Here is a 57547-nt window from a genome sequence, read left to right as displayed (position 1 = left end):
TGGACCGGCGCACCGCGTGGGAAGAGGCCGTGTTCTTCGCCGGACGTCCCGGTCAGGGTCTCAGCTACCAGGTCGGCAAGACGCAGATCCGTGAGTTGCTGTCCGCGTGTGCCGAGCGGCAGGGGCCGGGTTTCAGCCTGCCGGACTTCCACCGCAGGCTCTGGCACGAGAGCGCCGTGCCCTTCGCGCTCCAGCGCTGGGAACTGCTCGGCCTGCGGGACCAGGTGGACGAGGCGGAGCGGCTCGCCGGGGGCGAGGGGCCGGGAGGCTGAGCCGGAATTCCTCGTGCGTGGAGTGGGGCTCCAGCTCGCGTCCACCGGGCTCTCGCACGCTGAGGGCAGCCGACCGGGATCTCCCCGGCACGTCTCGCACCGGCGGTGAGCGGACATGAGTGTTGACAGGCCAGAGCACGCGGTGACCTTCGCGGCGCAATTCCGCAGGACGGCACCCGGTGACGTACGGACGCCGAGAGCCGACCCGATGACGTTCGACACGAGCGCGGATCTCCTGGGCCGGATTCTGGACCTCGCGCTCATGGGCGCAGAGCCCGACTACCGGTACACCACGTCCACGTAGAACGCGCTGGTCAGAGCCTCTCGCCCTAGCATTCGATGATGTTCACCGCGAGCCCGCCCCGGGCCGTCTCCTTGCTCGCGCGACGCGCTGGTCATTTGGTGGCCAAGCGTGCAGCGAAGGTGCAGATGGATCCCCAGCCCGCCTTGCAGCCGCAGGCCTGCAGCCGGAGGTCTCCGTAAGGGGCTTCACGTCGACTGTGATGTTGGTCTCGCTATCGCGGAGCGTGTGCAAGGGTGCGACTCGGTAAGAGGCCGGCAAGGCCCCTCTCACAAGCTGTACACAAGTTCCACTCTGATTCCCTCGACGATCGGATGGCTACCGACCGTAACTACCGTGGGCATAAAGACGTGTCGTGGGAAGCGCTGGCATGCCTATGGTGGCGTCTGCTCCTGGAGGGACCTGACCAGTCCGCTTGTCCGGGAGTGTCCGGCGTGTCCGCGGGGGGAGCGCCCAATACTGCGTGATGCCCCATGTGCGGGTTTGACGTGTCCCTCCTAGGCGTGCGCCTGCAGCAGTCGCCCCCTAAAAGAGAGGGATACGCGTGTTACGTAGATCTGAACGGAAGCAGGGCAGACGCCCGAGATGGCTGGCCAGTTTGGCGACTCCGGTCGTCCCGCTCGCCTCCCTGGCTCTTCTCGCCACCGTGGCGGTACAGCCGGCTTCGGCCATCGGCCAGGATCCCCGTACCAGTTCGGCCGTCGACTCCTACGACGGGTTCGACGCCAAGGCCGCGGAACAGTTGCGCGGGGATCAGTGTGTGGGCGTCGACGCCCTGCGCAAGGGCGGCCCCAACCTGTTCGCCCTGGCACAGGGCGCCATCGGGCTGCCGCCCGATCAGCTGCATCAGAAGCTCAACCGGGACCTCTACGACACCAAGGATCCCCTGCACACGGCTTTCTCCGCCGACGAGGACAACAGCTCTCAGTGGCAGAACAAGGTCTTGGACCAAGGGCATGCGTTCACCACCGCCGTAACGGGCTTGCGTGACTACCCTGGTGAGCCGCAGGGAGCAACCGAGATCTACGACCGGATCGGGTTGCTCCCGTGGATCTACCAGTCGTGGGGCAAGGCGATCGACCTCTTCTCGCCGTTCTATGAGCCCTCACCCACCGCAGACGACGACACGAAGACTGCCGCGCTGACGATCGGCGACCAGCTGTACACCTCCGGGGGCACTCCGGAGGAACAGCAGGCGTGGGCGCTGTGGAAGAAGAACTCCGGCAAGATCGAACCCAACACACTGTTCGTTCCCCGGGTGTTCGCGGACGACGCCCGCATCTTCCTGTCCTCGGGTGGTTTCCCCAGGACGGCTCCGGCCCCGGACACGCCTGAGTTCCGTATCGCAGTCGAGGATCTGAAATCCCGTTTCGCTGCCTGCGGATGGCACGATCCGATCGACCCGAACCGGGTGCTCGGCAAGGAGGTGGCGCAGGCAACCACCGAATGGCAGCAGGAGATCGTCTCCCAGGCCGCACAGCGCCGGCAGATCCTGGATGCGTCCAGCACCGCCACGAAGGCGCTGCAGGACGGCTCGTTCGCACTGGGCAAGATGCTGGGGCAGTCGTGGATCGCGGACTACTCCACCCGCTGGCTGGACTACTACACCGAGGGCGGCTTCAACTGGATCGGCGACGGCCAGTTGGAGATCCAGGTGCCGGGCGCTGCCGGCAAGTGCCTCGATGTCGCGGGCGGCGGCAAGATCAACGGCACCCCGGTGCAGGTCTACACCTGTAACGGCGGGGCCTCCCAGAAGTGGCAGCGGTGGGCCTCCTACGAGGGCGGCTACACCCTGCAGAACCCGAACTCGGGCAAGTGCCTGGAGGTGCTGAACGGCAGCAACGCCGATGGCACGAAGGTCCAGATCCGCGACTGCGGCAGCACCAAGGCTCAGCAGTGGAAGTTCGACGTGCGCAGCGCCGGTCCGCTTCTGAACGCGGCGTCCGGCAAGTGTCTGCACCTGCCGACGTTCGACAACAGCAAGGACGCTGTGTCGTCGACGTGCAACGGCTCCGCGGCGCAGAAGTTCCGGATCGTCGCCAAGACCCACACCGGCACCGCACCGGCGAAGGCCGACGTGGACAAGGCCAAGGCCAACATCACTGCTGCGCAGACAGAGGCGAAGAAGCAGCTCGCCGTAGTCAAGACGCAGCTGACCACCGCACAGAAGGCCGCGACCACGTCGGACACCGCGCTCCAGGCCGCCTACGGCATCGCCGACACCAACGGTGCCCCGCGGGGACGTGGTCTGCTGGTCGGCCTGCAGAAGGCACAGGTCACCAAGGGAGCGGCCGCCGCGCTGCAGGCGTTGGAGAAGGCCGGCGAGACCGCCGAGGCGGCGACCCGTGCCGCGGCCGGGGACAGTGCGACCATCACGCAGCGCGCGTTGGCGCAGGCGGCGCAGTCGAAGGCGGAGTTCCGCAAGGAGGCCGCCGCGGCGGCGGAGTTGCAGGCCAAAGCCGCGGCGGACGCGGCCAGGATGCACCGGGACAACGCCAAGAAGGACAAGGAGACCGCGGAGGCCAAGCTTGCGGTCGCGGTAAAGGCGGAGGGCGACGCGAAGGCGGCCGCCGCCGACGCGCACGCCAAGCGGCTCGCGGCGGAGGCCGAGGAGAAGACGGCCAAGGCGGAGAAGGAGACCGCCGCAGCCAAGCAGGCCGAGGCGGCACAGCACAAGCAGAACGCACAGGCCGAGGCGGCGAAGGCGAAGGACGCCAAGGACCAGGCGGAGACCGCGGAGAATACCGCGGAGAGCAAGCGCGACGACGCGGTAGCGGCCAGGGACCGCGCCAAGGAGATGCGCGACGACGCATGGGACGCCGAAGAGAAGGCGGACGCGGCCCGCGCGAAGGCCGACGCGAAGCAGGCCTACGCGGAGTCCCTCGACTCCGGTGACGCGGCCGACGCCGCTCGCGCCGCGGCGAACGAGGCGGACACGGCAGCCGACAACGCCGAGGCCGCGGCGGGCAGGGCCCGTTCGGAGGCGGATGCCGCCACGCAGGCCGCGGCTGACGCGGACGCCGCGGCGACGCGTGCCGAGGCGGCCGCGAAGCGCGCCCGCTCCGACGCTGATGCCGCCCAGGCGGCAAAGCTGAGGGCGGATGCGGCCGTCAGGACGGCCACGAGCGCCGCTGCGGACGCGATCGCGGCTTCGCAGCATGCCGCGTCCGAAGCGAAGACGGCGGTGGCGCTGGCCGACGAGGCCGAGCAGCACGCCAAGGACGCCAAGTCCCAGGCCGACGGCGCCAAAGCGGAGGCCGGCAAGGCGGTGGCCGCCGCGGCGAAGGCGGCCGGGTTCGCGCATGTCACCGCGCAGGCGGCCGTGGACGCCGGCAAGGCGGCCCAGCAGGTCGCCGTTCCCGCCAACGACGCCGTGGAGCTCGGCTCGCCGTATGTCGACACCGACTCCGCCGCAGGCCTGGTCGTACTGACCGGGCAGGGTGCGAAGTCGATCGCCGAGCAGCAGCAGGCCGTCGCAGACGCGCACGCCAAGAACGCCGCCGCCGAGGCCGACGCTGCGAAGAACCTCGCCGACCAGGCCAAGGGCGACGCCAAGGAGGCGTACACCCACGCGGCGAGCGCCGCCAAGTACGCGGCCGATGCCCGCACCTACTCCAAGGAGGCCCTGGGCTACGCGGCCGACGCCGCGAAGGCCGCTGCGGCGGCGCAGGCCTCGCTGGCCCGCACCATCGAGTACGACCGGCAGGCCGCCGACGACGCGGCAGCCGCCGACAAGGCGGCCGGCAACGCCGAGGGCTACGCCAAGGACGCCCGCGACTCCGCCGACGCAGCGGCACTCGACGCCGAAGCCGCCCGCTCCGCGGCCGCCCAGGCCGAACAGGACGCCAAGGAGGCCAGAGCGGCCGCCGACCGCGCGGACGCGGCGGCGACGGAGGCGGAACAGGCGGCGAAGGACGCCGACAAGTACGCCAAGGAAGCCCAGGACGCCGCTGACCGCACCGAACGGGAGGACGCCAATAAGGAGGTGTCCCAAGGGGTCGCCACGGGCATTCCCGGTGTGTTCGCCGTTCCGGACGAGTCCACCGTCGAGATCGTCAGCTCAAAGCAGATCGGCACCTGCCCGGGAATGCCGGAGGCGGCCTTCCAAGGCTGCAACGCGAAGTACGACCTGGTCGTCACCTACGAGGCGGACTTCTACCTGTGCACTGACGACCAAGCCCAGGCCACGGCCGACGGGTGCCCGAAGCCGGCGTGGCAGTTCCTCCAGCGGGCGACACTGAAGAACATCAAGATTGACGGCTGGACTCACCAGTTCTCTGGCAAGGACATCGTCCGCGCCGGATGGCAGAGCCTCTTCGGCGACGTGGCCGGATCGATCCTGTTCTCCTTCTTCGCCGAAGACCTGATGGACTGCTGGCACGGCGACAAGACCGCCTGTGCCTGGAGCGTCGCCATATACGTTCCATTCGAAGGGCTGCTCGCCCCGATCTCACGCGCTGTCAAGGCACTCGACGCCGCGGCCAGGACAGGCATCGGCTTCGAAGACGCCTTCAAGGCACTACGCAGCCTGGACGGTCTGTCGCCGCTGGCAAAAGAAGGAATCGGCGCAAGGACCCTCCAACAGCTGTACGAGACGTGCACGAAGCGCACCAGGGCGGCATTCTCACTCTCCGCGGGCAGCGCGTGCACGAAGATCATCCCGTACGCCAGCTCCGAACTGGCTGTTGTTGCCTACAAGTTCCGGGTATCCAGCGGACTCAGGTACAAGTTCGGACGGAACGTGGCGGTTGCAAGGGTTCCAGGATGGGCCAAGGCCACTGGCGCGAAGGATGACTTCGTCGTCTTTGCAAATATCCCCCGGGGGCTTCACTCCGAGGAATTGATCATCCAAAAGCTGGAAGAAAAGGGGTTCAACAAGAATCAGATCGAGGAACTCTACAGCGAACGCAGCCCTTGCGAGGCCATATGCTCTCCTCTGATGGAAGGCATCCCGGTAACCTACTCAACTCCGGACGGACCTGGCGCAGGCCAAATGATCAAGTATATGCTCGACAAGTTCGAGCGTGGAAAGTTTGCGAGCTCCAGCCAAACAAGTCCGTCTGAGTAACGCATGAAGGGGGCCGGAAAGCTGAACTCTCTGGCCCCCTTATGTGTACCGGAGGATGAGACTCCCAGTACCCGTATCATCGAAGATGACCTCACCAGGAGATTCCCAGTGACGTATATAGACCCCGAGAGTCGAGCCAAGGCTAAGGCAGACGGTCACCCGTACGCTTCGGAGGAAATCATCGCCGCTGGGTACGATCTGGCAGGCCGGGTCTGCCGAGAACTGCACCGCGCCGGTCTTCCGGCTCATGTCGAGCGTCCGGAAGGGCAGAAACAGCCCGGCGTCTGGGTGGAAGTCGACATCCAGGGTGAGTACGCAGGAGGCCTCTACGTCCGTTGGAGCGCCCCAGAGCTGGCAGAGGCTGGCATGCGGGCAGTGGCAGAACGGCAGGACCCGACGGCGCCGGAGTGGAAGCACTACGCCGAGGTCGTTCTTCTTATGCGGACGGCGTTGATCGGGATTCTGCGGCTGGCCGGCTTCTCCGTCGTGCGCGCCGAGGAGGTCGACGACCTGGCCGAGGGTGATGTGTACGTTCACGCCGATACGCCCTCGTCTTCGTGAGCACTCTGGGTAGGAGGCACTCGGCGTAGTGCTTGAGGTGGGGCCTGACCCGCCGGGACAGCAAGGCCTCCAACATCATCGTCCGCTCCAACGGCAAGGCGACGGTCGTCGACTTCCGCACCACCAAGGGCAGGAATAGATGTGGAGCTCACGCTCAAACCGTCGACGTGCGCCGAACTGGGCCAGCAGCAGGCCGCCCTTGAGGATGAAGTGTTCCCGGCCAAGAGGCGAAACGACCAAGCGGTAAAGGAATCGTTCGAGGACGTACTCGACCATGATTTCGTCTGTGGACCGGCTGTTGCGGCGAGCCAGGTTGGGCAGGTCGTTGTAGACGCGGCCGGCTGTGATGTCACGCGCGCCCGTTGGCTATCAGGCGAGCACCGCCTCTACGGCAGGACGAATGACGGAGAGGGCATCCAACTCGCGCGCGATGTGCTGGAGTTCGCCGACCCCGCTGCGTCCGTCTCGGCGCAGGTAGCGGCCGAGCGCCGACAGGGCGAGGGTCTCGCCGACACGGTTGCGGTGGCGCATCGCGTCGACGACGCTGCGGGCTGCGTTGTATACGGGGATGGTCTCTCCCGGGGCTGCTTCGAACCGCTCGACTCCGAGGGCGAAGGTCTTCGAGGCGTACTGCGCCACCACGGTCGGCGGGTAGGAAATCGTGGGGCGGCGTGTACCGCGCGGCACGGCGATGTGCACTGCTGCGGGGATGTCGTCGATCAGCTCGTGCAGGGCCAGGGCGGACTCACCACACACGGCAGCGTGAGGAGCCCGCGCGCACGCGGCCAGTAGGTCTGAATGTGCGGTCTCCGGGGCGTCTGCCCGCCGGTACACCCCACGGGACAGTTCGTTTATCTCCCCCTCCGCCACCAAGGACGCCAGATCACGAGGGGAGAGCAGGGCCTGACGTGCCTGCGCCGTCGTGAACGTGGGGGGCAGGTCGGCCAGCCGCTGCTCCAGGCGCGAGTTCTCCGCAGCACTCATGTATCGAATGGTACCCCTCTGCCGGTCTCAAGGGATCGATTTGATACATCCTGGCGACAGTCGGCGGTCAGGGCGGATTGGAAGAGAGATCCCGGATGTCACGAAACCCCAGGTCGGACGCCCATCCCGTGGGATTTCCCGGGGACTTTCACGTCTGTCCCAGCGACATTCCGGGGACTTTCCGCCGCGTAAGCGGGGAAGGCCCCGACAGCGCTGAAAGACACGAACGCGCTGGTCAGGGCCCATCCCCTCAACACTCGATGATGTTGACCGCCAGCCCGCCCCGGGCCGTCTCCTTGTACTTGACGCTCATGTCGGCCCCGGTCTCCTTCATCGTCTTGATGACCTTGTCGAGGGACACCTTGTGCGAGCCGTCCCCCCGCAGGGCCATCTTGGCCGCCGTGACCGCCTTGACCGCGGCCATGCCGTTGCGTTCGATGCAGGGGATCTGGACCAGCCCGCCGACCGGGTCGCACGTCAGGCCCAGGTTGTGCTCCATGCCGATCTCGGCGGCGTTCTCGACCTGTTCGGGGGAGCCGCCGAGGACCTCGGCGAGGGCGCCCGCGGCCATTGAGCAGGCCGAGCCGACCTCGCCCTGGCAGCCGACCTCGGCACCGGAGATGGACGCGTTCTCCTTGAAGAGCATGCCGATGGCGCCGGCGGCCAGCATGAACCGGACGACGCCCTCGTCGTCGGCGCCGGGCACGAAGTTCATGTAGTAGTGGAGCACCGCGGGGATGATGCCCGCGGCCCCGTTGGTCGGGGCGGTCACCACCCGTCCGCCCGCCGCGTTCTCCTCGTTCACCGCCATCGCGTACAGCGTGATCCACTCCATCGCGTGCGCCAACGGGTCGCCCTCCGCGCGGAGTTGGCGGGCGGTGACGGAGGCCCTGCGGCGCACCTTGAGCCCGCCCGGCAGGATGCCCTCGCGGGTCATGCCACGCTGCACGCAGGCCCGCATGACCTCCCAGATCTCCAGCAGCCCGGTGCGGATCTCGTCCTCGGTGCGCCAGGCGCGTTCGTTCTCCAGCATCAGGGCGGAGATCGACAGGCCGGTCTCCTTCGCCAGCCGCAGCAGCTCGTCGCCGGTGCGGAAGGGGTACTTCAGCACCGTGTCGTCCAGCTTGATCCGGTCCGCGCCCATGGCGTCCTCGTCGACGACGAACCCGCCGCCCACCGAGTAGTACGTCTTCGACATGAGCTCGGCGCCCGAGGCGTCGTACGCCCACACCGTCATGCCGTTCGCGTGATAGGGGAGTGTCTTGCGGCGGTGCAGGACCAGGTCGTCGTCGAAGGAGAACGGGATCTCACGCTCGCCGAGCAGCCTCAGGACGCCCGCGGCCTTGATCTCCGCCACCCGGTCGTCCGCGTTCTCCACGTCCACCGTGCGCGGGGAGTCCCCCTCCAGGCCGAGCAGCACCGCCTTCGGGGTGCCGTGGCCGTGACCGGTCGCGCCCAGGGAGCCGTAGAGCTCGCAGCGCACCGAGGCGACGGAGGGCAGCAGTTCCTCGTTGCGCAGGCGGCGGGCGAACATGCGGGCCGCGCGCATCGGGCCGACCGTGTGGGAGCTGGACGGGCCGATGCCGATCGAGAACAGGTCGAAGACCGAGATGGCCACGGGCACTCCTTCAAAAGGGGTGGGGGCACACGTCGTCGGGTGCCCCCACCGTGGAACTACTTGTTCAGGCCGGCGTACAGCGGGTGCTTGTCGGCGAGGGCCTTCACCCGGGCCTTGAGCGACTCCACGTCGTACGACGGCTTCAGCGCCGAAGCGATGACGTCCGCGACCTCGGCGAAGTCCTCGGCGGTGAAGCCGCGGGTGGCGAGGGCGGGCGTGCCGATCCGCAGCCCCGACGTCACCATCGGCGGGCGCGGGTCGTTGGGGACGGCGTTGCGGTTGACCGTGATGCCGACCTCGTGGAGACGGTCCTCGGCCTGCCGGCCGTCCAGTTCGGACTCGCGCAGGTCGACGAGGATGAGGTGGACGTCGGTGCCGCCGGAGAGCACGTCGACCCCGGCCTCCCGGGCGTCGTCGGCCGTCAGACGCTCGGCGAGGATGCGCGCACCGTCCACCGTACGCCGCTGGCGCTCCTTGAACTCCTCCGAGGCCGCAACCTTGAAGGACACCGCCTTCGCCGCGATCACATGCTCCAGGGGACCGCCCTGGAAGCCCGGGAAGACGGAGGAGTTCAGCTTCTTCGCGAACTCCTTCTTCGCGAGGATGATCCCGCCGCGCGGTCCGCCGAGCGTCTTGTGGGTGGTGGAGGTGACCACGTCCGCGTACGCGACGGGGTTGGGGTGCAGCCCCGCCGCCACCAGGCCGGCGAAGTGCGCCATGTCGACCCACAGATACGCCTCGACCTCGTCGGCGATCCGGCGGAACTCCGCGAAGTCCAGCTGCCGCGGGTACGCCGACCATCCGGCGATGATCACCTTGGGCCGGTGCTCCTTGGCGAGCTTCTCCAGCTCGGCCATGTCGACGAGACCCGCCTCGTCCACGTGGTAGGCGACGACGTTGAACTGCTTGCCGGAGAAGTTCAGCCGCATCCCGTGGGTCAGGTGACCGCCGTGCGCCAGGTCCAGGCCCAGGATCGTGTCGCCGGGCTGGGCCAGCGCGAACAGGGCGGCCTGGTTCGCGGAGGCACCGGAGTGGGGCTGCACGTTGGCGTACTCGGCGCCGAACAGCTCCTTCACACGGTCGATCGCGATCTGCTCGGCCACGTCGACGTGCTCACAGCCGCCGTAGTAGCGACGGCCGGGATAGCCCTCGGCGTACTTGTTGGTGAGGACCGAGCCCTGCGCCTCCATGACGGCGAGCGGAGCGAAGTTCTCCGACGCGATCATCTCGAGGGTGGACTGCTGACGGTCCAGCTCGGCGTCGACCGCGGCGGCGATCTCCGGGTCGAGCTCGTGCAGGGGCGTGTTCAGTGCGGACATCGGGTGCGGACTCCTCAGCCGGCGGAAAAGGCGGTGTACTCGTCGGCGGAGAGCAGGTCGGCCGGCTCCTCCGCGACGCGCACCTTGAACAGCCAGCCGCCCTCGAAGGGGGCGGAGTTCACCAGCGCCGGGTCGCTCACGACGTCCTCGTTGACCTCGGTGACCTCACCGGAGACCGGCGAGTACAGGTCGCTGACCGACTTGGTCGACTCCAGCTCGCCGCAGGTCTCGCCCGCGGTCACCGTGTCACCGACCTCCGGGAGCTGGACGAAGACGACATCGCCGAGCGCGTTGGCCGCGTGCTCGGTGATGCCGACCGTCGAGACGCCGTCCTCGGCGCCCGACAGCCACTCGTGCTCCTTGCTGTAGCGCAGCTGCTGCGGGTTGCTCATGGTCTGAATTCTCCTGTACGCGGGGGAGTGCTGATGAAGGGGGGACTGCGGAAGACGTGCGTGAGCAGCGACTCTGTGCTCAGCATCACCTACGACGGCTGTTTCCGGCGCTTGCTTCCGGCGCTTGCTTCTGGCGCTTACTTCTGACGCTTGTAGAACGGCAGCGCCACGACCTCGTACGGCTCGTGACTGCCCCGGATGTCCACACCGACACCCTTCGTGCCCGGCGTCGCGTGCGCGGGGTCGACGTACGCCATCGCGATCGGCCTGCCCAGCGTGGGGGAGGGGGCGCCGGAGGTGACCTCGCCGATCACCTCGCCGCCCGCGACGACCGGGTACCCGGCACGCGGGACCCGACGGCCCTCGGCGACGAGTCCGACGAGGACGCGCGGCGGGTTCTCCGCGGCACGGGTGGCCGCCTCGGCCAGCGCCTCCCGCCCGACGAAGTCCCCCTCCTTCTCGAACTTCACGACCCGCCCGAGCCCGGCGTCGAAGGGCGTCAGCTCCCGCGAGAGCTCGTGCCCGTACAGCGGCATGCCCGCCTCCAGGCGCAGCGTGTCCCGGCAGGACAGCCCGCAGGGGACGAGCCCGACGCCCTCGCCCGCCTTGGTCAGCGCCTGCCACAGCTCGACCGCGTGCTCCGGCGCCACGAACAGCTCGAAGCCGTCCTCGCCGGTGTACCCGGTGCGGGCGATCAGCGCGGGCGCCCCGGCGACCGTGCCGGGCAGACCGGCGTAGTACTTCAGGCCGTCGAGGTCGGCGTCGGTCAGGGAGGCGAGGACCCCCTGCGCCTGAGGCCCCTGTACGGCGATCAGCGCGTAGGCGTCCCGGTCGTCGCGCACCTCGGCGTCGAAGCCGGCCGCGCGCTCGGTCAGCGCGTCCAGCACGACCTGGGCGTTGGAGGCGTTGGCGACCACCAGGTACTCGGTCTCCGCGAGCCGGTAGACGATCAGGTCGTCGAGGATGCCGCCGTCGGCCTGGCAGATCATGGTGTAGCGGGCGCGGCCGACACCCACGGAGGCGATGTTGCCGACGAGGGCGAAGTTCAGCAGCTCGGCCGCCTGCGGCCCGGTCACCGTGATCTCGCCCATGTGGGAGAGGTCGAAGAGCCCGGCCCTCGTCCGCACGGCGTTGTGCTCGTCGCGCTCGGAGCCGTAGCGCAGGGGCATGTCCCAGCCGGCGAAGTCGGTCATGGTCGCGCCCAGCGAGCGGTGCAGGGCATCGAGCGCGGTACGACGGGGTTCGGTACTGCTCATCGGACGGTCGTCTCCCAAGGATCCAAGGCATGACGGGCGAGGGCGTTCCTCCCCATCTGTCATCGGAACCTGAGAGGTTCGCCCTGATCACGAAATGATCCGGGCTTGCACCGTGGGTGGAGCCGCCCTCGAGTGGGCGGCCCGCTTTTCAGATGTGCCTCGCCCGCGCGGTAACGGGGCCTGAGAGATTCAAGGGAGGGACTTGCTCCTTCGGCGCCCGGGTACACGTACCCAGGACTCTCCCGCGCGGATTCAAGCGGCCGGTATGCAGTTGGCGCGGCCATCATTGCACGCCGCGCACGCGTCCGGCAGGGCGGCGTCTGTAACCGGCTTGTGGCGGTACGACTACAGAAAAGAGAGAGATCGTCCATTACCTTCTCTTTACGCTCGGTGGGGAGGGAGACCCCGACCCCGGAGGAGGACGATGACGGTGGACAGGACCACGGCGTACGCGACGACCTCGGGCATCGCGCTGCCGGACCAGCCCGCGGCCCCGGCCGTCGAGCTCCGCGGCGCATGCCACGCCGCCCCGGTCGTCCGCGACCTGCGGGACCGCGCGGGCCGCAGCCCGCACGCCCTGCTCTTCGGCCCCAAGGACCTCGTCGTCATCACCGGCCTGCCCGGCAGCGGCAAGTCCACGCTGATGAGGCGTGCGGTGGGCGGGATCCGGATCGACTCCCAGGACACCCGTGACCGCTGGGACGGCCGGCTGTCCCGCTTACTGCCGTACGCCGTCTACCGCCCGCTGGTCCGGCTCGCGCACTACGCCGGGCTGCGCGGCGCCCTGCGCTCCGGCGAGGGAGTCGTGGTCCACGACTGCGGGACCCAGGCCTGGGTGCGCGGCTGGCTGGCCCGCGAGGCCCGGCGCCGGGGCGGCACCCTGCATCTGCTGCTGCTCGACGTCACGGCGGACACCGCGCTGGAGGGCCAGCGCGAGCGCGGCCGGGGCGTCTCGCGGTACGCCTTCCTGCGGCACCGGGGCGCGGCCGCCCGGCTGATCCGTGCCGTGGAGCGCGGTGATCTGCCCCAGGGCTGCGGTTCGGCGGTGCTGATCGACCGGGACGCCGCGGACGTGCTGCGGCGGATCGGCTTCACGGGCTGAGGCGGGCGGGTTTCCCGGACCGGGCCACCTTTCCGCCGTACCCGCTAGCCTTTCAGCCACATCAGTAGGTTCACAGCAGGCGGTCAGACAGATGGACTTCCCGGCGGATCTTCCCGCGGACTTTCCGGCACCGGCACACCCGCACCCTCATCCGCACGGCGGATGGCCCGGCAACGAGCTGGAGGAGGTGCTCTCGGCCTCCCTCGGCATGCCCTCGGCGGGCGGCCGGATCATCGAGGTGCTCGGCCGCAGCTTCGTCTGGATCCCCCTGCCGAACGGCGGCGGTCCGCACAGCGGCCCCCTCGACCTACCCACCCTGGAGATCGCCGGCCAGGCCTTCGTCCCGGTCTTCAGCTCCGAGGAGCAGCTCCGCCAGGTCGTCGGCAGCCATCTGTCGTACACCATCGCCCCGGCGGTCGAGTTCGCCCGCGGCCTGCCCCCGCACGTGGGCATCGCGGTGAACCCGGACGGGGTGGTCGGTGTCCCCCTCCCGCCCGCCGCGGTCGCCGACCTCTGCCGCGTGGGCCGCACCCCGCTGGACGGCCCCAACACCGGTGGCCGGGTCAAGCTCTACGAGCCGGACTGGCAGGACGACCCGGTGGACTTCCTGGCAGCCGCGTCGGCCGAGTTCGCGGCGACGGGAGTGGTCCTCACGGCCCGCCGCTGCCTGGCCGCGATCGAGACGGCCGACCCGGTGATGTTCGTGGGCGTCGAACTCTCCCAGTGGGAGGGCGATCTGCGCACCCTCCCGATGGACGCCCTCGGCAGGGCCCTGGGCACGACTCCGGTCGCCTGGCCGGTCAACCTGGTGCTGCTGGACGTGGCGGACGACCCGGTGGGCCACTGGATGCGCGGGCAGGTACGCCCCTTCTATACACGGGGCTGACGGCGCACAGGTCCCGAGCTCGTGGGCGCTTAAGCTGGTTTCCTACTCGGGGCAACTTTCAAGAAGGGGCGATACAGGGTGAGCGCCACCACGACCGACCAGGTCGAGCACATGCTGCGCCAGGTGACCCCCGGGCGCTACGACGCCTACGAGGCACTGCTGCGCGCCCTGGCGACCCCGAACTCCGGCCAGATCTGGATGCTCCTGTGGCACGGCCAGGCCGGCTCCCCGGACGCCCAGTACGGAAACATGGAGGTCGACGGCTACGGCTACGCCCCCTGTGTGACCTCGGCCCAGGAGCTGAGCGCCAGCGGCTGGAACCGTTCGTACGAAGTGGTCGACGGCATCGACGTGGCCCGCACCCTCTACCCCGACCAGTACGGCCTCTGGCTCAACCCGCACGCCCCCGGCGGCGGCCTCGGCATCCCCTGGCTCGATCTGCGCCGCATCGCCACCGGCCTCGAGCGCCAGCCCGCGGGGCCGCTCAGGCTGTCGGAACCCGGCATCGAGATCCCCCAGTTCTACGCCCAGCTCGTGCAGAACGCCCACCGCACCCCTGCGGTCCGCTCACTGCGCCGCGCCTGGGTGCAGCCGGCGCTCGGGGCGCCGTATCTCGCGATCGGCCTGGACGTGTACGACACCAGCCCCTCGGCCGTGGACTCGGTGCGCGCGATGATGCAGCAGTCCATCGGCGCCGTCCCGGACGGGCTCCCGGTGTCGACCGTGGCGATGTCCGATGACTACGACCCGGTGGCGCTGTGGATGCGCGCCGGTGCCCGTCCCTTCTACGACCGCGAGGCCCACGGATCCCCCGCGCAGGCCCCGGCGGCCGGGTACGGCTACCCGCCGGCCCGTGGCGGTTACTGAGAGCTACGGCTACCTGTTCGACTCGTTTACGTAACAGCCACATTTCTTCGCGCGTAGATACCGGCGGATCATCACGAAGGTCACCTATTGTGCCGTTCTGTCCCAACTAGCATGCGTCCGGGGGGCGTTACCCGTTGTTCGGATAACGGAATCCCTCGTACTGCATCACGGTTACGCATACTTTCTTCGCCAGGCCTGGCGGGTGATCGCAGCGAAGCTGAAGACTCCCCAGGCAGACGCAGGATCAGAGGTTCCCTGCGAGCTGAGCAAGTCGACAAAGCCGTAATCCACGGCAGGTGTAGGCCGGTCACCACCGGCGAGAGGGGTCGGGTCACTGTGACCGCACCGATCGAGACCACCGGGGCGCAGGCCGAGGCGCAGCCGGAGGCTGTCCTCGTCGGCGTCGACAAGGGGCAGATCGAGGGCCGTTCCCTGGGGCAGATCGCCTGGTCCCGGTTCAAGAGGGACAAGGTGGCGGTCGCCGGTGGTGTGATCGTCATCCTGCTGATCCTGATCGCGGTGCTCTCCCGCCCCATCCAGGCCATGTTCGGCCTGGACCCGAACGCCCTGAACCAGGATCTGATCGACCCCAACACCTCGCTCCCCAAGGGCGCCTGGGGCGGCATGAGCTGGGACCACCCGCTGGGTGTGGAGCCCAAGTTCGGCCGTGACATCGCCACCCGTGTTCTCGAGGGCTCCTGGGTCTCGCTGGTCGTCGCCTTCGGCGCCACGGTCCTGTCCAACACGATCGGCGCCGTCCTCGGCGTGGTCGCCGGCTACTACGGCGGACGGGTCGACACCGTCATCAGCCGGCTGATGGACACCTTCCTGGCGTTCCCCCTCCTGCTGTTCGCCATCGCCATCTCGGCCACGCTCCAGGGCGGTGCCTTCGGGTTGGAGGGCCTGCCGCTGCACATCAGCGTGCTGATCTTCGTCATCGGCTTCTTCAACTGGCCCTATCTGGGCCGCATCGTGCGCGGCCAGACCCTGGCCCTGCGCGAGCGGGAGTTCGTCGACGCCTCACGGGGAATGGGGGCCAAGGGGCCCTACATCCTCTTCCGGGAGCTGCTGCCGAACCTCGTCGGCCCGATCATCGTCTACTCGACGCTGCTCATCCCGACCAACATCCTCTTCGAGGCGTCCCTGAGCTTCCTCGGCGTCGGCATCCAGCCTCCGCAGGCGTCCTGGGGCGGCATGATCAACCAGGCGGTCGACTACTACCAGGTCGACCCGCAGTTCATGATCGTGCCTGGTCTTGCCATCTTCGTGACCGTCCTTGCGTTCAATCTGCTCGGTGACGGTCTCCGTGACGCTCTCGACCCGCGCAGCCGCTGACCCGCGGACGCGGCGAGAGTCCCAAAGATTTCCGACAACAAAGGGGAAGCAGACCATCATGCGAAGGTCAGCGCTGGCCGCAGTGGCGGCCATCGGCAGTGCGAGCCTGTTGCTCTCGGCTTGCAGCAAAGCCGATGACAACGGTGGAGACGAAAGCAAGTCGGCTGGGGCCAACGCAGCGACCAAGGGTGTCGTCAACGCCTCCACCCAGAAGGGTGGGACGGTCACGTACGAGCTCTCGGACGTACCGGACTCCTTCGACCCGGGCAACACGTACTACGCCTACATGTACAACCTCAGCCGGCTCTACGCCCGCCCGCTGATGACCTTCGAGCCCGGCCCGGGCGAGGAGGGCAACAAGCTGGTCCCGGACCTCGCCGAGAAGGCGGGCGAGCCGAGCGACGGCGGCAAGACCTGGACGTACAAGATCCGCTCCGGCCTGAAGTACCAGGACGGCAGCCCGATCACCTCGAAGGATGTCAAGTACGCCGTCGAGCGCTCCAACTTCGCGCGTGACGTGCTCTCCCTCGGCCCGAACTACTTCCAGCAGTTCATGGAGGGCGGCAAGGCGTACAAGGGTCCCTACAAGGACAAGAGCGCCGAGGGCCTGAAGTCCATCGAGACGCCGGACGACACCACCATCGTCTTCAAGCTCAACCGCGCCTTCCAGGAGTTCGACTACCTGGTCGCGACGCCGCAGACGGCTCCGGTGCCGCAGGCCAAGGACACCGGCATCGACTACATCAAGTCCATCGTGTCCTCGGGCTCCTACAAGTTCCAGAGCTACGACGAGGGCAAGCAGGCCGTCCTCGTCAAGAACGAGAACTGGGACGCGAAGACCGACCCGCTGCGCAAGCAGTACCCGGACAAGATCGTCGTCAAGTTGAAGGTCAACCCGGAGACCATCGACCAGGACGTCCAGGCCGGTGACGCGATCGACCTCGCCGGTACCGGTGTCCAGGCCGCGACCCAGGCGAAGGTCGTCAACGACGCCAAGCTGAAGGCCAACACGGACAACACCTACGGTGGCCGTCTGGTCTACATGGCGATCAACAACCAGGTCGCGCCGTTCGACAAGGTCGAGTGCCGCAAGGCCGTCCAGTACGCCGTCGACAAGGTCTCCGTGCAGACCGCCGAGGGCGGCCCGATCCGCGGTGACATCGCCACCACCGTCCTGCCGCCGGACATCCCGGGCTACCAGAAGGCCGACGTCTACGCGACGACCGGCAACAAGGGTGACGTCGCCAAGGCCAAGGACCAGCTGAAGGCCTGCGGCAAGTCGAGCATCAACACCAACATCTCGGCGCGCAGCGACCGTCCGCAGGAGATCGACGCGGCCACCGCGATCATCGCCTCGCTGAAGAAGGTCGGCATCAACGCCAGCCTGAAGCAGTACCCGTCGGGCAAGTACTTCACCGACTACGCCGGTGTGCCGACGTTCGACAAGAAGCAGAACATCGGCCTGCACATGATGCAGTGGGGTGCCGACTGGCCGTCCGGCTACGGCTTCCTCCAGCAGATCCTGCACGGCGACGCGATCGGCGCGTCCGGCAACACCAACCTCTCGTATCTGAACGACAAGCAGATCAACGAGATGCTGGAGAAGGCCATCGCGACCGAGGACGACACCGCGCGCAACGCCCTGTACGCCCAGATCGACAAGCGTGCGATGGACCTGGCGGCGCTCGTCCCGCTGACCTACTTCAAGGTCCTGCTGTTCCGCCCCGCCGGCTTCACCAACGTGGTGTCCACGGCGGCCTTCAGCGGTCAGTACGACTACCTCAACATCGGCACGACCAAGAAGTAGCCCCGGAAGGCAGGTGAAGGCATTGGTGCCCGTGGGCTTCGCGGCCCACGGGCACCAGCGCCGGTCCCCGTGATCTCGTACATCCTCCGTCGGACGGTCGCGGCAGTGCTCCTGCTGCTGGTCGTCACCGCGGTCACCTTCGCGATCTTCTTCCTGCTGCCGCGGATGGCCGGCCAGACCGCCGACCAGCTCGCGCAGCAGTACATCGGAAAGAGCCCGACGAAGGCCGACATCCTCGCGGTCAAGCAGAACCTCGGTCTGGACGACCCCCTGTATCTCCAGTACTGGCACTTCATCAAGGGGATCGTGGCCGGCGCGACCTACAACCTGGGCCCCACCACCGCCCACTGCGACGCGCCCTGCTTCGGCTACTCCTTCAAGAACCACGTCGAGGTCTGGCCGCAGCTCACCTCGCGCCTTCCGGTGACCGTCTCGCTGGCCGCCGGTGCCGCCGTGATGTGGCTGGTGTCCGGTGTGGTGATCGGTGTGGTCTCCGCGCTCAAGCCGCGCAGCTTCTTCGACCGCTCCTTCATGGGCGTCGCGCTCGCCGGTGTCTCGCTGCCCATGTTCTTCACGGGCAACCTGGCGCTGCTGCTCTTCACCTACCAGTGGCCGATCTTCGGGCGAACCTACGTACCGTTCACCGAGAATCCGGCCCAGTGGGCCAACACACTCTTCCCGGCCTGGTGCTCGCTGGCACTGCTGTACTCCGCCATCTACGCGCGGCTGACCCGCTCGGGCATGCTGGAGACGATGAACGAGGACTTCATCCGCACGGCCCGCGCCAAGGGCCTGCGGGAACGCAGGGTGGTCGCCCGGCACGGTCTCAGGGCCGCGCTGACGCCCATCATCACCGTGTTCGGCATGGACCTGGGCCTGCTGCTCGGCGGCGCCGTGATCACCGAGACCGTGTTCTCGCTGCCCGGCATCGGCCAGTACGCGGTGCAGGGCATCACCGACAACGACCTGCCCCCGATCCTCGGTGTGACCCTGCTGGCCGCCATGTTCGTCGTCGTCGCAAATCTCCTGGTGGACCTGCTGTACGCCGCCGCCGACCCGCGGGTGAGGCTCTCGTGACCGAACTGTCCAAGACCGGTGCCGCCCTGGGCGAGCCGGCTCCCGGGAACGCTCCCGACGCCTTCCTCGCGGTCCGCGACCTCAAGGTGCACTTCCCGACCGACGACGGCCTGGTCAAGTCCGTCGACGGGCTCAGCTTCCAGGTGGAGAAGGGCAAGACCCTCTGCATCGTCGGCGAGTCGGGCTCCGGCAAGTCCGTCACCTCGCTGGCGATCATGGGCCTGCACCGGCTCGGCGCGGGCGGCAAGAACGTCCGGATGTCCGGCGAGATCTGGCTGGACGGCAAGGAACTGGTCGGCGCCGACCCGGACGAGGTGCGCCGGCTACGCGGCCGCGAGATGGCGATGATCTTCCAGGACCCGCTGTCCGCGATGCACCCGTACTACACGATCGGCAACCAGATCGTGGAGGCGCACCGGGTCCACCACGACGTCAGCAAGAAGGTCGCGCGCAAGCGGGCGATAGAGATGCTCGACCGGGTCGGCATCCCCGAGCCCGACAAGCGCGTCGACGGTTACCCGCACGAGTTCTCCGGCGGTATGCGCCAGCGCGCGATGATCGCCATGGCGCTCGTCAACAACCCCGAGCTGCTCATCGCGGACGAGCCGACGACCGCCCTCGACGTCACCGTCCAGGCGCAGATCCTCGACCTCATCCGGGATCTGCAGAAGGAGTTCGGCTCCGCGGTCGTCCTCATCACCCACGACCTGGGTGTGGTCGCCGAGATCGCCGACGACGTCCTGGTGATGTACGGCGGCCGGTGCGTGGAGCGGGGCAGCGTCGACGACGTCTTCGAGCGGCCGCAGCACCCGTACACCTGGGGTCTGCTCGGCTCGATGCCGCGCATCGACCGGGAGACCTCCGAGCGGCTCATCCCCGTCAAGGGGCAGCCGCCGAGCCTCATCAACGTCCCCTCGGGCTGCGCCTTCCACCCCCGCTGCCCGTACGCGGACATCCCCAAGGGCGATGTCACCCGTACCGTGCGCCCGGAGCTCCAGCAGGTCGGCGGCGGGCACTTCTCCGCGTGCCACCTCTCGCCGGAGGACCGCACGCGGATCTGGACCGAAGAGATTGCGCCGAAGCTGTGAGTGAGACGAAGAAAACCGACGCCGCTCCGGAAGAGCGTGAGGTCCTCCTCAAGGTCGAGGGCCTCAAGAAGCACTTCCCGATCCGCAAGGGCGTCCTCCAGCGTCAGGTCGGTGCGGTCAAGGCGGTCGACGGCATCGACTTCGAGGTGCGCAAGGGCGAGACCCTCGGCGTGGTCGGCGAGTCGGGCTGCGGCAAGTCGACCATGGGCCGGGTCATCACCCGCCTCCAGGAGCCGACCGGCGGTTCGATCCACTTCGAGGGCCAGGACATCACGCGGCTGAACGCGGCCGGGATGCGTCCGCTGCGGCGGGACATCCAGATGATCTTCCAGGACCCGTACGGCTCCCTGAACCCCCGGCACACCATCGGCGGAATCGTCTCGGCGCCGTTCCGGCTCCAGGGCGTGGAGCCCGAGGGCGGGGTGAAGAAGGAGGTCCAGCGCCTCCTTGAGCTGGTCGGGCTGAGCCCCGAGCACTACAACCGCTACCCGCACGAGTTCTCGGGAGGCCAGCGCCAGCGCATCGGCATCGCGCGCGCACTGGCCCTGAAGCCCAAGCTGGTGGTGGCGGACGAGCCGGTCTCGGCCCTCGACGTGTCGATCCAGGCGCAGGTCGTGAACCTGATGGACGACCTCCAGGCGGAGCTCGGCCTCACCTACGTGATCATCGCGCACGACCTGTCCGTCGTACGGCATGTCTCGGACCGCATCGCGGTGATGTACCTCGGCAAGATCGTCGAACTCGCCGACCGCACCTCGCTGTACGAGGCGCCGATGCACCCGTACACCAAGGCCCTGATGTCGGCGGTCCCGGTGCCGGACCCCAAGCGCCGCGGCGCCAAGTCGGAGCGCATCCTGCTGCGCGGCGACGTCCCGTCCCCGATCTCCCCGCCCTCGGGCTGCCGCTTCCACACGCGGTGCTGGAAGGCGACGGAGATATGCAAGACGACGGAGCCCCAGCTCGTCGAGCTGCGCCCCGGCCAGCGCGTGGCCTGCCACCACCCGGAGAACTTCGAGGACCAGGCCCCGCAGGACACCGTGCTCCTGTCGGTCGCCAAGGAGGCGGCCTCGCTGGTCGCCGAGGAGGTCCTGACGGAGTCGGCGGAGACGTCGGCGGCGGTCGCGGCGGAGGTGGGCGGCTCCAAGGAGGCAGAGCCCTCCGAGGGAGCGGCCGAGAAGCCCGCGGTCGAGGTCACGGCGGACGCCGAGGCCACGACCGGGAAGACCGGCCCGGGAGCGAGGACCACACCCGCCGCCGGAGCCCAGGAGCCGGCCGCCGCCGAAGTGCCGGTCTCCGACACCCCCGTCTCGCCGGAACCGGAAGACCCCAGTCAGGAGTCAACCGACAAGTAACGCATGACGAGTTGGCAAAGTCATGCACATGCCCGAACGGGAGAGTGAAGAGTCGTCCGTGTCCGACTGATCGGCACACGCTCGAAGGGACGACACGATGGGACTCTCCCGTTCGGCACGCTTAGGAGCCGTCGCTACCGCGGCGGCTTCCTTCTTTGTCATCGCGGCCTCCCCAGGCCCCGAACCCGGCGCCCCCGGCATAGGCGACCCCTACTTCCCGCTCCTCGGCAACGGCGGCTTCGACGCCCGTCACTACTCCCTCGACGTGGCGTACAACCCGGACACCGACCGTCTGGACGGCCGTACGACCCTCACCGCCCGCGCCACCCAGAACCTCTCGACCTTCGACCTGGACCTCCAGAAACTCGAGGTCACGAGAGTCGAAGTGAACGGCAGACGCGCCCAGTTCACCCGCGACGGCGACGAAATCAAGATCACCCCGCGCGAATCCCTGCGCAAGGGAAGGGACTTCACCGTCGCCGTCACCTACGGCGGCGTCCCCGAACCCCTCAGCGGCCCCATCGTCTTCGGGTCCGACTACGGCTGGATGAAGACCCCCGACGGCGTCTTCGTCGCCTGTGAACCCAACGCCGCCTCCACCTGGTTCCCGTCCAGCGACCACCCCGCCGACAAGGCCACCTACGACATCCGCATCAGAACCCCCAAGGGCCTGACCGCGGTGTCCAACGGCCGGCTCGTGTCGACGTACGACAAGGGCGGCTCGACGTACACCCACTGGCGCGAGAAGAAGCCGATGGCGACCTACCTCGCGACCGCCACCATCGGGAAGTTCGATGTCCGCACCGGGACGACCCCCGGCGGCATCCCCATCTACACCGCCATCGACCCGGTGCTGGAGAACAGCAACAACGTCGACGTGTACGGCGTGACCGCCGAGGCCACCGACTACTGGTCGCAGGTCTTCGGGCCGTACCCCTTCGAGGAGACCGGCGCGATCGTCGACGACATGCCGCAGGCGGGGTTCTCGCTGGAGGTGCAGTCGAAGCCGGTGTACTCGGCGGTGCGCAACGAGACGACGATCGTGCACGAGCTGGCCCACCAGTGGTTCGGCGACTCGGTCTCCGTCGCGCACTGGAAGGACATCTGGCTCAACGAGGGCTTCGCCACCTACTCCCAGTGGCTGTGGGCCGAGCACAAGGGCACGCGCAGCGCCCACGACTCCTTCCTCGCCGGCTACGACGCCCGCCCCGCCGACAACCCGTTCTGGCAGATCACCGTCGGCGACCCGCAGCGCGACACGATGTTCGCGTCCGCGGTCTACCAGCGCGGCGCCATGACCCTCCAGGTGCTGCGCGAACGGATCGGCGACAAGGCGTTCTTCAAGCTGCTGCCGGCCTGGACGAAGCTCCACCGCTACGGCAACGCCGACACCGCCGACTTCATCCGGCTCGCGGAGAAGATCAGCGGACAGCAGCTGGACGACCTGTTCCACACCTGGCTCTTCACCACGGGCAAACCGGCCCTGTAAAAGCCCCTGCGCAAGAATGCGGTGTGCTCCAGCAACTGTTCAGCCCCTCCGTCCAGCACACGCTCGACCTCGTCGGCATCTTCGTGTTCGCCATCTCCGGCGCGCTGCTGGCCGTCCGCAAGAACTTCGACGTCTTCGGCATGGCCGTACTCGCCGAGGTCACCGCGCTGGGCGGAGGGCTGTTCCGGGACCTGATCATCGGCGCGGTACCGCCCGCGGCCTTCACGGACCTGGGCTACTTCACCACCCCGCTCCTCGCCGCCCTGCTGGTCTTCTTCCTGCACCCGCACGTGGAGCGCATCCAGGCCGGTGTGAACGTCTTCGACGCGGCCGGCCTCGGCCTGTTCTGCGTCGCCGGGACGACGAAGGCGTACGAGTACGGGCTCGGCCTCACCCAGTCCGCCACCCTCGGTCTCGCCACCGCCGTCGGCGGCGGTGTCCTGCGGGACGTGCTCGCCAACGAGGTGCCCTCGCTGCTGCGGTGGGACCGCGACCTGTACGCGGTCCCGGCGATCGTCGGCGCCACCATGGCCGCCCTGTGTATCCGGTACGACGTGCTCTCCCCGTTCACCAGCGGGCTCGCGGCCCTCACGGCTTTCGTACTGCGCCTGCTCGCGATGCGGTTCCACTGGCGAGCTCCGCGGGCGTGGAACCGGCGCTCGACCGTGCGTGAGGAGTAGTGCCCGCCCGGCCGCGCAGCAGCCCCATCTCCTCGGTCAGCCACCGGAACACCGGGACCACCTGCGGCCGCCACAACGCCATGTTGTGGCCGCCCGCGCTCTTCGGGATGTAGACGACGTGCACCGTGGTCGGCGCCTTCGCGATCTGTTCGAGACCGGTGGCCGCCTCGTAGCCGTCGCCCGGCTGGCCGGACTGGTAGAGCGCGATCGCGGGTGGGGTACGGGCCTCGCGCAGCAGCAGGTAGGGGTTGTTGGCGCGGCGCAGGGCGGGGGTCTCGGCGGCCAGCGAGTTGCGTTCGCCGATCGGGTCGTTGTAGCCCGACATGCTGACCGCGGCCCGGTAGCGGTCGGGGTGGGCGACGGCGAGCTTCGTCGCGCAGTGCCCGCCCGCCGAGTACCCGGCCACCGCCCAGCCCGCCGGTCCGGCCTGGGCGCGGAAGTTGTCGGTGACCATCTTCGGCACATCGACGCTGAGCCAGGTGTCGGCGTTCACCGTGCCCGTGATGTTGGCGCAGCCGGTGTCCACCCCGGCCAGCAGGTTCATGCGCGGGGCGACCAGGATGAAGGGCGCCACCCGGCCCTCCCGCATCAGCGGCCGCAGCTGGTTCACCGCGTGCAGCGACCCGAACCAGGCCTTCGCCGAGCCCGGATAGCCCGACAGCAGCTCCACCACGGGGAACTTGTGGTGCCGGTAGGCGGGTGTGCCGTACTGCGGCGGCAGCCAGACATAGACCTCGGCGTTCACGCCCGAGACCCGGCCCTTGAGCTGGGTCACCCGTACGCCGTGCATGCCGGGGCCGGTGGCCTTCGTGAAGTGCTGCTCCACCCTGGGCAACCGTTTCAGCGAGATGCCGCCGGTGCCGTCGGCGCCCAGGTTCGCGGCCTGCTGGACGTGGTTGCCGGTGCCGAGCAGGTCGGCCCAGTTGTCGTACAGGTTGTTCTGGTTGTTGACCACCGCGAAGACGAGGCCGACGGCCGTGCCCTGGGCGAACAGCACCATCAGTACGCGGGCGGCGGCGCGTGCGATCCGGGGGCCCCGCAGCCGCGACCACAGGACGAGCGGCAGCACGAGGGCGACGACGGACAGCACGATCAGCGTGTAGAGGAACGCGGTCCCGGTGAGGCTCATGTCCCTGTAGAGGGCGAAGCCGGGGCCTGGGTTTACGGACGAGTACGGACACTTACCGAAGAATTGCCCGGGTCTCACCTGGACCGGCCTGTCAGCGAGGAAGGGAAAGCTACCGCTTAGTAGTTGGTTGTTGTACCGTTCAGGCATGCCAGAAGCAGCCTCCGCCACGCGTGCCACCATCGGCGACAGCGAGTTCGACCGGGACACCGCGGTCACCCGCCGCGCACCCGGCGTCTACGACATCGACCTCTCCGCGGGCTGGACGATCATCAGCGCCGTCAACGGCGGCTACCTGCTGGCGGTCCTGGGCCGCGCCCTGGCGGACGCCCTGCCGCACGCCGACCCGTTCACGATCTCCGCGCACTACCTGACCGCGTCCCAGCCCGGACCCGCGGTGATCCGCACGGACGTGGTCCGCACCGGCCGCACCCTCTCCACCGGCCAGGCCTCGCTCTTCCAGTACGACGAGGAGGGCCAGGAGGTCGAGCGCATCCGCGTCCTCGCCTCCTATGGCGACCTCGACACCCTCCCCGACGACGTCCGTACGACGGCGAAGCCGCCGGTGATCCCGCCGATGGACCAGTGCTTCGGCCCCGAGGACGGGCCGGCCCCCGTCGAGGGCAGCTCCGCCATCACCGACCGGCTGATGCTCAAGCTGGACCCGTCGACCCTGGGCTGGGCCCTCGGCGCCCCGTCCGGCAAGGGCGAGATGCGGTCCTGGTTCGGACTCGCCGACGGCCGCGACGCCGACCCCTTCTCGCTGCTCCTCGCGGTGGACGCGCTGCCGCCCACCGCCTTCGAGATCGGCCTCAAGGGCTGGGTGCCCACGGTCGAACTCACCGTCCACGTCCGCTGCCGCCCGGCCCCCGGCCCGCTGCGCGTCTCCATCACCACCCGCAACCTCGCCGGCGGCTTCCTGGAGGAGGACGCGGAGGTCTGGGACAGCGAGGACAGGTTGGTGGCACAGTCGCGGCAGCTTGCCAGGGTCAGGTTGCCCTGACCCATCCAGGGGCGCGCATCCTGGCCGCCCAGGACATCCAGGCAGCCCCCGGCTGGACTCCGCCCACGGCTCGGCGCTGCGCAAGGTGATGCCCGCGCTGCCCGCCCCGCACCGCCCGGCCGCTGAAGCCGGTCAACCCCCGGGGTTCTCCGGCCGCGCGGCCGCTTCTGTCACGGGCTTGTACCAGCGAGTAGGTCGAAGGCCGCAGGGGAACCCCAGGTCGGACGGGGTGCTTTAGCCGCGCTTTGCCCTGCGCACAGGCGGGGGACAGTGGGGCCCCAAGAAAGGCTTAAGGGTCGTTGGTTGAGTTCCGGACCTCAGGACTTCCTCATCCTCCCTGGAGCTGTCTCTCATGAAGCGTGTGCGTCTTCTCCCCGCCGTGGCTCTGCTGGCGCTCTCGCCCCTCGCCCTGGTGGCCTGTGGCTCGGGCGACTCGTCGTCGACCTCGAACAGCGGCAACTCGGGTCAGCAGCAGAACTGTCAGGCCCCGACCGGCAACTCCTCCGGTATGCCGAGCGGCGCCCCCTCGGGAGCTCCCACCGGCAACGCGACCGCGAGGCCGTCGGGCGCGCCCAGCGGCAACCCCTCCGGGATGCCGAGCGGCGGCCCCGGCGGCGGCAAGGGCGGTCAGGGCGGTCCCGGCGGCGGCATGGGCGGCTGCGGCGGCGCGGGCGGCGCGGCCCCGAGCGGGGCGCCCAGCGGTGCACCGACTGCGGCGGCGACGAAGAGCTGACCCCGACGTCGTACGACAGGGGCGGTGCTCCCGGTGAACGGGGGTGCCGCCCCTGTGCGTTGCCCGGACGGGGAGTCGGTGGGCGGGCCCTAGTCCAGCCAGTGTTCGCGGCCGATGCTGATCAGGCGCATCTGATGCTCCGCCACCTGGCAGACGCGCTCGCGCTCCTCCGGCGATGCCTCCAGGGCCTCCAGGAACAGTGAGGCCGTGATCAGCATCTGGTCGACGTAGAGGTTGGCCAGCATCAGCAGGTCGTCCTCGCTCCAGCCTTCGGACACCGGGTCCTTGGCCAGCTCGTCCTTCACCTCCTGCCCGAACCGGGCGAGTTGGTCCCGGATGGCCTCCCGGACCGGCTGGACACCGCCATGTCGCTCCCGGGCGATAAAACGGACATGGGCGGGGTACGCGTCCACATGACCGGCGATCAACTCGATGGCCCGCTTGATCCGTTGGGCGTGGTCGTCGGCCGCGGACACTGTCGTCCGGATCATCGGGTGCAGGCTGCCCAGCGCCTCCTCGACCAGAGCCGCGCCGAGATCCGCGATGGAGCGGAAGTGCCGGTAGAAGGCGGTCGGGGCGACGCCGACGGCGCGCGTGACCTCGCGCAGACCGAGGCTGCTCAGGCTCTGCTCCTCCAGCAGGGCCAACGCCGCGTCCAGGAGCGCCTGCCGGGTCTTCTGCTTCTGTGCCTGCCGGATGCCGAGGGTGTGACTCATGTCATCCAGTTAACAACTGTTCTCCGTAATTGGAAAGCCGTGTGACGCGCTAGACTCGAGAGTCAGTGAACAACTGTAACTACAACTGTTCACCCAAACGTAACGACAGCCATCTCGGAGGGGGATCCGTCCCATGCTGTTCCTCGTCGCCGCACTCATGCTGCTCGGCGTCGTCCTGGGCACCGTCGCCCACGCGCCGCTCACCTTCACCGCAGTCACCGCCGTCGTGATCGCCGTCTGGCTGGGCGTCTTCGCGCTCCGCGAGCGCCACGCCCGCCGCCGCACCTCGGCCCACTGACCCCCGCCCCACCGTCCCCAGGAGCACTGATCACCATGCAGCTCACCGCGCAGGCCACCTCCCGCACCGGCGCCCGCGATGCCGACGGCATGGCCGTGGCGTCCTTCATCCTCGGCCTCATCGGCCTTCTCGTCCTCAATGTCTTCCTCGGCCCGATCGCCATCGTCCTGGCCTCGGTGGCCCTGTGGCGCGGCACCGCCCGCCGCGGCCGTGCCTACCTGGGTCTCGGCCTCGGAGTGGCCGACCTCCTGGTCCTGGTGGCCTTCATGCAGCTGGACAGCACGCCGTCCTGGAGCTTCTGAGCCCGCCGGCACCGGCCGGTCCTGGCCTGAGGGTGCTCGCGTGCGACCCGTAGAATCGGCGTCACCATGGCATACCTCGACCACGCCGCGACCACCCCGATGCTCCCCGAGGCGGTCGAGGCACTCACCGCGCACCTCGGCGCCACCGGCAACGCCTCTTCCCTCCACGCATCCGGCCGCAGGGCCCGCCGCACGGTCGAGGAATCCCGCGAGACCCTCGCGGAGGCGCTCGGCGCCCGGCCCAGCGAGATCGTCTTCACCTCCGGCGGGACGGAGGCCGACAACCTCGCCGTGAAGGGCCTGTACTGGTCCCGGCGCGACGCGGACCCCGCAAGGACGCGGGTTCTCGCGAGCCCCGTCGAACACCACGCCGTCCTCGACGCCGTCCACTGGCTCGGCGAACACGAGGGCGCCACCGTCGAGTACCTCCCCGTCGACACATACGGCCGGGTCCACCCCGACGCCCTGCGCGCGGCGATCGCCCGCGACCCCGACGACGTCGCCCTGGCCACGGTCATGTGGGCCAACAACGAGATCGGCACGGTCCTGCCGGTCCGCGAACTCGCCGACGTCGCCGCGGAGTTCGGCATCCCGCTGCATGCCGACGCCGTCCAGGCCTTCGGCCAGGTCCCCGTCGACTTCGCCGCCTCCGGCCTCGCCGCGATGACGGTTTCCGGTCACAAGATCGGCGGCCCGTACGGCATCGGTGCCCTGGTCCTCGGCCGCGAGTGGACCCCCGTCCCCGTCCTGCACGGCGGCGGCCAGGAGCGCCACGTCCGCTCCGGCACCCTCGACGTTCCCGCCATCGCCTCCTTCGCGGTGGCCGGCCGCCTCGCCGCCGAGCAGCGCGAGTGGTTCGAGCTCGAAATCGGCGCCCTGCGCGACGCCCTGGTCGAGGCGGTCCGTACGGCGGTCCCGGACGCGATCCTCGGCGGCGACCCGGCGCCCGGGGGCCGTCTCCCGGCCAACGCCCACTTCACCTTCCCGGGCTGCGAGGGCGACTCCCTGCTGCTCCTCCTGGACGCCCAGGGCATCGAGTGCTCCACCGGCTCCGCCTGCACCGCGGGCGTCGCCCAGCCCAGCCACGTCCTGCTGGCCACCGGCACCGAGCCCGACCTGGCCCGCGGCACCCTCCGCTTCTCCCTCGGGCACACCTCCACCGAGGCGGACGTCGAGGCGGTCGCGAAGGCCATCGGTCCGGCGGTGGAACGGGCCCGCGCGGCGGGGCTGACGTAACGCCGCCGCAGCAGGACCCGCCGGACCAGGGGCTTCCGGTCAGCTCTCCGTGACCATGAGGGAGGCCATCATTCCCTCGTCCTCGTGCTGAAGCAGATGGCAGTGGAGCATGTACATGTACGTGTCGTCGGCGAAGTCGGTGAACTCCATCGCGATCACGATCTCGCCGCCGCCGACGACCTCGAACGTGTCGTACCAGCCGAGGTCGACCCCGGTCGGCTCCTCACCGTTGATCGAGACGAGCTGGTAGGGCACGTCGTGCAGATGGAACGAGTGCTCCAGCTGGCTGGCGTTGGTGATCGTCCATATCTCCTTCGCGCCCAGCGTGGTGCTGATCATGGTCATGCCGGCCATGGTGAGCCCGGCAGAGCCGTTGATCTTCATGGTCGCACCCGTGTTGCTGAGGGTGATGGTGCGCGCCGTGAAGTCGGAGGTGTCGTACCGCTCGATGGTGTTGAGCGTGCTCGGCAGGTCGTCCGGGGTGTCGGTGCCGCCCGCCGTGACGGTGAGGAAGTCGTACGTGCCGGAGCCGCCGCGGATCCAGCCCGTCGTGATGACGGCCTGGAGTGTGACGTCCTCGCTGACGTCCATGACGAACTCGGCGCGGGCGCCGGCCACCAGACGGATCGTGGTCACCTCGGCCGCCTCCGTCAGGTAGCCCTGGTCCGTGGCGATCTGGGTCAGCGTGCCGCCGTCGCTGCGCTGGAGGGTGACGATGTCCGACGGTGAGGCGTTGAGAGCGCGGAAGCGGTTGCGGGTCCTGGTGGCGGCGAAGGAGAGCGTGGTGTCGTCGACGTTCTCGCCGTTCACCAGCAGCGGGAAGCTGAGACCGGAGCTGAGATAGCCGCTCTGGTCGTACTTGATGTCGCCGGCGCTGTCCACGGCCAGGCACTGGAAGACGAGCGGGATGTCGTCGACGCCGTAGTCGCCGGGCAGTGCGGCGGACGTGTCGGAGTCGTCCTCGACGATGATCATCCCGGCCAGGCCGTGGGTGGCCTGCTTGGCCGTGGTGCCCAGGGCGTGCGGGTGGTACCAGAGGGTCTTCGCCTCGTCCAGGACCGTGAAGGTGGGCGACCAGGTCGTCCCGGCGGAGAAGGCGTTCTGCGGGCCGCCGTCCATCGTGGGCGGGACGTGGGCGCCGTGGAAGTGGACGGTGGTGTCCTCGGTGAGGCTGTTGGTGATGTTCAGCAGCACGGTGTCGCCCTTGGTCCACTTCAGGGTGGGACCGAGGAACGACTGGTTGTAACCGGCGGTGGTGCTGGTGACACCGCTGAGCACCTCGGAGGTCCCGGTCTGTGCGGCCAGGGTGAAGGTGGTGGTGCCGTCGGAGGTGGTGCCCTCCAGCAGGTCCGGAATGGTGAGGGTGCCGTCCGTCGCGGCGGCCGCCTTGTTGCGGGTGCCTTCGGTCAGCAGGGAAAAGGCGGCGCCTGCCGCGCCCACGGCCCCGAGGCCCACCCCGGCCATCCCGCCGAGGAACTTCCGCCGGTGTAGACCCTTCTTGTGGCCTCTGCTCTCCTTGGAGTGCTCGGGCTCGGCCCCCAGGCCGTCTGTGGTGCGTGTCATGGCCGGGGAGCCTCGACGTAAGGGCTGTGTGAGGACTGGGGTGAAGCTGGGTGCGAGCCCGGGAAGCTGTGAGAGCGGGACCTGGGTCAACTCCCTTGAAGAAAAGCCAAGTTGCTGGTCCGCAGGTCATGATCGGGATACGGGACATGTCGGGCGGGCGGTCTTGGCCGGATGTTCATAACCAAACCGAATGTTCATCACCGGGCGGGACGTTCGTAGCTAGCGGGCGGGACGTTCGTTGCTAGACGGAGGCGCTCGGCACCTTCCGCACCAGCCGCATGTACCGCTCCCAGTCCCAGTGTTCGCCCGGGTCGGTGTGATCCGTGCCCGGCACCTCCACATGGCCGATGATGTGCTCGCGGTCGACGGGTATGGCGTACCGCGCGCATATCCCGGCCGTGAGCCGCGCCGAAGCCGCGTACATCTCGTCGGTGAAGTCCTCGGGCCGGTCGACGAATCCCTCGTGCTCGATGCCCACACTGCGTTCGTTGTAGGAGCGGTTGCCCGCGTGGAACGCCACGTCCAGCTCGCGGATCATCTGCGTGATGTGCCCGTCCTTGCGGACGACGTAGTGCGCGGCCGCGCCGTGGCCCGGGTCCTGGAACACCTTCACCGCGCTCGCGAAGCTGCCCTGGGTGACATGGATGATCACCATGTCTATGCCGTAGTCGTCGGGCCGGTCCGCCCGCCGCCAGTTCGCGTCGGAGGCCGCCACCCACTGCGCGCCGCGGAAGTCGACCGCGCCCTCGACACGCGGTTTCTCCACACCCGGCGCCCGCCACCACAGCCGCGCCAACTCGTCGCGGGCCAGCACCGCCGTGCCCACGGCCGCCGCCGTCCCGCCGATGAGCAGGGCCCGGCGACCGATGCGCCGGTCGCCGTCTGCGGATGCTTTTTTCTCCCCCATGTGATCGTCAACGGATACTCGTGGGCTCCGGTTCCCGCGCCCCCGTACTCTTGAGGGGTTATGACTGACACCACGCCGCGCCCTCTTCGTGTACTCGCCGCCATGTCCGGAGGAGTCGACTCCGCCGTCGCCGCCGCCCGCGCCGCCGAAGCCGGCCATGATGTGACCGGCGTCCACCTCGCGCTGTCCGCGAACCCGCAATCGTTCCGCACGGGCGCGCGTGGCTGTTGCACCATCGAGGACTCGCGCGACGCCCGCCGTGCCGCCGACGTCATCGGCATCCCGTTCTACGTCTGGGACCTCGCCGACCGCTTCCGCGAGGACGTGGTCGAGGACTTCGTCGCCGAGTACGAGGCCGGCCGCACCCCCAACCCCTGCCTGCGCTGCAACGAGAAGATCAAGTTCGCCGCCCTGCTCGACAAGGCGCTCGCGCTGGGCTTCGACGCGGTGTGCACGGGCCACTACGCGAAGGTCGTCACGCTCGCGGACGGCTCCCGGGAGCTGCACCGCGCCTCCGACATGGCGAAGGACCAGTCGTACGTCCTCGGTGTCCTGGACGAGAAGCAGCTGGCGCACGCCCTGTTCCCGCTCGGCGACACGGTCACCACCAAGGACGAGATCCGCGCCGAGGCCGAGCGCCGGGGTCTCGCGGTCGCCAAGAAGCCCGACTCGCACGACATCTGCTTCATCGCCGACGGCGACACCCAGGGCTTCCTCGCCTCCCGCCTCGGCCGGGCGGAGGGCGACATCGTCGACGAGTCGGGCGCGAAGATCGGCTCCCACGAGGGGGCGTACGGATTCACCATCGGCCAGCGCAAGGGCCTCAGGATCGGCACCCCGGCCGCCGACGGCAAGCCGCGCTATGTCCTCGACATCTCACCGGTGAACAACACGGTGACGGTCGGCCCGGCCGCCGCGCTGGACGTGAACGCCCTGACCGCGATCAAGCCCCGCTGGTGCGGCGCGGCCCCGACGGGCCCCGGCACCTACACGGCCCAGCTCCGCGCCCACGGCGGCGAGACCGAGGTCACCGCGGAGCTGGTGGACGGCACCCTGGAGGTCTTCTTCGCCGAGCCCGTCCGCGGGGTGGCCCCCGGCCAGGCGATCGTGCTCTACGACGGCACGCGCGTGGTGGGTTCGGCGACGATCGCGTCCACGGTGCGGGTGACGGCGGGCGTGGCCTAGACCCGCGACGGCACCCGGGCCCGCGAGGGAACTCCGCGCGGGCTCCTGGGCGGATGGTCCGGCGGTGCCGGCACGTGGGTACGGCCGTGGGCCGTGTCAGGGGTGCCACGTGCGGGTGCCGCTGGGTGTCGGGCGGATCGTCCCGGGAGGCGCCGGGTGGGTACGCCCCGTGGGTTGTGTCAGTTGATGCTGCACGCGGGTGCCCGCAGGCCCCTGGGCGGACCATCTGCCGGTGCCGGCACGTGCGCACGGCCGCGGGGTGTGTCAGGGTGCCACGCGCGCGTGCCCGCAGGCTCTCGGGACAGCACCGGAGGTGCCGGGCACACGCCGTCGCCACGGCCCGCGCGTACGGGCACGTCCCGGCACCCGCGGGTGCCGGGTGACGGACGATCAGGCCGCGAAGAACTCCGCCAGGACCGGTCCGAGGGCCGTCGGGTCCACCATGTGGGTCTGGCCCTCCAGGACGCGGTACGAGCCCTTCGGTGCCGCCTCCGCGACCGCCCTGGTGCCTTCGCGCATCCACTCGGGGCTCGCGCCGCCCGCGACCGCCAGCAACGGGACCGTGATCGAGGCCAGCCGGTCCCGGGGGACCAGACCGCCGGCCATGACCGCGTTGTCGTAGGCGAGCGTCGGGGCGACCGCCTCCATGCCGGGCCACATGGGGGACTGGCGGGCGCCCTGGATCATCCCCTCGCCCATGCCGGTGAGCCGCAGGAAGAGCTCCACCGCGTCCCCGCGCCGGCCCTCGGCGAGCGCTGCCGTCAGCTTCTCGGTGTACTCGGCCATCCGCTCCGCGCCGCCGTCCAGGAAGTCGGCGTACGGCGTCTCGTACACGGCGACCCGGCGTACCGGCAGTCCGCTCGCCGCGGCCTCCAGGACCAGCGCACCGCCGGACGAGATGCCGCACAGGCATGCCTCGCCGCCCGCCGCCTCGATGAGCGCGGCGAGGTCCTCGACCTCACGGGCCACCGCGTAGGGGGCCGTGTCGCCGCTCGCACCGCGGCCCCGGCGGTCGTACACGAGCACGTCGAACCGCTCGGACAGCGGCACGGCCAGGGGCGCGACCGTGCCGCCGGTGGACATCGCGCCGCTGACGAGGACGACTGCGGGGCCGTGTCCGGTGCGTTCGTACGCGATCGGCGTGCCGTCGCGCGAGAGGGTCTTCTTGTCCATGCCTGTGGAGACTGCCGCACCGCACGGAAATCATCGGTCAGGACACGTCGACCTCGTAGAAACAGAGGTGGTCCTTGATCTCGGCGACGGCGGGCTTCGGCTCGGGATAGGACCACACCAGGTCGGGCGCGTCCGGCAGGGACCAGTAGGACGCGGTGCCCTTGAAGGGGCAGTAGGTGTGGGTGTCGGAGGGGGTCAGCAGGTCGAGTCGTACGTCCTCGGCGGGGAGGTAGTACCGCACGGGAGAGCCCGTCTCGCGCAGCACGAGGGGCCTGTCGCTCTCCGCGAGGACCTGGTCGCCGTGCACCACGCGCACGTGCTGGTCGGCTTGCTCGATGGTGATCGTGTGTCCTTCGGCCATACCGGGAAAGCGCTCGCGGGCCCCCGGTTCTTCCCGCGTACGGTGACCTCATGCGAATCTGCGTCTTCCTCTCCGCCGCCGACCTCGACTCCCGCTACACGCGCCCCGCGCGGGAGTTCGCGAAGCTGCTGGGCAAGGGCGGCCACACCCTTGTGTGGGGTGGCTCGGACGTGGGTCTCATGAAGGTGGTCGCCGACGGGGTGCAGGAGGCGGGCGGGCGGCTCGTCGGGGTCTCCGTGGAGTTCCTGGCCGCCAAGGTCCGCCCGGGCGTCGACGAGATGGTGATCGCGAAGGACCTCGCCGAACGAAAGAAGCTGCTCCTGGAGAAGGCCGACGCCGTGGTGATCATGGTGGGCGGCACGGGCACGCTCGACGAGGCGACCGAGATCCTGGAGTTGAAGAAGCACGGGCACACGCAGAAGCCGGTCGTCCTGCTGAACACGGCGGGCTTCTACGACGGGCTGAAGGAGCAGTTCCGGCGCATGGAGGACGAGGGCTTCCTGCCTCTCCCGCTCACCGACCTGGTGTTCTTCGCCGAGGAGCCGGTGGGGGCGCTGGCGTACCTGGAGGAGTCGCTCGGTACGCGCTGACGCCGTGATGCGAGCATGGCGGCATGGCTACACATGTGATCACCGGAGCGGGCTCCGGCATCGGTGCGGCGGTGGCCCGGCGTCTGCACGCGCGCGGGGACGAACTCGTGCTGCACGCACGTGACGCGGGCCGGGCGAAGGAGCTGGCGGCTCAGTTCCCCGGGGCGCGCACCCTGGTCGGAGATCTGGCCGACCCCGACAAGCTGAGCTGGGCCTTCTCGCACCAGTCGCTGCCCGATCGGGTGGACTCCCTGCTGCACATCGCGGGTGTGGTCGACCTCGGCCCGGTCGGCGAGCTGACCCCGAAGTCCTGGCGCCACCAGTTGAACGTCAACCTGATCGCTCCGGCCGAGCTGACCCGCCACTTCCTGCCCCAGCTCCGGGCGGCCCGGGGCCACGTGGTGTTCGTGAACTCGGGCGCGGGACTGAACGCGCACGCCGACTGGTCCGCGTACGCCGCCTCCAAGCACGGCCTCAAGGCCCTGGCGGACTCCCTGCGCCACGAGGAGCACGCGCACGGCGTCCGCGTCACCTCGGTCTACCCCGGCCGCACGGCGAGCCCCATGCAGGCCAAGGTCCACCAGCAGGAGGGCAAGGACTACGACCCCGCGCGATGGATCGACCCCGAGTCGGTCGCCACGACGATCCTGACGGCGATGGACCTGCCGCGGGACGCGGAGATCAACGACCTGACGGTCCGCCCGGGGCGCTGACGGCTCCGGTGGGGGCGAAGCTCCGGTGGGGGCGCGAACCTCCTCCTGCCACGTACGTAGGCTTCGTATGTGACCGCAGACCTTCGCTTCGCCCCCGCCACCGGCATCGGCTCCCTCCCCGGCGGCGACGCCCGTGAGGCCGCCAGGACCGCCACCGGCTCCTTCGAGGACTTCCCGTTCCTGCCCGAACTGCCCGCCCGCGGCCCCGGCGCCGACATGATCGGCCGTACCGCCGGAATGCTCGTCGAGCTGTACGCGCGCGTGGAGCCCAGCGGGTGGCGGATCGGGGACCGGCCGGGCCGGGACACCAAGCGGGCGCGGTCCTGGCTGGGGGAGGACCTCGACGCGCTGGAGGAGTTCACCCAGGGGTACGAGGGGCAGCTGAAGGTGCAGGCCGTCGGTCCCTGGACGCTGGCCGCCACGCTGGAGCTGCGGAACGGCGAGGTCGTCCTCTCCGACCCCGGCGCCTGCCGGGACCTCGCCGCCTCGCTGGCCGAGGGACTGCGCCTGCACCTGGAGGAGGTCCGAAGGCGTATCCCCGGGGCGCAGGTCGTGCTCCAGCTCGACGAGCCGTCCCTCATCGGCGTCCTGCGCGGGCAGGTGAGGAGCGCCAGCGGTTACCGCACCCACCGGGCCGTGGACCGGCAGGTCGTCGAGGCCACCCTGCGCGACGTCGTCGGGGTTCACGGGGGTGGCCCCGTCGCGGTCCACTCGTGCGCACCGGACGTCCCCTTCGCCCTGCTGCGGAGGGCGGGTGCGGCGGCGGTCTCCTTCGACTTCTCGCTCCTCACCGAGCGTGACGACGACGCGATCGGCGAGGCGGTGGAAGGGGGGACGAGGCTCTTCGCCGGTGTCGTGCCCGGCACGGACACGGCATTGTCAGACCCTGCCGGTAGCGTCATGGGTGTCAGGACGCTGTGGCGCAGGCTGGGGCTGCATCCGGGACTTCTCGCGGAGGCGGTCACGGTCACTCCGTCGTGCGGACTCGCGGGCGCGTCCCCCGAGTACGCCCGCAAGGCTCTCGCCCACTGCGCCCAGGCGGCGAGGTCCCTCGCGGACAACCCAGAGTAACGGGAGGACAACACGGTGGCCGGCGACAAGCAAGCGGAGACGACGGTGCCCGCCGAGGCACGGGAGAAGCACGCGCAGCTCGCTGAGCAGATCGAGGAGCACCGCTTCCGGTACTACGTGAACGACGCGCCGGTCATCAGCGACGCCGACTTCGACAAGCTCCTGCGCTCCCTCGAATCCCTCGAAGAGGAGTACCCGGAGCTGCGCACCCCCGACTCGCCGACCCAGAAGGTCGCGGGGGCGTACGAGACCGAGTTCACGTCCGTCCAGCACCGCTCCCGCATGCTCTCCCTGGACAACGCGTTCAGCGACGAGGAGTTGGCGGCCTGGGCCGAGCGGGTCGCCAAGGACGTCGGCACCACCGACTACCACCTGCTGTGCGAGCTCAAGGTCGACGGTCTCGCCGTCAACCTCACCTACGAGCACGGTCGCCTCATCCGCGCGGCGACCCGCGGCGACGGCCGCACGGGCGAGGACATCACGCCCAACGTCCGCACGATCGCCGAGATCCCGGACCGCCTCAAAGGCGACAAGGTCCCCGACCTCGTGGAGATCCGCGGCGAGGTCTACTTCCCGATGGAGAAGTTCGAGGAGCTCAACGCCCGCCTGGTCGAGGCCGGTGACAAGCCCTTCGCCAACCCGCGCAACGCGGCGGCCGGTTCACTGCGCCAGAAGGACCCGCGCGTCACCGCCACCCGCCCGCTCCACATGGTCGTGCACGGCATCGGCGTCCTCGAGGGCTTCCACGGCATGACCCGCCTCTCCCAGGGCTACGACCTCCTCAAGTCCTGGGGCCTGCCCACCGCCCAGCACAACAAGGTGGTCGAAGGACTCGACGGCGTACGGGAGTTCATCGCCTACTTCGGTGAGAACCGCCACTCCGTGGAGCACGAGATCGACGGGGTCGTCGTCAAGCTCGACGAGATCCCCCTCCAGGGCCGCCTCGGCTCCACCTCCCGAGCCCCCCGCTGGGCGATCGCCTACAAGTACGCGCCCGAAGAGGTCAACACCAAGCTCATCAACATCCGCGTGGGCGTGGGCCGTACAGGCCGGATCACGCCGTACGCCCAGGTCGAACCGGTGACGGTGGCCGGCTCGGAGGTCGAGTTCGCCACCCTGCACAACCAGGACGTCGTCAAGGCCAAGGGCGTCCTCATCGGCGACACCGTGGTGCTGCGCAAGGCCGGTGACGTCATCCCGGAGATCCTCGGCCCGGTGGTCGACCTGCGCGACGGCAGCGAGCGCGAGTTCGTGATGCCGAGCGAGTGCCCGGAGTGCGGGACGGGCCTGCGCCCCATGAAGGAGGGGGACGTCGACCTGCGCTGCCCCAACGCCCGGACCTGCCCCGCCCAGCTGCGCGAACGCCTGTTCTACCTCGCGGGCCGCAAGTCGCTGGACATCGAGCACTTCGGGTACGTCGCGGCCGCGGCCCTGACCAAACCGCTGGAGCCCTCGGACCCGCCGCTGACCGACGAGGGCGACCTGTTCGACCTCACCATCGAGCAACTGCTGCCCATCAAGGCGTACGTCCTCGACCAGGACAGCGGTCTGCCCAAGCGGGACCCGAAGACCGGCGAGGAGAAGATCGCCACCGTCTTCGCCAACCAGCAGGGCGAGCCCAAGAAGAACGCCGTCGCCATGCTGGAGAACATCGCGGCCGCCAAGGAGCGCCCGCTCGCCCGGGTCCTGACCGGCCTGTCGATCCGCCATGTCGGCCCGGTCGCCGCCGAGGCGCTGGCGCGCAACTTCCGCTCGATCGACCGCATCGAGCAGGCGAGCGAGGAGGAACTGGCGAACACCGACGGCGTCGGCCCGATCATCGCGAAGTCCCTCAAGGAATGGTTCGCGGAGGACTGGCACCAGGAGATCCTGCGCAAGTGGAAGGCCGCGGGCGTGCGCATGGAGGAGGAGGGCTCGGGGGAGGACGAAGGTCCGCGTCCCCTCGAAGGGCTCACCGTCGTCGTCACCGGCACCCTGGAGCGCTTCACCCGAGACGGGGCCAAAGAGGCGTTGCAGACCAGAGGGGCGAAAGTCACCGGTTCGGTTTCGAAGAAGACGTCTTTCGTCGTCGTAGGCGACAATCCGGGTTCCAAGTACGACAAAGCGATGCAACTGAAGGTGCCTGTTCTGAACGAGGACGGCTTCGACGTGCTGCTGGAACAGGGCCCCGAGGCGGCCACCGATGTGGCACTTCCCACGGAGGAGTAGCGAGGAGCGGCGGTTGAACGCCACCCGATCGGCGCATACCAGATGCATACGGGTGGCCGGGGCGCATTCGGGCAACCGTCGACGACCGCTGCCCGTGGAAGCCTTCTGCGGCCTACTGTTGAGATGTGCGCCTGCCGTGCCCAGCTGCGGTCGGGGCATTCCCTTGCTCCTGAAGAGCAAGGGGAAGGTTTTTCCAACGCGGCGCCGTCGAGGGTTTTGTCGGGCGAACGAGCCGCGTGGCGTGGGCACCGCCGGCTGTGAGAGGGACGGGAATGGAACCGACCGAGAGCGCCGCCCCGGACTCACGGCTGCGCCTGCGCCGGATCACCGGCGCATGGCGGGCTAGCCGCTGGGCCGGGCGGCCTTCGGAGCGTCCGGGCGTCGAGGGGCGCGCCGCCGGGCAGTACACCGCGGCCGGCGGCCCCGGTGCCGCGCAGCTCACCGCCGAGCGCGTCCCCGGTATGCCTGACTCCGACCCCGACCGACAGCTGTCCTGGCCCGCCCTGCCCACGGCGGTCGTCTCGGCGGCCGGATTCGTGCTGGGCGCGGGCTTCTACCGGGCGTTCACCGGCGGCCACGCCCTCTTCCCGTCCGGCACCGTCGGCTGGTCGCTGGCCGTGCTGACCGGCGTCATCGTCGGCCACCTGGTCGCCCTCGGCCGGGCCCGCTGGTGGGGCGGCACCGGCTCGGGCGCCGCCCTGACCCTCGCCGTCCTGCTGATGTACGGCTGGGTGCCCGCCGGGATGGTCAGCCTCACCGTCGTCCTGCTGGTCGGCATAGCCCGGCGCCACCGCTGGCGGCAGGGCATCCTGCACGGCGCGGTGGACATGCTCGGCATAGCCACCGGCGCCCTGGTCATCGCCGCGTTCGGTCAGTCGCCGTCCGTCGAGACCCCCTGGAACCCCGACACCTGGACCTTCTACACCGGCCCCGAGGTGGTCCTGGTCGCCGTCGCCTACCTCGCGGTCACCCGGGCCCTGGGCTGGTATCTGCACTCCTCCCGGCACGCCGGTCTGCCCACCGTGGCCCGCACCGCCCTGGTCAGACAGGGCCTGGTCGCGGTCGCGCTGCTCGGCATCGCCCCCCTGGTCTGCGTGGTCGCCGCCGCCAAACCCGTGCTGCTCCCGCTGTTCGCGATCCCCCTCATCGCCCTCGACTCCACGCTGTGGATGGCCCGGGCCCGCGCCGAGGAGCAACTGCGAGACCCGCTGACCGGACTGCCCAACCGGCAGTGGCTCCTGGAGCGCATCTGGTCCGCCCTGGACGACGCCGAGCGCATCGGCGCCCGGTCCGCCCTGATGCTCATCGACCTCGACCGCTTCCGCTCGGTCAACGACACCCTGGGTCACCTCGCCGGTGACCGGCTGCTCCTCCAGATCGCCGACCGGCTGCGGGTCGCGCTGCCGCGTGGGGCGGAGGCGGCGCGGCTCGGCGGCGACGAGTTCGCCGTCTTACTGCCGGTCGCCGACTCCACGACCTCCGCGACCCGGGTCGCCCGCAACCTGGTCGCCGCCCTCAGCTCCCCGCTCGACCTCGACGGGCTCACCCTCGTCCTGGAGGCCAGCGCCGGGGTCGCCGTCTTCCCCGACCACGCGCTCGACGCCGAGGGGCTGCTGCGGCGGGCGGACGTGGCGATGTACCAGGCCAAGCGGGACCGTACGGGAGTAGAGGTGTACGAGTCCAAGCGGGACTCCAACACCCCGGACCGGCTCGGGCTGCTCGGCGATCTGCGCCGGGCGCTGGACGCGCACGAGGTGCAGCTGCACTACCAGCCCAAGGTCCGCTTCGACGGACAGGTCGCCGGTCTGGAGGCCCTGGTGCGCTGGGTGCACCCGGAACGCGGGAAGGTACCGCCGGACGAGTTCATCGCGATCGCCGAGTCGTCCGGACTGATGCCCCACCTCACCGAGTACGTCCTCGACACGGCTCTCGCCCAGGTCGCCGAGTGGCGGGCGCACGGCCTGTTCGTCCCGGTGGCGGTCAACGTCTCCCCGCGTGACGTCCACACCCCGGGCTTCGCCGGCTCGGTGGCCGCGCGCCTCGCCCGGCACGGAGTCCCGGCGGGAGCGCTCCAACTGGAGATCACCGAACACGTCCTGCTGGAGGACCCCTCACGGGCCGCGGACACCCTCGCCGCCCTGACCGGCCACGGCGTGAAGATGTCCCTGGACGACTTCGGCACGGGCTACTCCTCCCTGGTCCACCTGCGCCGCCTCCCCGTCAGCGAACTGAAGATCGACCGCTCGTTCGTCGCCAAGCTGGCCGTCGACACCGAGGACGCGGAGATCGTCCGCTGCACGGTCGACCTCGCGCACTCCCTGGGCCTCCTGGTCGTGGCGGAGGGCGTGGAGGACGACGAGACCTGGGAGCGGTTGCGCGACATGGGCTGCGACGCCGTACAGGGCTGGCTGGTCGCGGCCGCGATGCCCCCGGAGGAGACGACCGCGTGGCTCCTGGCCAGGGGTTCGAGGGGCTGGCAGCGGCCCAGGGCGGCGCTGCCGGCAGCGGAGTGAACATTCCCGGCGACCTGTGCGGCTTTTGTCTTCAGGGGCGCGGGGAACTGCGCGACCAGCCACAACGTACCCGCGGCCGCTCCACGATGGACTCCGGCGCCCCCTTGCGAATCCGTTTAACAGCCTGAGGCCGCCGCCCCATAGGATTGGCCCCAAACCACACGCACTCACCCCAGAGGATCGCTGCATGCCTGGCATCACGCGCGAGGAGGTCGCCCACCTCGCACGGCTGGCGCGTCTGGAGCTGAAGCCCGAAGAGCTCGAGCACTTCGCGGGACAGCTGGACGACATCATCGGCGCGGTCGCACGCGTCAGTGAGGTCGCCGACCAGGACGTACCGCCGACCTCGCACCCGCTCCCGCTGACGAACGTCATGCGCGCGGACGAGGTCCGTCCGTCGCTCACCCCCGAGCAGGCGCTCTCCGGCGCCCCGGCCCAGGAGCAGCAGCGTTTCAAGGTGCCGCAGATCCTGGGGGAGGACTAACCGCCATGACGGACAACGTCACCATCATCAAGCTCACCGCCGCCGAGACCGCCGAGAAGATCGCTTCCGGTGAACTCACGGCCGTAGAGGTCACCGAGGCCCACCTCGCCCGTATCGAGGCCGTCGACGAGAAGGTGCACGCCTTCCTGCACGTCGACCGCGAGGGCGCGCTCGCGCAGGCGCGTGCCGTCGACGAGAAGCGGGCCAAGGGCGAGAAGCTCGGCCCGCTCGCCGGCGTCCCGCTCGCGCTGAAGGACATCTTCACCACCGAGGGCATCCCGACGACCGTCGGATCGAAGATCCTCGAGGGCTGGATCCCGCCGTACGACGCGACCGTCACCAAGCGGCTGAAGGCCGCCGACGTCGTCATCCTCGGCAAGACCAACATGGACGAGTTCGCCATGGGGTCGTCGACGGAGAACAGCGCCTACGGACCCACCGGCAACCCCTGGGACCTCACCAGGATCCCCGGCGGCTCCGGCGGCGGCTCCTCCGCCGCGCTGGCCGCGCACATGGCGCCCCTCGCCATCGGCACCGACACCGGCGGTTCCATCCGCCAGCCGGCCGCCGTCACCGGCACGGTCGGTGTGAAGCCGACGTACGGGGGAGTCTCCCGCTACGGCATGGTCGCCTTCTCCTCCTCCCTCGACCAGGGCGGCCCCTGCGCCCGTACGGTCCTGGACGCGGCCCTGCTGCACGAGGTCATCGCCGGACACGACCCGCTCGACTCCACTTCGATCGACGCCCCGGTCCCGGCGGTCGTCGAGGCCGCCCGCAACGGCAGCGTCGAGGGCATGCGCGTCGGTGTCGTGAAGCAGTTCCGCGGCGAGGGCTACCAGGCCGGTGTCATCCAGCGCTTCGACGAGTCCGTGGCTCTGCTCAAGGAGCTGGGCGCCGAGATCGTCGAACTGGACTGCCCGTCCTTCGACCTGGCCCTGTCGGCGTACTACCTGATCGCGCCCTCCGAGTGCTCCTCCAACCTCGCCCGCTTCGACGGCCTGCGCTACGGCCTGCGGACCGGCGACGACGGCACCCACTCCGCCGAGGAGGTCACCTCCCTCACCCGTGAGGCGGGCTTCGGCCCCGAGGTCAAGCGCCGGATCATGCTCGGCACGTACGCCCTGTCGAGCGGTTACTACGACGCCTACTACGGCTCGGCGCAGAAGGTCCGCACGCTCATCACGCGCGACTTCGAGAAGGCCTTCGAGCAGGTCGACGTGATCGTCTCCCCGACGACCCCGACCACCGCCTTCCCGATCGGCGAGCGCGCCGACGACCCGATGGCGATGTACCTGGCCGACCTGTGCACCATCCCGACCAACCTCGCGGGCAACGCGGCCATGTCGCTGCCGTGCGGTCTGGCACCCGAGGACAACCTGCCCGTCGGCCTCCAGATCATCGCCCCGGCCCTGAAGGACGACCGTCTTTACAAGGTCGGCGCAGCCGTCGAGGCCGCCTTCGTGGAAAGGTGGGGGCACCCGCTCCTCGAGGAGGCACCGTCGCTGTGAGCAAGCTGACCAAGGCGAAGGACTTCAAGAAGTCCAAGTCCGGTACGTACCTGTCCATCGCCGGGACCGCGTTCGGCGCGATCGGCGTCGCCAAGCGGCTCAAGAAGGCCCGTGCCGAGAAGGACACGCTGGTCCTGATCGACGCCACCGTCTCCGCGGTCGCCATCGTCACCGGCCTCGCCATCCTGTACCGCGAGCTGAAGCGGCTGGGCGACGACGACGTCCTGCTGGGCTGAGAGGGAAGTTTCACCGTGACCACCACGACCGACCTGGTGTCGTACGAGGACGCTCTCGCGTCGTACGACCCCGTCATGGGCCTTGAGGTCCATGTCGAACTCGGCACCAAGACGAAGATGTTCTGCGGCTGTTCGACCGAGCTCGGTCAGGACGCCAACACGCAGACCTGTCCCACCTGCCTCGGCCTGCCCGGCGCGCTCCCGGTCGTCAACGCGATCGGCATCGAGTCGGCCGTCAAGATCGGTCTCGCGCTGAACTGCGAGATCGCCGAGTGGTGCCGCTTCGCCCGGAAGAACTACTTCTATCCGGACATGCCGAAGAACTTCCAGACCTCCCAGTACGACGAGCCGATCGCCTTCAACGGCTACCTCGACGTCCAGCTGGAGGACGGCGAGACCTTCCGCGTGGAGATCGAGCGCGCCCACATGGAGGAGGACACCGGCAAGTCGACCCACGTGGGCGGCGCGACGGGCCGTATCCACGGCGCCTCGCACTCGCTCCTCGACTACAACCGCGCCGGCATCCCGCTCATCGAGATCGTCACCAAGCCGATCGAGGGTGCGGGTGAGCGCGCTCCCGAGGTGGCGAAGGCGTACGTCCGTGAGCTGCGCGAGGTCATCAAGGCGCTCGGTGTGTCGGAAGCCCGCATGGAGATGGGGCAGATGCGCTGCGACGTGAACTTGTCGCTGCGCCCGCACGGCCGTGAGAAGTTCGGCACACGTTCCGAGACGAAGAACGTCAACTCGCTGCGGTCCGTGGAGCGCGCGGCCCGTTTCGAGATCCAGCGGCACGCGGCCGTCCTGAGCAGTGGCGGGACGATCATCCAGGAGACCCGGCACTTCCACGAGGACACGGGGTCCACGACCTCGGGCCGCGTGAAGGAGGAGGCCGAGGACTACCGGTACTTCCCCGAGCCGGACCTCGTTCCGGTGGCCCCCTCGCGCGAGTGGGTCGAGGAGATCCGGGCCGCTCTGCCCGAGCTGCCGCTGGTGCGCCGCAACCGCCTCGTCGCCGAGTGGGGTATCACGGCCCTCGACATGCAGGCGATCCTCAACGCCGGTGCCCTGGACCTGATCGTCGCCACGATCGACGCCGGTGCCGACGCGGCCTCCGCCCGCAAGTGGTGGATGGGCGAACTCGCCCGCAGCGCCAACGAGTCCGGCAGGGCGCTGGACGAGCTGGCCATCACGCCGGAGCAGGTCGCCCGGGTCACCGAGCTGGTCTCCAAGGGTGACCTGAACGACAAGCTGGCCCGCCAGGTCATCGAAGGCGTCCTCGCGGGCGAAGGCACCCCGGACGAGGTCGTCGACAAGCGCGGTCTGAAGGTCGTCTCCGACGAGGGCGCGCTGGGTGCCGCCGTCGACGAGGCCATCGCCGGCAACCCGGGCATCGCCGACAAGATCCGCTCCGGCAAGGTCGCCGCGGCCGGCGCCCTGGTCGGCGCGGTCATGAAGGCGACCCGCGGTCAGGCCGACGCGGCCCGCGTCAAGGAGCTGATCCTGGAGAAGCTGGGCGTCAGCGAGGGCTGAGCTCCCCGTTGCGTACGGCCCCGGAGGACGTGTCCTCCGGGGCCGTAGCCCTACTTACGGCGCCCTACGAGCCGTACGAAACCCAACGACCGCCCCTGGTCGGCCCGTACCATCTCGCCGACGTCACGGGCCATCGTGCGGTGGAACTCCTCGGGGCTCTCCTCGGCGATCACGTCGGACCACAGCAGCCAGTCCTTCCAGCCGTCCGGCTGCCAGTCGGCCGTCTCGACCTCGACGGCCCCGCCGCGGGTCCAGTGCCGCCTCCACCAGTCGGCCGAGTGGAAGCACCAGAAGTCGGGCTGCCACCACTGCTGGAGATGCGCGGGCGGCTCCACGCCCTCGATCTCCTCCCGCACCGCGGGGACGACGATCCCGATCCGCCCGCCCGGCTTCAACAACCGGGTCAGCGTGGGCAGATAGAGGTCGTCGGTGCCGAAGTACTGGTACGCGTCGACGCTCACGATCGCATCGAAGCCGCCCTCGGCGAAGGGCAGGTCGTGTGCCTCGGTGTGCACGGGCAGCACCCGGTCGGCGAAACCGGCCTCGGCGATGCGCTTGGCGTTCTCGTCGGGCTTGACCCACAGGTCGGCCGCGGTGACCTGGACGTCGTACTCCCTGGCCAGGAAGACCGAGGTCATAGCCCGCCCGCAGCCCAGGTCGAGGACACGGGCGCAGGGCCGCAGGGTGTCCAGGCCCAGGGCGGGCGCGAGCCACTCCAGCAGCCACAGCGCGTTCGGGCCCATCTGGTTCTCGATGACCCAGCGGACGTCGTAGCTGTTGCTGCGCGGGTAGCGGGCCTGGGTCAGCCGCCGGGTGAGGTCCTCATTCGAGGGCCCCGTCATGGACGGGGTGATGTCGTCTGGCATCGGTGAACGGGCTCCTTGAGTCCGGGGAAACGGAAAGGGATACGGAGGAGCTCGGTCGGACGCTCAAACAACGCACCTGCTTCGGCCGGGGGCCGGACGGGCCCGGATTCTCTCAGCGGAACACGCTACGCTCGCCCGCCATGAACGGTCCTGCGAATTCCGAGCCATCCGACATACAGGAGGAGTACGACGGCCAGGTGCTGGACGCCCGGCGGGCCCGCTGGACGGCCTCCGGCACCGGCGCTCTGCTGGCCCTCGCCGGTCTCGCCGCGGCGGCGCTCCGGTTGAGTGGATCCGCCCCCGCGCTGGTCCCGGCGGCCTATGGATTCGGCGCCGGGGTGTGCGCGCTCGCCGCGGTCCTCGGCTCCCGCGGTCGCACCCGCAGGGCCCTGTGGCTGCTGATCGCCGGCGTGATGGTGATGGCGCTGGGCGACCAGTTCGACTGACGTGACAGAGTGACCGTTACTGTCCTGTGATCTGTCTCCCACTCTTGTGAATAAACGCACGATCGCAATAAACGATCACTTTCCCCTGCAAGAGTGGTCCACGCATTGCTCATGCGTTCTTTGCGGGCTGTTCACACATGAAGGACTGTTCCCGGTCAAAGATCCACAATTCACCCCCGGGAGCACGTTCGTGGCAGCCCTTGCACGCTGGTGTGTACGGCGACGTCTGGTCGTCGTTCTCCTGTGGCTCCTCGCGCTCGGCGGGGTGAGCGCGGCCGCCGCCGTCACCGGCTCCGCGTACTCGAACGACTACGAGGTCCCCGGCACCGAGTCCGGCCGCGCCACCCAACTGCTCGAGGACGGCTTCCCGCACCTCGGAGGCGACAGCGACACGGTCGTCTGGCACCTCACGTCGGGCTCGGTCCGGGACGCCGACGTCGAGCAGACGATGACCGCGACCCTGGAGAGGATCGCGGACCTGCCCGGCGTGGCCGCCGTCGTCTCCCCGTACGACGACGCGGGCGCCGGCCGGGTCAGCGCCGACGGACACACCGCGTACGCCACCGTCACCTTCGCCGACTCCGCCGAGGACATCGACGCCTCCGAGGCGAAGGCCGTGGTGGACACCGCCAAGGACGCCGAGGCCGACGGGCTCCAGGTGGAACTGGGCGGCAGCGCCGTCGCCCTCACCGAGCCCTCGGGCGGGCATGTCGCCGAGATCGTCGGCGTACTCGTCGCCGCCCTCGTGCTGTTCCTGGCCTTCGGCTCGCTCGCCGCCTCGCTGCTGCCCATCGCCACCGCCCTGGTCGGTGTGGGCACCGCGTACGCCGGGATCGGGCTGCTCGGGCATGCCATGACCGTCGCCGACTTCGCGCCCATGCTCGGCATGCTGATCGGGCTCGGCGTCGGCATCGACTACGCGCTCTTCATCGTCACCAGACACCGGCGCGGCCTCAAACGCGGGCTCGGCGTCGCCGAGTCCATCGAGAACGCCGTCACCACCACCGGTCGCGCCGTCGTCTTCGCGGGTGCCACGGTTTGCATCGCCCTGCTGGGGATGCTGATCCTCCGGCTCGGCTTCCTCAACGGCGTCGCGATAGCCGCCTCCCTGACCGTCGTCCTGACGGTCGCCGCCTCCGTGACCCTGCTGCCGTCCCTGCTCTCCCTCATCGGCATGCGCGCCCTGAGCCGGCGAGAGCGGCGCCGCCTCGCCGAGCACGGGCCCGAGCCGGAACTGCCGACCGGGTTCGCCCACCGCTGGTCCGCGTTCGTGGAACGGCACCCCAAACTGCTCGGCGCCCTCGCACTGCTGGTCATCACCGTCCTCGCCCTGCCCACCCTGGGTCTGCGCCTCGGCACCTCCGACCAGGGCAACGACCCGCGGTCCGCGACCACCCGGCAGGCCTACGACCTCCTCGCCGACGGGTTGGGCCCGGGCGTCAACGGGCCGCTCACGCTGGTGACTCGTGTCGACGGAGCCGAGGACAAGCTCCTCCTCGACAACCTCGACGCCACCCTCCGCACCACCGAGGGCATCGCGTCCACCACCCCTGTGACCTACGACACCGGTGGCGACCTCGCCTACTTCACGATCGTCCCCGAGTCCGCCCCGCAGTCCCAGCAGACCAGCGAGCTCGTGGACCGGCTGCGCGCCGAGGTGCTGCCGCGCGCGGAGACCGGCACGTCACTCGACATCCAGGTCGGCGGGACGACGGCGTCGTACGACGACTTCGCGGACGTCATCGTCGGCAAGCTGCCTCTGTTCGTCGGCGTGGTCATCGGCCTGGGCTGTCTGCTGCTCCTGCTCGCCTTCCGTTCCGTCGGCATCCCGCTGAAGGCAGCCGCCATGAACGTCGCAGCCGTCGCCGCCTCCTTCGGAGTGGTCGTCGCGATCTTCCAGTGGGGCTGGGGAAGCGAGCTGCTGGGGCTGGGCCGCGCCGGGCCCATCGAACCCTTCCTGCCCGTGATCATGGTCTCGGTCCTCTTCGGACTCTCCATGGACTACCAGGTCTTCCTGGTCAGCCGGATGTACGAGGAATGGCTGGAGACCGGCGACAACCGGCGGGCCGTCCGGGTCGGCCTCGCCGAGACCAGCCGGGTGATCAACTCCGCCGCGGTCATCATGATCTCCGTCTTCCTCGCCTTCGTGCTCAGCGGCGACCGCGTGATCGCCATGTTCGGCATCGCGCTCGCCGCCGCCGTCGCCCTCGACGCCTTCGTCCTGCGCACCCTCCTCGTCCCCGCCCTCATGCACCTGCTCGGCGGCGCCAACTGGTGGCTGCCGGGCTGGCTGGACCGCCGGATGCCCCGCATCAGCATCGAACCGCCCGAGCGCCGCGCCGCGCATGAGAGGCTCACCGATGTCGTGGCGGAACTGGAGAAGGAGCAACGGGGCGATGTACGCGATATCCCTGGGTGACGACGGAGCGGAACTTCGGCCGCTGGAGCCGTGGCACGCGGAGGAGTTCTTCGCGCACCTGGAGCGTGGCAGGGAGTTCATCAACCGGTACATCCCCTTCGGGGAGGACGCTGTCGACGTGGCCTCCGCGCGGGACATGCTCCAGCGGTACGCCGACCTGCGCGCCGCCGACAACGCCTCCCTGCACGGCCTGTGGCTGGAGGGGAAACTCCTCGGAGGGGTGCTCTTCCTGAACGTCGACGCGGAGCGGGCCAACTGCGAGGTCGGCTGCTGGCTGGAACCCGCCGGCACCGGACGCGGTCTGGTCACCCGGGCGATGCGGATACTCCTCGACTTCGCCTTCGAGCAGCGCGGCATGCACAGGGTGGAGTGGATGGCGGCGGTGGACAACCACGCCAGTCTGAACGTGGCCCGGCGCCTCGGGATGAGCAGGGAGGGCGTACGGCGTGGGAGCTTTCCCCACCACGGGGTCAGGCTCGACCTCGAAGTGTGGTCGCTTCTCGCGCCCGAGTATCGTGCGGCACGCGCGCGTACCGCTCACAACGATCATTAAGAAACCTCTCAGACAGGATCCGTACGGTGCCGGACATGGGAACCAAGACAGCTGACGAGACCGGTGCCACGACGGGCACCGAGGCCACGACCGACGAGGAGAAGGTGAGCGTCGCCAAGACCGACGAGGTGACGGAGGCCGAGGACACCGCAGCCGAGGACACCGCCGCCGACGAGATCGACGACGAGGACGACCTGCCCGAGGCCGCCCGGGAGGAGGGCCCCACCGGAGTCGGCCAGGGCGCGGGCGCCGTCGTCTCCGCGGCGCTGGGCCTCGTCTCGCTGACCGGCAGCTGGGTCGGCACCGTGGCGTCCGCACGGCAGTCGCTGGTCGGCCAGCTGCACGCGCAGACCGCGACGTCCTCCGACGTGGCGAAGCTCCTCGACGAGGGCTACGGCGACGCCTGGAAGGCCACCGCGCTCTGGGGCGGCGTCTTCGCGCTCATCGCCCTGATCGTCGGTGTCGGCGTGCTGGCCCGGCCGGCCTTCGGTGCTCCCGGCAAGCCGCAGGCCACCTGGATCAAGTCCGTCGCCTGGGGCGGTGTCGCGCTCGGTGTGGTCGGCCTGCTCCTGGCCGTCCTCAAGTACACCGACCTCCTGCTGGACCTGCCTTCCGCCTGAACAAGCGCAGGTCACGAGGGGTCTTAGGGCAGCCGTAGGTACCTTACGGAGGCCCTGAGGCCCCTCTCGCGCGTCTAAGGCCCCCGCGGCCCCCGAAGATGCGGAACTCTCCCGATGTGGCGGACCCCCCTCGGAGACGAAGGTAGAGGCATCGCAGAAAGCGAAGCCCGACACCGACTCCGACAAGGACGACACCATGTACTCCGCATACGAGATCTCCCTGTACCGTTCCGCCGAACTCCGCCGCCAGGCCGAGCACGAGCGCCTCGTCCGCGAGACCCTGCGCGGCCGCCGCGCCGCCCGTCGCGAAGCCGCCGCGCGCACCGCGGAGAGCGATGCGCATACGGGCCGCCCCCGGCGGCACCGGTTCCTCCGCACGGCGTGAGCGCCGGCAGGGAGGACGGCCGTACGGCTCTGTCCGTCCCCGCGGTCACCACCGCGGCCGTCCTCCCGGCAGCCAAAGGCAGTTGGGGAACCGGACCCGCCCCGAAAACGGGTGCCGCGCTGTCGGACCCGCGTGTAATGCTCGGGCTTGTGGAGACCAGGTCCGTCAGTCCCGTGTTCGTCGGCCGCACCGAAGAGCTGAACAGCCTGAACGAAGCGCTCTCCCGCGCCGCCGCGGGAGAGCCTCAGGCGTTGCTGCTCGGCGGCGAGGCCGGCGTCGGCAAGACCCGGCTCGTCGAGGAGTTCGCCACCGCCGCGTGCCGTCAGGGCGCGGTCGTCGCCCTCGGCGGCTGCGTCGAGATCGGCGCCGACGGCCTGCCCTTCGCCCCCTTCTCCACCGCCCTGCGCGCTCTGCGCCGCGCCCTGCCCGACGAACTGGCCGCCGCGGCCGCGGGCCAGGAGGAGGAACTGGCCAGGCTGCTCCCCGAGGTCGGCGAGGCCCATCCCGCCCGGGGCACCGGCCGGCACGACGAGGAGAGCCTGGCCCGCCTCTTCGAACTGACCGCCCGCCTCCTGGAGCGCGTCGCCGCCGAGCGCACCGTGGTCGTCGCCCTGGAGGACCTCCACTGGGCCGACGCCTCCACCCGCCACCTCCTCGCCTACCTCTTCCGTACCCTGCGCACCGGCCGCCTGGTCGTCCTCGCCACCTACCGCGCCGACGACATCCACCGCCGCCACCCGCTGCGCCCCCTGCTCGCCGAACTCGACCGGCTGCGCACGGTCCGCCGGATCGAACTCGGCCGCTTCAACCGGGACGAGGTCAGCCGCCAGATAGCCGGGATCCTCGCCACCGAACCGAACGCCGCCCAGGTCGACGACATCTTCGAACGCTCCGACGGCAACGCCTTCTTCGTCGAGGAACTCGCCGTCTGCGCCACCGAGGGCTGCGGCACCGGCCTCACCGACTCCCTGCGCGATCTGCTCCTGGTCCGCGTCGAGGGGCTGCCCGAGAGCACCCAGCGGGTCGCCCGGGTCGTCGCCGAGGGCGGCTCCACCGTGGAGTACCGGCTGCTCGCCGCCGTCACCCGGCTCGCCGAGGACGACCTCATCGAGGCGCTGCGGGTCGCGGTGAACGCCAACATCCTCCTTCCGGCACCCGACGGCGACGGCTACCGTTTCCGGCACTCCCTGGTCCGCGAGGCCGTCGCCGACGATCTGCTGCCCGGCGAACGCTCCCGCCTCAACCGCCGCTACGCCGAAGCCCTGGAGGCCGACCCCACGCTCGTCCCGGCCGACGAGCGGGTCATGCGCCTGGCCAGCTACTGGTACCACGCCCACGACGCGGCCAAGGCCCTGCCCGCCGTCCTCGACGCCTCCGTCACCGCCCGCCGCCGGCACGCCTACTCCGAACAACTCCGGCTCCTGGAACGTGCGATGGAGCTGTGGGACATCACCCCCGAGGACGTCAGGGACGCCCTGCGCCCCGTCGACTACACCGAGGTCTACCCTCCCTGCGGCTGTGATCCGGCCACCGCCCCGCTGCGCTACCTCGACCTGATGGCCGAGGCCGCCGTCGCCGGCCGCCTGGGCGGCGAACGCGAACGCGCCCTGAAGATCACCAAGCGGGCGCTGCACCTCCTGGAGGACGACGCGGACCCCCTGCGCGCGGCCTGGTTCTGGGTCCAGCGCTCCCATCTCGTCCAGGGGCTGACCCGCGGCGACGGCTGGGCGGAACTGGCGACCGCCAAGGATCTCGTCGGCGGTCTGCCACCCTCCGAGGTACACGCCGAGGTCCTGGCGAACGTCGCCCACTGGTCCATGGTTCACGTTCCCGGCCCTGAGGCCATCACGGCCGCCGAACGGGCTGTGGAGTACGCGCGCATGGTCGGCGCCCGTGAGATCGAGATGAACGCTCGACTCACCCACGCGGGTCTCATCGTCGAGTCCGGTGGCGTCGAGACCGGGCTCGCCGAGATGTTCGAGATCCTGCGGCAGACAGTCGAGGACGGCATCTCCGCCGTCGCCAGCCGTGTCTACGTGAATCTGCCGAACGCCCTCGAAGCCATCGGACGCTCCCGGGAAGCCGTGCCGATCCTGGAGGAAGGACTCGGCTACGCCCGGAAGTTCGGCCTGTCCGACAAGGAGGCCTGGATCTGGGGCAACCTCGCCGAGTCCCTCCACTCGCTGGGCCGCTGGGACCGGGCCGCGGAATCCGCCACGAGGGCCGAACTCGTCGGACGGAGCGCCCAGCCCCGCGGTTTCCACGCCGGCAACCGCGCGGCCCTCGCTCTCGCCCGCGGCGACCTGCCCGAGGCGGCACGCCAACTCACCGCCGCGCGCGGCTACTTCGGTACCCATGACAGAACCCCTCAGCACGAACTCCCCCTCACCGAACTGGCCATCGGCATCGCCGCCGCCGAGGGCCGCCTCCTGGACGCCCGCGCCGAACTCGAACGCGTCCTGGACGCCGGCTTCCCGCCCGGCACCCAGCGCTATGCCTGGCCCCTGCTGCTCACCGCCGCCACCATGGAGGCCGACGCCCTCGGCCTGCCCGTCGCCGAACAGGACCGCGCGAAGATCCTCCACCGCATCAGGGAGGCCGCCAGGCCCCTCGCCACCAACGCACCCGTCTGGCTGGCCCACGAGCGCTGGGTCCGCGCCGAACTGCTGCGCGCCGAGAGCGCCGACACCCCGGACCACTGGTACGAGGCCGTCACCGCCTTCGAGCCCTTGGAACGCCCCTACGACCTCGCCCGGGTCCGCCACCGGCTGGCCCAGGCCCTGCTGTCGGCACCCGGCGGGGCCGAGCAGCCCGACCGCGACCGGGCCACCGAACTCCTGCGCCTCGCCCACGCCGCCGCCGACCACCTCGGCGCCCGGCCCCTCGCCGACGCCGTCACGCTTCTCGCCCAGCGCGCCCGCCTCACCCTGACCGCTGCGCCGGCCTCCGGCCGGGACGACCCGGTCCGCTCCCTCGGCCTCACCGGCCGCGAACGCGACGTCCTGCGCCTGGTCGCCCTCGGCCGCACCAACCGTCTGATCGCCGAGGAACTCTTCATCTCCCCGAAGACGGCCAGCGTCCATGTCTCCAACATCCTGGCCAAGCTCGGCGTCTCCGGAAGGGGAGAGGCGGCGGCGGTGGCGCACCGGCTGGGGCTGTTCCCGGAGGAGGCTCTCCACGCGCCGATCACCGAGTGAGGCGTACGGTGGAGGAGACCGGCCGGGGAGGCTGCATGTTCAACATGTTCGAGGAACTGTTCGCACCCGGCCGCAAGCACACCCGTGACGAGCAGAACCGGCTGGAGCTGACCCGCGAGGACGTCGGCGACGGCGACCCCGGACGCGGACCGATAGATCTCACGTCCGGGAAGGTCGTCGTCCGCCGGTCCAAGCCGGACGACGACACCGAGGAGCCCTCGCGCAGCGCACCGGAATGACGGCTCCGGCTAGCTGACCTGTATCTCCAGGATCTTGTCGTCCCCCTCCTTGGGGCTGCCGCGGCCGTCGGTGTTGCTGGTGACGAGCCACAGCTTGTCGCCGCCCGCGGAGACCACCGTGCGCAGCCGGCCGTACTCCCCCTTCAGGAACGACTGCGGGTCGGCGGAGGCCGCCGTGCCCTTCAGCGGGATGCGCCACAGGCGCTGGCCCTTGAGCCCGGCCATCCAGACGGAGCCCTCGGCGTACGCGATGCCGCTGGGGGAGGCGTCGTCGGTGTGCCACTGGGCTATCGGGTTGTGGAAGTTGTTGTCGTCCGATTTGCCCTCGGCGGTCGGCCAGCCGTAGTTGTCGCCCGGCTTGATCGTGTTCAGTTCGTCCCAGGTGTCCTGGCCGAACTCCGAGGCGAACAAACGCTGTTTGGAGTCCCAGGCGAGGCCCTGCACATTGCGGTGGCCGTAGGAGTACACGGGGGAGCCCGGGAACGGGTTGCCCGGGGCCGGGTCGCCCTCCGGGGTCAGGCGCAGGATCTTGCCGCCCAGGGACTTGCGGTCCTGGGACAGGCCGGTGTTGCCGCTCTCGCCCGTGCCCGCGTACAGCATGCCGTCCGGGCCGAACGCGATCCGGCCGCCGTTGTGGATGAAGCCCTTCGGGATGCCCTTGAAGACGGTGTCGGGTGCGCCCAGTTGCTCACCGGACGCCTTCTGCTCGTCGTAGACCATGCGCACGACGCGGTTGTCCGAGTCGGAGGTGAAGTAGGCGTAGACCATGTGGTCCGAGGCGTAGTCCGGGGACAGCGCGATGCCCAGGAGGCCGCCTTCGCCGGCCGCGGAGACGCCGGAGACCTGCCCCAGCTCCGTCTTCTTGCCGGACTGTCCGTCGACCCGGGTGATCGTGCCGTCGTCCCGTGAGGAGACGAGCAGGTCGCCGTCGGGGAGCGGGGCGAGGCCCCAGGGCGTCTTGAGGTCCTCGACGATCGTGCGCACCACCTTCACCGAGCCCTTCGCCGGCGGGGTCGCCTCGGCGGCCTGCTGGGTGGGGGAGGACCCCGAGGCCGCACCGCTCGACGAGGCGCTGGCGCCGCCGTCGGGCGAGCCGCCCCCTCCTCCGCCGTCGGAGGAGCAGCCGGCCGTCAGCAGGAGCGTGGTCGCGGCCAGCACGGCCGTCACAGCTCGACGATGCACGATCATGGTCCCTTCGAAGCGGCGGGTTCTACCTGTCATACACCGCTCGCGCCTCCCAGGTTCCCGATCTCCCGGACCCAATGCGCCCACCCGTTTCCGCCAGTTCCGCGACGAGCGTGCCGTCGACGGGCTTGCCGGCCATGCGGCGCCTGCACGGCCGCTGGGTCTGCTGATCCGTGGCCTGTGTGCGGTCGGCGGGTGTGGTCTGCGGCGTGGGTGTCGTCTGAGGGCGTGCCGGTCCTGTGGATCCGTGCTGCCGTCGGTGGGCTTGCTGGGCCGTGGGTCGGGCGCCGCTGGGGTCTTGCTGATCCGTGGGTCGGCCGCCGACGGTGGGCCTGTGGGTTCCACGGGCCCCTGCGCAGTCGTCACGCTCGCTGGGCCGCAGGTCGGGCGCCCCGGCTGGTTCTGCGGGCCTGCGGCCCGTGTGCGGTCGGCAGGGTTGGTCTGCGGCGCGGGTGTCGTCCGGGGGTCTGCTGGTCCTGCGGATCCGTGCCGCCGTCGGTGGGCTTGCTGGGCCGTGGGTCGGGCGCCGCTGGGGTCTTGCTGATCCGTGGGTCGGCCGCCGACGGTGGGCCTGTGGGTTCCACGGGCCCCTGCGCAGTCGTCACGCTCGCTGGGCCGCAGGTCGGGCGCCCCGGCTGGTTCTGCGGGCCTGCGGCCCGTGTGCGGTCGGCAGGGTTGGTCTGCGGCGCGGGTGTCGTCTGGGGGGTCTGCTGGTGCTGCGGGTCGTTGCCGCCGTCGGCGGGTTTGCTGGGCCGGGGGCCGGGCGCCCCCGCTGGGTTTGCTGGTCCATGGGCCGGAGGCAGGTCCGCTAGTCCCACGAGCCCTGGGCCGGTGGCAGTGCCGCCACCTCCGTGAGGTCCTGGCCGGTCAGCCGGAGGTCGGCTGCCGCCGCGTTCTCCGTCACCCAGCGCTCCTGCTTGGTCCCGGGCACCGGGACCACGTGAGTGCCCTGGGCCAGCACCCACGCCAGCGCCACCTGTGCCGGGGTGACGCCCTCCCCGTGCCGGGCCGCGACGCGGCGCAGGCCGGAGACGATCGGCTGGTTCGCGGCCATCATCTCGGCGGTGAAGCGGGGGTGGCGGGCGCGGACGTCGTCCGGTTCGAAGCCCTCGCCGGGGGTCAGGGTGCCGGTCAGGAAGCCGTTGCCGAGGGGCATCGCCGCCAGAAAGCCGATGCCGCGCGCCGCGCACCACGGCAGCAGCGTCCCCAGCGCCTCCGGCGACCACACCGACAGCTCCGCCTCCACCGCGCTCACCGGGAAGACCTGCTGGACCCGCCGCAACTGCCGGATCGTCGCGTCGTACAGGCGCCTGCCGGAGCGGCGCCCGCCGCGCGCTCCCATCGCGCAGAGCCCCAACGACCGTACTTTTCCCGCCTGAACGAGCTCCGCCATCGCGCCCCAGGTCTCCTCGACCGGCACCTCGGGGTCCTCGCGGTGCAGCTGGTAGAGGTCGATCACATCGGTCTGGAGCCGCCGCAAGGACGCGTCGCAGGCCCGTTTCACATAGCCGGGGCGGCCGTTGGCCACGATGTGCTGTTCGCCCACCAGCAGACCGACCTTCGTCGACACGAAGGCGTCCTCGCGACGGTCCTTCAACACCCTCCCCAGCAAAAGCTCGTTGGTGAACGGGCCGTACATGTCGGCCGTGTCCAGCAGCGTCGAGCCCAGATCGAGCGCCCGGTGCACGGCCCTGACCGACTCGTCACCCCGCTGCCGCGAGCCGCTGTAGGCCCAGCTCATCGGCATGCACCCGAGTCCGACGGCTCCCACCGCGAGCGCCGCCGCGCCGATCTTCCTGCGCTCCACCTGCTCGTGACCCTCCCTCTTCCGGCCCCCAACCTAACCTCTGGGCTCCCAGGCGCCTGACATAGCCTCCTGACCATGAGTGCTGATGTGTGGCTTCCCATCCCGCCCGACGACATCGAGGGGCTCCCCGAGGGCCCCGACTACCACTTCTGGAACGGCGAGGAGGACTTCCCGGCGGACCCGGCCGACTGCGCCTACTACGTCGTCCCCTACATGAAGCCTCTGGATGTCGTCCTGCGGCCGATGCCCCGCCTGAGCTCCGTCGAGGTCGTCCAGACGCTGTCGGCCGGAGTCGACAACGTGACACCGGGCCTGAGGCATCTGCGTCCCGGCGTGCGGTTGTGCAACGCGCGCGGTGTGCACGAGGCGAGCACCGCCGAGCTCACGCTCACCCTGGTCCTCGCCTCGCTGCGCGGGATCCCCGACTTCGTGCGGGCCCAGGACAAGGGGGAGTGGCGCGGCGGGTTCCGGCCCGCGCTCGCCGACAAGAACGTCCTCATCGTCGGCTACGGCTCGATCGGCTCCGCCATCGAGGACCGGCTCGTACCGTTCGAGGTCGCGCGGGTGGCGCGCGTCGCGCGCTCCGCGCGCACCACGGAGCGCGGCCCGGTGCACCCGCTCACCGAACTGCCCGCCCTGCTCCCCGAGGCGGACGTCGTCATCCTGTCCACGCCCCTCGACGAGACCACGCGTCACCTGGCCGACGCCGACTTCCTGGCCCGTATGAAGGACGGCGCGCTCCTCGTGAACGTCGCCCGCGGCCCGGTCGTCGACACCAAGGCGCTGCTCGCCGAACTGGAGACCGGCCGCATCACCGCCGCCCTCGATGTCACCGACCCCGAGCCGCTCCCCCCGGGACACCCCTTGTGGCAGGCGCCGGGCGTACTCGTCAGTCCCCATGTCGGAGGACCCACCTCCGC

At 70.0% G+C, this 57547-nt stretch carries 51 protein-coding genes and 1 riboswitch (2 of these 52 cut by a window edge); of the genes, 37 read left to right on the top strand and 14 right to left on the bottom strand.

Features of this window, described 5'->3' with window-relative positions; translation table 11 throughout:
- The 4 genes from ACIBJB_RS30475 to ACIBJB_RS30460 all read left to right on the top strand — a co-directional run.
- A protein-coding gene (locus tag ACIBJB_RS30475; protein ID WP_398935147.1) for a DUF885 family protein crosses the window boundary here: on the top strand, nt 1-272 show its final stretch. 1405 nt of this gene lie to the left of the window's left edge; the window shows 272 of its 1677 coding nt (coding positions 1406-1677); its start codon lies beyond the left edge, outside the window; the stop codon is at nt 270-272.
- A 115-nt stretch (nt 273-387) separates the two neighbouring features.
- Nucleotides 388-576, top strand: a complete 189-nt coding sequence (locus ACIBJB_RS30470; protein ID WP_398935146.1) for a hypothetical protein — start codon at nt 388-390, stop codon at nt 574-576.
- A gap of 595 nt (nt 577-1171) precedes the next feature.
- Nucleotides 1172-5641 (top strand): RICIN domain-containing protein, encoded by a 4470-nt coding sequence (locus ACIBJB_RS30465; RefSeq protein WP_398935144.1) that lies wholly within the window; start codon nt 1172-1174, stop codon nt 5639-5641.
- 108 nt (nt 5642-5749) lie between these two features.
- Entirely contained in the window at nt 5750-6202 is a 453-nt protein-coding gene (locus ACIBJB_RS30460; protein WP_398935142.1) for a hypothetical protein, read from the top strand.
- A gap of 369 nt (nt 6203-6571) precedes the next feature.
- On the opposite strand, the gene ACIBJB_RS30455 is transcribed toward ACIBJB_RS30460, so the two are convergent.
- The 5 genes from ACIBJB_RS30455 to gcvT form a co-directional block, all read right to left on the bottom strand.
- Nucleotides 6572-7186, bottom strand: a complete 615-nt coding sequence (locus tag ACIBJB_RS30455; protein WP_398935140.1) for a type IV toxin-antitoxin system AbiEi family antitoxin domain-containing protein — start codon at nt 7184-7186, stop codon at nt 6572-6574.
- Between the two features lie 250 nt (nt 7187-7436).
- The gene (locus tag ACIBJB_RS30450) at nt 7437-8804 is read right to left on the bottom strand and encodes an L-serine ammonia-lyase (RefSeq protein WP_398935138.1); all 1368 of its coding nucleotides are present in this window, start codon (nt 8802-8804) and stop codon (nt 7437-7439) included.
- A gap of 56 nt (nt 8805-8860) precedes the next feature.
- On the bottom strand, nt 8861-10123 hold the full coding sequence (gene glyA, locus ACIBJB_RS30445; protein WP_398935136.1) for a serine hydroxymethyltransferase: 1263 nt from the start codon (nt 10121-10123) through the stop codon (nt 8861-8863).
- A 14-nt stretch (nt 10124-10137) separates the two neighbouring features.
- Nucleotides 10138-10515, bottom strand: a complete 378-nt coding sequence (gene gcvH / locus ACIBJB_RS30440) for a glycine cleavage system protein GcvH (RefSeq protein WP_007384830.1) — start codon at nt 10513-10515, stop codon at nt 10138-10140.
- 137 nt (nt 10516-10652) lie between these two features.
- Nucleotides 10653-11771 carry a glycine cleavage system aminomethyltransferase GcvT gene (gcvT, locus tag ACIBJB_RS30435; protein WP_398935134.1) on the bottom strand — a complete coding sequence of 373 codons (1119 nt, stop codon included), beginning with the start codon at nt 11769-11771 and terminating at the stop codon, nt 10653-10655.
- Nucleotides 11772-11929: 158 nt separating this feature from the next.
- Nucleotides 11930-12026, bottom strand: a riboswitch (glycine riboswitch).
- Between the two features lie 169 nt (nt 12027-12195).
- Between gcvT and ACIBJB_RS30430 the strand changes: the two genes are divergently transcribed.
- From ACIBJB_RS30430 to ACIBJB_RS30385, 10 genes are all read left to right on the top strand, one after another.
- A complete protein-coding gene (locus ACIBJB_RS30430; RefSeq protein WP_398935133.1) occupies nt 12196-12873 on the top strand; it encodes an AAA family ATPase in 678 nt (225 codons plus the stop codon).
- Between the two features lie 91 nt (nt 12874-12964).
- Nucleotides 12965-13759 carry an enhanced serine sensitivity protein SseB gene (locus ACIBJB_RS30425; RefSeq protein WP_398935131.1) on the top strand — a complete coding sequence of 265 codons (795 nt, stop codon included), beginning with the start codon at nt 12965-12967 and terminating at the stop codon, nt 13757-13759.
- 111 nt (nt 13760-13870) lie between these two features.
- Nucleotides 13871-14626 (top strand): enhanced serine sensitivity protein SseB C-terminal domain-containing protein, encoded by a 756-nt coding sequence (locus tag ACIBJB_RS30420; RefSeq protein ID WP_326672874.1) that lies wholly within the window; start codon nt 13871-13873, stop codon nt 14624-14626.
- A 336-nt stretch (nt 14627-14962) separates the two neighbouring features.
- Nucleotides 14963-15961: an ABC transporter permease gene (locus ACIBJB_RS30415; protein WP_398935129.1), complete on the top strand. Its 999-nt coding sequence runs from the start codon at nt 14963-14965 to the stop codon at nt 15959-15961.
- A 58-nt stretch (nt 15962-16019) separates the two neighbouring features.
- On the top strand, nt 16020-17768 hold the full coding sequence (locus ACIBJB_RS30410) for an ABC transporter substrate-binding protein (RefSeq protein WP_398935127.1): 1749 nt from the start codon (nt 16020-16022) through the stop codon (nt 17766-17768).
- A 69-nt stretch (nt 17769-17837) separates the two neighbouring features.
- The gene (locus ACIBJB_RS30405) at nt 17838-18845 is read left to right on the top strand and encodes an ABC transporter permease (protein WP_398935125.1); all 1008 of its coding nucleotides are present in this window, start codon (nt 17838-17840) and stop codon (nt 18843-18845) included.
- On the top strand, nt 18842-19933 hold the full coding sequence (locus ACIBJB_RS30400; RefSeq protein ID WP_398935123.1) for an ABC transporter ATP-binding protein: 1092 nt from the start codon (nt 18842-18844) through the stop codon (nt 19931-19933). Before ACIBJB_RS30405 ends, ACIBJB_RS30400 begins: the two co-directional genes overlap by 4 nt.
- Complete coding sequence (locus ACIBJB_RS30395; protein WP_398935121.1) at nt 19930-21285, top strand: ABC transporter ATP-binding protein; 1356 nt, start codon at nt 19930-19932, stop codon at nt 21283-21285. Before ACIBJB_RS30400 ends, ACIBJB_RS30395 begins: the two co-directional genes overlap by 4 nt.
- Before the next feature lie 97 nt (nt 21286-21382).
- The gene (locus tag ACIBJB_RS30390) at nt 21383-22774 is read left to right on the top strand and encodes a M1 family metallopeptidase (protein WP_398935119.1); all 1392 of its coding nucleotides are present in this window, start codon (nt 21383-21385) and stop codon (nt 22772-22774) included.
- A gap of 23 nt (nt 22775-22797) precedes the next feature.
- Nucleotides 22798-23454 (top strand): trimeric intracellular cation channel family protein, encoded by a 657-nt coding sequence (locus ACIBJB_RS30385; RefSeq protein ID WP_398935117.1) that lies wholly within the window; start codon nt 22798-22800, stop codon nt 23452-23454.
- On the opposite strand, the gene ACIBJB_RS30380 is transcribed toward ACIBJB_RS30385, so the two are convergent.
- Nucleotides 23363-24583: an alpha/beta hydrolase gene (locus ACIBJB_RS30380; RefSeq protein ID WP_398935115.1), complete on the bottom strand. Its 1221-nt coding sequence runs from the start codon at nt 24581-24583 to the stop codon at nt 23363-23365. The two genes, ACIBJB_RS30385 and ACIBJB_RS30380, sit on opposite strands and share 92 nt — an antisense overlap.
- 145 nt (nt 24584-24728) lie before the next feature.
- Between ACIBJB_RS30380 and ACIBJB_RS30375 the strand changes: the two genes are divergently transcribed.
- Together ACIBJB_RS30375 and ACIBJB_RS30370 are read left to right on the top strand one after the other, a co-directional pair.
- Nucleotides 24729-25583, top strand: coding sequence for a thioesterase family protein (locus tag ACIBJB_RS30375; RefSeq protein ID WP_398935113.1), 855 nt, complete (start codon nt 24729-24731; stop codon nt 25581-25583).
- A 352-nt stretch (nt 25584-25935) separates the two neighbouring features.
- Complete coding sequence (locus ACIBJB_RS30370; RefSeq protein ID WP_398935111.1) at nt 25936-26316, top strand: hypothetical protein; 381 nt, start codon at nt 25936-25938, stop codon at nt 26314-26316.
- Nucleotides 26317-26405: 89 nt separating this feature from the next.
- Here ACIBJB_RS30370 and ACIBJB_RS30365 read toward each other — a convergent pair whose 3' ends face one another.
- The gene (locus ACIBJB_RS30365; protein WP_398935109.1) at nt 26406-27032 is read right to left on the bottom strand and encodes a TetR family transcriptional regulator; all 627 of its coding nucleotides are present in this window, start codon (nt 27030-27032) and stop codon (nt 26406-26408) included.
- Nucleotides 27033-27165: 133 nt separating this feature from the next.
- Between ACIBJB_RS30365 and ACIBJB_RS30360 the strand changes: the two genes are divergently transcribed.
- The 3 genes from ACIBJB_RS30360 to ACIBJB_RS30350 all read left to right on the top strand — a co-directional run bounded on the left by ACIBJB_RS30360 (nt 27166) and on the right by ACIBJB_RS30350 (nt 28868).
- On the top strand, nt 27166-27330 hold the full coding sequence (locus ACIBJB_RS30360) for a hypothetical protein (RefSeq protein WP_398935107.1): 165 nt from the start codon (nt 27166-27168) through the stop codon (nt 27328-27330).
- 35 nt (nt 27331-27365) lie between these two features.
- A complete protein-coding gene (locus ACIBJB_RS30355; protein WP_398935105.1) occupies nt 27366-27632 on the top strand; it encodes a DUF4190 domain-containing protein in 267 nt (88 codons plus the stop codon).
- A gap of 66 nt (nt 27633-27698) precedes the next feature.
- Nucleotides 27699-28868 (top strand): cysteine desulfurase family protein, encoded by a 1170-nt coding sequence (locus ACIBJB_RS30350; RefSeq protein ID WP_398935103.1) that lies wholly within the window; start codon nt 27699-27701, stop codon nt 28866-28868.
- Between the two features lie 39 nt (nt 28869-28907).
- Here ACIBJB_RS30350 and ACIBJB_RS30345 read toward each other — a convergent pair whose 3' ends face one another.
- Nucleotides 28908-30431: a multicopper oxidase family protein gene (locus ACIBJB_RS30345; RefSeq protein WP_398935102.1), complete on the bottom strand. Its 1524-nt coding sequence runs from the start codon at nt 30429-30431 to the stop codon at nt 28908-28910.
- 241 nt (nt 30432-30672) lie between these two features.
- Nucleotides 30673-31338: an N-acetylmuramoyl-L-alanine amidase gene (locus tag ACIBJB_RS30340; protein ID WP_398935100.1), complete on the bottom strand. Its 666-nt coding sequence runs from the start codon at nt 31336-31338 to the stop codon at nt 30673-30675.
- Between the two features lie 60 nt (nt 31339-31398).
- Here ACIBJB_RS30340 and mnmA point away from each other — a divergent pair, with 60 nt between their 5' ends.
- Nucleotides 31399-32523 (top strand): tRNA 2-thiouridine(34) synthase MnmA, encoded by a 1125-nt coding sequence (mnmA, locus tag ACIBJB_RS30335; RefSeq protein ID WP_398935098.1) that lies wholly within the window; start codon nt 31399-31401, stop codon nt 32521-32523.
- Nucleotides 32524-32913: 390 nt separating this feature from the next.
- Here mnmA and ACIBJB_RS30330 read toward each other — a convergent pair whose 3' ends face one another.
- Both ACIBJB_RS30330 and ACIBJB_RS30325 read right to left on the bottom strand, forming a co-directional pair.
- Nucleotides 32914-33696, bottom strand: a complete 783-nt coding sequence (locus tag ACIBJB_RS30330) for an alpha/beta fold hydrolase (protein ID WP_398935096.1) — start codon at nt 33694-33696, stop codon at nt 32914-32916.
- A 37-nt stretch (nt 33697-33733) separates the two neighbouring features.
- Nucleotides 33734-34057, bottom strand: a complete 324-nt coding sequence (locus ACIBJB_RS30325; RefSeq protein ID WP_398935094.1) for a DUF427 domain-containing protein — start codon at nt 34055-34057, stop codon at nt 33734-33736.
- 50 nt (nt 34058-34107) lie between these two features.
- Between ACIBJB_RS30325 and ACIBJB_RS30320 the strand changes: the two genes are divergently transcribed.
- The 9 genes from ACIBJB_RS30320 (at nt 34108) to gatB (ending at nt 44910) form a co-directional block, all read left to right on the top strand.
- Nucleotides 34108-34647: a TIGR00730 family Rossman fold protein gene (locus ACIBJB_RS30320; protein WP_398935092.1), complete on the top strand. Its 540-nt coding sequence runs from the start codon at nt 34108-34110 to the stop codon at nt 34645-34647.
- Between the two features lie 23 nt (nt 34648-34670).
- Nucleotides 34671-35360 (top strand): SDR family oxidoreductase, encoded by a 690-nt coding sequence (locus ACIBJB_RS30315; protein ID WP_398935090.1) that lies wholly within the window; start codon nt 34671-34673, stop codon nt 35358-35360.
- 69 nt (nt 35361-35429) lie between these two features.
- Complete coding sequence (locus ACIBJB_RS30310; protein WP_398935088.1) at nt 35430-36431, top strand: methionine synthase; 1002 nt, start codon at nt 35430-35432, stop codon at nt 36429-36431.
- A gap of 15 nt (nt 36432-36446) precedes the next feature.
- Complete coding sequence (gene ligA, locus ACIBJB_RS30305; protein WP_398935086.1) at nt 36447-38639, top strand: NAD-dependent DNA ligase LigA; 2193 nt, start codon at nt 36447-36449, stop codon at nt 38637-38639.
- Nucleotides 38640-38911: 272 nt separating this feature from the next.
- Nucleotides 38912-41152, top strand: coding sequence for a putative bifunctional diguanylate cyclase/phosphodiesterase (locus ACIBJB_RS30300; protein ID WP_398935084.1), 2241 nt, complete (start codon nt 38912-38914; stop codon nt 41150-41152).
- Nucleotides 41153-41339: 187 nt separating this feature from the next.
- Nucleotides 41340-41636 (top strand): Asp-tRNA(Asn)/Glu-tRNA(Gln) amidotransferase subunit GatC, encoded by a 297-nt coding sequence (gatC, locus tag ACIBJB_RS30295; RefSeq protein ID WP_007384860.1) that lies wholly within the window; start codon nt 41340-41342, stop codon nt 41634-41636.
- A 5-nt stretch (nt 41637-41641) separates the two neighbouring features.
- On the top strand, nt 41642-43144 hold the full coding sequence (gatA, locus tag ACIBJB_RS30290) for an Asp-tRNA(Asn)/Glu-tRNA(Gln) amidotransferase subunit GatA (protein ID WP_398935082.1): 1503 nt from the start codon (nt 41642-41644) through the stop codon (nt 43142-43144).
- On the top strand, nt 43141-43380 hold the full coding sequence (locus ACIBJB_RS30285) for a hypothetical protein (RefSeq protein ID WP_007384862.1): 240 nt from the start codon (nt 43141-43143) through the stop codon (nt 43378-43380). Before gatA ends, ACIBJB_RS30285 begins: the two co-directional genes overlap by 4 nt.
- Before the next feature lie 15 nt (nt 43381-43395).
- Complete coding sequence (gene gatB / locus ACIBJB_RS30280) at nt 43396-44910, top strand: Asp-tRNA(Asn)/Glu-tRNA(Gln) amidotransferase subunit GatB (RefSeq protein ID WP_398935080.1); 1515 nt, start codon at nt 43396-43398, stop codon at nt 44908-44910.
- Nucleotides 44911-44960: 50 nt separating this feature from the next.
- Here the strand turns inward: gatB and ACIBJB_RS30275 are convergent, their stop codons facing one another.
- Nucleotides 44961-45776, bottom strand: a complete 816-nt coding sequence (locus ACIBJB_RS30275; RefSeq protein ID WP_398935078.1) for a methyltransferase domain-containing protein — start codon at nt 45774-45776, stop codon at nt 44961-44963.
- Nucleotides 45777-45916: 140 nt separating this feature from the next.
- Here ACIBJB_RS30275 and ACIBJB_RS30270 point away from each other — a divergent pair, with 140 nt between their 5' ends.
- From ACIBJB_RS30270 to ACIBJB_RS30240, 7 genes are all read left to right on the top strand, one after another.
- Nucleotides 45917-46222 (top strand): hypothetical protein, encoded by a 306-nt coding sequence (locus ACIBJB_RS30270; protein ID WP_266527322.1) that lies wholly within the window; start codon nt 45917-45919, stop codon nt 46220-46222.
- Between the two features lie 190 nt (nt 46223-46412).
- The gene (locus ACIBJB_RS30265) at nt 46413-48641 is read left to right on the top strand and encodes an MMPL family transporter (RefSeq protein WP_398935076.1); all 2229 of its coding nucleotides are present in this window, start codon (nt 46413-46415) and stop codon (nt 48639-48641) included.
- Complete coding sequence (locus ACIBJB_RS30260) at nt 48619-49194, top strand: GNAT family N-acetyltransferase (protein WP_398935074.1); 576 nt, start codon at nt 48619-48621, stop codon at nt 49192-49194. The genes ACIBJB_RS30265 and ACIBJB_RS30260 overlap by 23 nt, the downstream gene beginning before the upstream one ends.
- A gap of 35 nt (nt 49195-49229) precedes the next feature.
- On the top strand, nt 49230-49814 hold the full coding sequence (locus tag ACIBJB_RS30255; RefSeq protein ID WP_398935072.1) for a hypothetical protein: 585 nt from the start codon (nt 49230-49232) through the stop codon (nt 49812-49814).
- A 196-nt stretch (nt 49815-50010) separates the two neighbouring features.
- Nucleotides 50011-50199, top strand: a complete 189-nt coding sequence (locus tag ACIBJB_RS30250) for a hypothetical protein (RefSeq protein WP_398935070.1) — start codon at nt 50011-50013, stop codon at nt 50197-50199.
- Nucleotides 50200-50336: 137 nt separating this feature from the next.
- A complete protein-coding gene (locus ACIBJB_RS30245) occupies nt 50337-53396 on the top strand; it encodes an AAA family ATPase (RefSeq protein ID WP_398935180.1) in 3060 nt (1019 codons plus the stop codon).
- A gap of 35 nt (nt 53397-53431) precedes the next feature.
- Nucleotides 53432-53635, top strand: a complete 204-nt coding sequence (locus tag ACIBJB_RS30240; protein WP_398935069.1) for a DUF6191 domain-containing protein — start codon at nt 53432-53434, stop codon at nt 53633-53635.
- Nucleotides 53636-53644: 9 nt separating this feature from the next.
- On the opposite strand, the gene ACIBJB_RS30235 is transcribed toward ACIBJB_RS30240, so the two are convergent.
- A complete protein-coding gene (locus ACIBJB_RS30235) occupies nt 53645-54823 on the bottom strand; it encodes a PQQ-dependent sugar dehydrogenase (protein ID WP_398935067.1) in 1179 nt (392 codons plus the stop codon).
- An 805-nt stretch (nt 54824-55628) separates the two neighbouring features.
- On the bottom strand, nt 55629-56627 hold the full coding sequence (locus ACIBJB_RS30230) for an aldo/keto reductase (RefSeq protein WP_398935065.1): 999 nt from the start codon (nt 56625-56627) through the stop codon (nt 55629-55631).
- A gap of 75 nt (nt 56628-56702) precedes the next feature.
- On the opposite strand from ACIBJB_RS30230, the gene ACIBJB_RS30225 reads away from it, so the two are divergent.
- Nucleotides 56703-57547, top strand: partial view of a 2-hydroxyacid dehydrogenase gene (locus ACIBJB_RS30225; RefSeq protein ID WP_398935063.1) — the 5' portion only. It continues 106 nt past the right edge of the window; only the first 845 of its 951 coding nucleotides appear in the window; the start codon lies at nt 56703-56705; its stop codon lies off the right edge, out of view.

The organism is Streptomyces sp. NPDC050759 (genome assembly GCF_044456945.1).
Classification (GTDB): Bacteria; Actinomycetota; Actinomycetes; order Streptomycetales; family Streptomycetaceae; genus Streptomyces.
The sequence above is the reverse complement of the archived record's forward strand: the minus strand, read 5'-3'. Positions and strand labels throughout refer to the sequence as shown.

Bases quoted from the DNA above. Each gene is read 5' to 3' on its own strand.
- ACIBJB_RS30275 (WP_398935078.1), bottom strand. From the start codon at position 45,776: ATGCCAGACGACATCACCCCGTCCATGACGGGGCCCTCGAATGAGGAC.
- ACIBJB_RS30315 (WP_398935090.1), top strand. From the start codon at position 34,671: ATGGCTACACATGTGATCACCGGAGCGGGCTCCGGCATCGGTGCGGCG.
- ACIBJB_RS30390 (WP_398935119.1), top strand. From the start codon at position 21,383: ATGGGACTCTCCCGTTCGGCACGCTTAGGAGCCGTCGCTACCGCGGCG.
- gatA (WP_398935082.1), top strand. From the start codon at position 41,642: ATGACGGACAACGTCACCATCATCAAGCTCACCGCCGCCGAGACCGCC.
- ACIBJB_RS30235 (WP_398935067.1), bottom strand. From the start codon at position 54,823: ATGATCGTGCATCGTCGAGCTGTGACGGCCGTGCTGGCCGCGACCACG.
- ACIBJB_RS30365 (WP_398935109.1), bottom strand. From the start codon at position 27,032: ATGAGTCACACCCTCGGCATCCGGCAGGCACAGAAGCAGAAGACCCGG.
- ACIBJB_RS30470 (WP_398935146.1), top strand. From the start codon at position 388: ATGAGTGTTGACAGGCCAGAGCACGCGGTGACCTTCGCGGCGCAATTC.
- ACIBJB_RS30270 (WP_266527322.1), top strand. From the start codon at position 45,917: ATGAACGGTCCTGCGAATTCCGAGCCATCCGACATACAGGAGGAGTAC.
- ACIBJB_RS30455 (WP_398935140.1), bottom strand. From the start codon at position 7,186: ATGAGTGCTGCGGAGAACTCGCGCCTGGAGCAGCGGCTGGCCGACCTG.
- ACIBJB_RS30340 (WP_398935100.1), bottom strand. From the start codon at position 31,338: ATGGGGGAGAAAAAAGCATCCGCAGACGGCGACCGGCGCATCGGTCGC.
- gcvH (WP_007384830.1), bottom strand. From the start codon at position 10,515: ATGAGCAACCCGCAGCAGCTGCGCTACAGCAAGGAGCACGAGTGGCTG.
- ACIBJB_RS30250 (WP_398935070.1), top strand. From the start codon at position 50,011: ATGTACTCCGCATACGAGATCTCCCTGTACCGTTCCGCCGAACTCCGC.
- ACIBJB_RS30245 (WP_398935180.1), top strand. From the start codon at position 50,337: ATGCTCGGGCTTGTGGAGACCAGGTCCGTCAGTCCCGTGTTCGTCGGC.
- ACIBJB_RS30300 (WP_398935084.1), top strand. From the start codon at position 38,912: ATGGAACCGACCGAGAGCGCCGCCCCGGACTCACGGCTGCGCCTGCGC.
- ACIBJB_RS30325 (WP_398935094.1), bottom strand. From the start codon at position 34,057: ATGGCCGAAGGACACACGATCACCATCGAGCAAGCCGACCAGCACGTG.
- ACIBJB_RS30375 (WP_398935113.1), top strand. From the start codon at position 24,729: ATGCCAGAAGCAGCCTCCGCCACGCGTGCCACCATCGGCGACAGCGAG.
- ACIBJB_RS30350 (WP_398935103.1), top strand. From the start codon at position 27,699: ATGGCATACCTCGACCACGCCGCGACCACCCCGATGCTCCCCGAGGCG.
- ACIBJB_RS30345 (WP_398935102.1), bottom strand. From the start codon at position 30,431: ATGACACGCACCACAGACGGCCTGGGGGCCGAGCCCGAGCACTCCAAG.
- ACIBJB_RS30380 (WP_398935115.1), bottom strand. From the start codon at position 24,583: ATGAGCCTCACCGGGACCGCGTTCCTCTACACGCTGATCGTGCTGTCC.
- ACIBJB_RS30410 (WP_398935127.1), top strand. From the start codon at position 16,020: ATGCGAAGGTCAGCGCTGGCCGCAGTGGCGGCCATCGGCAGTGCGAGC.
- ACIBJB_RS30420 (WP_326672874.1), top strand. From the start codon at position 13,871: ATGCTGCGCCAGGTGACCCCCGGGCGCTACGACGCCTACGAGGCACTG.
- ACIBJB_RS30255 (WP_398935072.1), top strand. From the start codon at position 49,230: ATGGGAACCAAGACAGCTGACGAGACCGGTGCCACGACGGGCACCGAG.
- ACIBJB_RS30330 (WP_398935096.1), bottom strand. From the start codon at position 33,696: ATGGACAAGAAGACCCTCTCGCGCGACGGCACGCCGATCGCGTACGAA.
- ACIBJB_RS30355 (WP_398935105.1), top strand. From the start codon at position 27,366: ATGCAGCTCACCGCGCAGGCCACCTCCCGCACCGGCGCCCGCGATGCC.
- ACIBJB_RS30430 (WP_398935133.1), top strand. From the start codon at position 12,196: ATGACGGTGGACAGGACCACGGCGTACGCGACGACCTCGGGCATCGCG.
- glyA (WP_398935136.1), bottom strand. From the start codon at position 10,123: ATGTCCGCACTGAACACGCCCCTGCACGAGCTCGACCCGGAGATCGCC.
- mnmA (WP_398935098.1), top strand. From the start codon at position 31,399: ATGACTGACACCACGCCGCGCCCTCTTCGTGTACTCGCCGCCATGTCC.
- ACIBJB_RS30425 (WP_398935131.1), top strand. From the start codon at position 12,965: ATGGACTTCCCGGCGGATCTTCCCGCGGACTTTCCGGCACCGGCACAC.
- gcvT (WP_398935134.1), bottom strand. From the start codon at position 11,771: ATGAGCAGTACCGAACCCCGTCGTACCGCGCTCGATGCCCTGCACCGC.
- ACIBJB_RS30360 (WP_398935107.1), top strand. From the start codon at position 27,166: ATGCTGTTCCTCGTCGCCGCACTCATGCTGCTCGGCGTCGTCCTGGGC.
- ACIBJB_RS30370 (WP_398935111.1), top strand. From the start codon at position 25,936: ATGAAGCGTGTGCGTCTTCTCCCCGCCGTGGCTCTGCTGGCGCTCTCG.
- ACIBJB_RS30240 (WP_398935069.1), top strand. From the start codon at position 53,432: ATGTTCAACATGTTCGAGGAACTGTTCGCACCCGGCCGCAAGCACACC.
- ACIBJB_RS30260 (WP_398935074.1), top strand. From the start codon at position 48,619: ATGTACGCGATATCCCTGGGTGACGACGGAGCGGAACTTCGGCCGCTG.
- ACIBJB_RS30320 (WP_398935092.1), top strand. From the start codon at position 34,108: ATGCGAATCTGCGTCTTCCTCTCCGCCGCCGACCTCGACTCCCGCTAC.
- gatC (WP_007384860.1), top strand. From the start codon at position 41,340: ATGCCTGGCATCACGCGCGAGGAGGTCGCCCACCTCGCACGGCTGGCG.